Annotated in this window: 57 protein-coding genes (1 of these 57 running past the window's edge); 39 read left to right on the forward strand and 18 right to left on the reverse strand. The window is 72.2% G+C overall.

Annotated elements, in window-relative coordinates:
- Position 1: 1 nt before the first annotated feature.
- On the forward strand, positions 2–1,114 hold the full coding sequence (locus ACYVOM_RS29445) for an alkaline phosphatase PhoX (protein ID WP_460306797.1): 1,113 nt from the start codon (positions 2–4) through the stop codon (positions 1,112–1,114).
- Here the strand turns inward: ACYVOM_RS29445 and ACYVOM_RS29450 are convergent.
- Together ACYVOM_RS29450 and ACYVOM_RS29455 are read right to left on the reverse strand one after the other, a co-directional pair.
- Complete coding sequence (locus tag ACYVOM_RS29450) at positions 1,104–2,021, reverse strand: MBL fold metallo-hydrolase (RefSeq protein WP_460306798.1); 918 nt, start codon at positions 2,019–2,021, stop codon at positions 1,104–1,106. The genes ACYVOM_RS29445 and ACYVOM_RS29450 overlap by 11 nt on opposite strands.
- A 69-nt stretch (positions 2,022–2,090) precedes the next feature.
- The gene (locus ACYVOM_RS29455; protein WP_460306799.1) at positions 2,091–3,350 is read right to left on the reverse strand and encodes a DUF1015 family protein; all 1,260 of its coding nucleotides are present in this window, start codon (positions 3,348–3,350) and stop codon (positions 2,091–2,093) included.
- A gap of 43 nt (positions 3,351–3,393) precedes the next feature.
- Between ACYVOM_RS29455 and ACYVOM_RS29460 the strand changes: the two genes are divergently transcribed.
- On the forward strand, positions 3,394–3,819 hold the full coding sequence (locus ACYVOM_RS29460) for a tetratricopeptide repeat protein (protein WP_460306800.1): 426 nt from the start codon (positions 3,394–3,396) through the stop codon (positions 3,817–3,819).
- Between the two features lie 7 nt (positions 3,820–3,826).
- Positions 3,827–4,813, forward strand: a complete 987-nt coding sequence (locus ACYVOM_RS29465; protein ID WP_460306801.1) for an HAD-IIA family hydrolase — start codon at positions 3,827–3,829, stop codon at positions 4,811–4,813.
- Positions 4,814–4,842: 29 nt separating this feature from the next.
- Here the strand turns inward: ACYVOM_RS29465 and ACYVOM_RS29470 are convergent, their stop codons facing one another.
- A complete protein-coding gene (locus tag ACYVOM_RS29470; protein ID WP_460306802.1) occupies positions 4,843–5,184 on the reverse strand; it encodes an SCP2 sterol-binding domain-containing protein in 342 nt (113 codons plus the stop codon).
- Between the two features lie 133 nt (positions 5,185–5,317).
- Here ACYVOM_RS29470 and ACYVOM_RS29475 point away from each other — a divergent pair, with 133 nt between their 5' ends.
- The 15 genes from ACYVOM_RS29475 to ACYVOM_RS29545 all read left to right on the forward strand — a co-directional run bounded on the left by ACYVOM_RS29475 (position 5,318) and on the right by ACYVOM_RS29545 (position 22,724).
- Entirely contained in the window at positions 5,318–5,533 is a 216-nt protein-coding gene (locus ACYVOM_RS29475) for a hypothetical protein (RefSeq protein ID WP_460306803.1), read from the forward strand.
- A complete protein-coding gene (locus ACYVOM_RS29480) occupies positions 5,530–6,336 on the forward strand; it encodes a TlyA family RNA methyltransferase (RefSeq protein WP_460306804.1) in 807 nt (268 codons plus the stop codon). The genes ACYVOM_RS29475 and ACYVOM_RS29480 overlap by 4 nt, the downstream gene beginning before the upstream one ends.
- Positions 6,333–7,229: an NAD kinase gene (locus tag ACYVOM_RS29485; RefSeq protein ID WP_460306805.1), complete on the forward strand. Its 897-nt coding sequence runs from the start codon at positions 6,333–6,335 to the stop codon at positions 7,227–7,229. The genes ACYVOM_RS29480 and ACYVOM_RS29485 overlap by 4 nt, the downstream gene beginning before the upstream one ends.
- 63 nt (positions 7,230–7,292) lie before the next feature.
- Positions 7,293–9,011 (forward strand): DNA repair protein RecN, encoded by a 1,719-nt coding sequence (gene recN, locus ACYVOM_RS29490; RefSeq protein ID WP_460306806.1) that lies wholly within the window; start codon positions 7,293–7,295, stop codon positions 9,009–9,011.
- A 53-nt stretch (positions 9,012–9,064) separates the two neighbouring features.
- Positions 9,065–10,306: a putative cytokinetic ring protein SteA gene (steA, locus tag ACYVOM_RS29495; RefSeq protein ID WP_460306807.1), complete on the forward strand. Its 1,242-nt coding sequence runs from the start codon at positions 9,065–9,067 to the stop codon at positions 10,304–10,306.
- Positions 10,303–11,274 carry a copper transporter gene (locus tag ACYVOM_RS29500; protein ID WP_460306808.1) on the forward strand — a complete coding sequence of 324 codons (972 nt, stop codon included), beginning with the start codon at positions 10,303–10,305 and terminating at the stop codon, positions 11,272–11,274. Before steA ends, ACYVOM_RS29500 begins: the two co-directional genes overlap by 4 nt.
- 11 nt (positions 11,275–11,285) lie before the next feature.
- A complete protein-coding gene (locus ACYVOM_RS29505) occupies positions 11,286–12,233 on the forward strand; it encodes a hypothetical protein (RefSeq protein ID WP_460307096.1) in 948 nt (315 codons plus the stop codon).
- Positions 12,230–13,798 carry a murein biosynthesis integral membrane protein MurJ gene (gene murJ, locus ACYVOM_RS29510; RefSeq protein WP_460306809.1) on the forward strand — a complete coding sequence of 523 codons (1,569 nt, stop codon included), beginning with the start codon at positions 12,230–12,232 and terminating at the stop codon, positions 13,796–13,798. The genes ACYVOM_RS29505 and murJ overlap by 4 nt, the downstream gene beginning before the upstream one ends.
- Positions 13,799–13,867: 69 nt before the next feature.
- Positions 13,868–15,715 (forward strand): DUF4132 domain-containing protein, encoded by a 1,848-nt coding sequence (locus ACYVOM_RS29515; RefSeq protein WP_460307097.1) that lies wholly within the window; start codon positions 13,868–13,870, stop codon positions 15,713–15,715.
- A gap of 133 nt (positions 15,716–15,848) precedes the next feature.
- Positions 15,849–16,982, forward strand: a complete 1,134-nt coding sequence (locus ACYVOM_RS29520; protein ID WP_460306810.1) for a glycosyltransferase — start codon at positions 15,849–15,851, stop codon at positions 16,980–16,982.
- 115 nt (positions 16,983–17,097) lie between these two features.
- Positions 17,098–19,278 (forward strand): acyl-CoA dehydrogenase, encoded by a 2,181-nt coding sequence (locus ACYVOM_RS29525; RefSeq protein WP_460306811.1) that lies wholly within the window; start codon positions 17,098–17,100, stop codon positions 19,276–19,278.
- A 111-nt stretch (positions 19,279–19,389) separates the two neighbouring features.
- Complete coding sequence (locus tag ACYVOM_RS29530; protein ID WP_460306812.1) at positions 19,390–19,914, forward strand: hypothetical protein; 525 nt, start codon at positions 19,390–19,392, stop codon at positions 19,912–19,914.
- Positions 19,911–20,771: an AAA family ATPase gene (locus tag ACYVOM_RS29535; protein WP_460306813.1), complete on the forward strand. Its 861-nt coding sequence runs from the start codon at positions 19,911–19,913 to the stop codon at positions 20,769–20,771. The genes ACYVOM_RS29530 and ACYVOM_RS29535 overlap by 4 nt, the downstream gene beginning before the upstream one ends.
- Positions 20,768–22,135 carry a vWA domain-containing protein gene (locus ACYVOM_RS29540; protein ID WP_460306814.1) on the forward strand — a complete coding sequence of 456 codons (1,368 nt, stop codon included), beginning with the start codon at positions 20,768–20,770 and terminating at the stop codon, positions 22,133–22,135. Before ACYVOM_RS29535 ends, ACYVOM_RS29540 begins: the two co-directional genes overlap by 4 nt.
- A 139-nt stretch (positions 22,136–22,274) precedes the next feature.
- Positions 22,275–22,724: a hypothetical protein gene (locus ACYVOM_RS29545; protein WP_460306815.1), complete on the forward strand. Its 450-nt coding sequence runs from the start codon at positions 22,275–22,277 to the stop codon at positions 22,722–22,724.
- 56 nt (positions 22,725–22,780) lie between these two features.
- Here the strand turns inward: ACYVOM_RS29545 and ACYVOM_RS29550 are convergent, their stop codons facing one another.
- The 3 genes from ACYVOM_RS29550 to ACYVOM_RS29560 form a co-directional block, all read right to left on the reverse strand.
- Complete coding sequence (locus ACYVOM_RS29550; RefSeq protein ID WP_460306816.1) at positions 22,781–23,329, reverse strand: TetR/AcrR family transcriptional regulator; 549 nt, start codon at positions 23,327–23,329, stop codon at positions 22,781–22,783.
- 72 nt (positions 23,330–23,401) lie between these two features.
- Positions 23,402–23,734: an SPW repeat protein gene (locus ACYVOM_RS29555; RefSeq protein WP_460306817.1), complete on the reverse strand. Its 333-nt coding sequence runs from the start codon at positions 23,732–23,734 to the stop codon at positions 23,402–23,404.
- Positions 23,735–24,213: 479 nt separating this feature from the next.
- Positions 24,214–25,077, reverse strand: coding sequence for an SDR family oxidoreductase (locus ACYVOM_RS29560; RefSeq protein WP_460306818.1), 864 nt, complete (start codon positions 25,075–25,077; stop codon positions 24,214–24,216).
- A 152-nt stretch (positions 25,078–25,229) separates the two neighbouring features.
- Between ACYVOM_RS29560 and ACYVOM_RS29565 the strand changes: the two genes are divergently transcribed.
- Entirely contained in the window at positions 25,230–25,634 is a 405-nt protein-coding gene (locus ACYVOM_RS29565; RefSeq protein WP_460306819.1) for a winged helix-turn-helix transcriptional regulator, read from the forward strand.
- 137 nt (positions 25,635–25,771) lie between these two features.
- Here the strand turns inward: ACYVOM_RS29565 and ACYVOM_RS29570 are convergent, their stop codons facing one another.
- The 7 genes from ACYVOM_RS29570 to ACYVOM_RS29600 all read right to left on the reverse strand — a co-directional run bounded on the left by ACYVOM_RS29570 (position 25,772) and on the right by ACYVOM_RS29600 (position 30,861).
- A complete protein-coding gene (locus ACYVOM_RS29570; RefSeq protein WP_460306820.1) occupies positions 25,772–26,626 on the reverse strand; it encodes a hypothetical protein in 855 nt (284 codons plus the stop codon).
- A gap of 21 nt (positions 26,627–26,647) precedes the next feature.
- Complete coding sequence (locus tag ACYVOM_RS29575) at positions 26,648–26,983, reverse strand: PadR family transcriptional regulator (RefSeq protein WP_460306821.1); 336 nt, start codon at positions 26,981–26,983, stop codon at positions 26,648–26,650.
- A 407-nt stretch (positions 26,984–27,390) separates the two neighbouring features.
- Entirely contained in the window at positions 27,391–27,984 is a 594-nt protein-coding gene (locus ACYVOM_RS29580; RefSeq protein WP_460306822.1) for a hypothetical protein, read from the reverse strand.
- A 217-nt stretch (positions 27,985–28,201) separates the two neighbouring features.
- Positions 28,202–28,720, reverse strand: a complete 519-nt coding sequence (locus ACYVOM_RS29585) for a GNAT family N-acetyltransferase (RefSeq protein WP_460306823.1) — start codon at positions 28,718–28,720, stop codon at positions 28,202–28,204.
- Positions 28,721–28,747: 27 nt separating this feature from the next.
- The gene (locus ACYVOM_RS29590) at positions 28,748–29,323 is read right to left on the reverse strand and encodes an AAA family ATPase (protein ID WP_460306824.1); all 576 of its coding nucleotides are present in this window, start codon (positions 29,321–29,323) and stop codon (positions 28,748–28,750) included.
- Between the two features lie 137 nt (positions 29,324–29,460).
- On the reverse strand, positions 29,461–30,117 hold the full coding sequence (locus ACYVOM_RS29595) for an MBL fold metallo-hydrolase (protein WP_460306825.1): 657 nt from the start codon (positions 30,115–30,117) through the stop codon (positions 29,461–29,463).
- A gap of 12 nt (positions 30,118–30,129) precedes the next feature.
- Complete coding sequence (locus ACYVOM_RS29600; RefSeq protein WP_460306826.1) at positions 30,130–30,861, reverse strand: maleylpyruvate isomerase N-terminal domain-containing protein; 732 nt, start codon at positions 30,859–30,861, stop codon at positions 30,130–30,132.
- Between the two features lie 121 nt (positions 30,862–30,982).
- Between ACYVOM_RS29600 and ACYVOM_RS29605 the strand changes: the two genes are divergently transcribed.
- Positions 30,983–31,495: a methylated-DNA--[protein]-cysteine S-methyltransferase gene (locus ACYVOM_RS29605; protein WP_460306827.1), complete on the forward strand. Its 513-nt coding sequence runs from the start codon at positions 30,983–30,985 to the stop codon at positions 31,493–31,495.
- Positions 31,496–31,568: 73 nt separating this feature from the next.
- Here the strand turns inward: ACYVOM_RS29605 and ACYVOM_RS29610 are convergent, their stop codons facing one another.
- Together ACYVOM_RS29610 and uvrA are read right to left on the reverse strand one after the other, a co-directional pair.
- Positions 31,569–33,083, reverse strand: a complete 1,515-nt coding sequence (locus ACYVOM_RS29610; RefSeq protein WP_460306828.1) for a M28 family peptidase — start codon at positions 33,081–33,083, stop codon at positions 31,569–31,571.
- Positions 33,084–33,197: 114 nt separating this feature from the next.
- On the reverse strand, positions 33,198–36,035 hold the full coding sequence (gene uvrA, locus ACYVOM_RS29615) for an excinuclease ABC subunit UvrA (RefSeq protein ID WP_460306829.1): 2,838 nt from the start codon (positions 36,033–36,035) through the stop codon (positions 33,198–33,200).
- Between the two features lie 195 nt (positions 36,036–36,230).
- Between uvrA and ACYVOM_RS29620 the strand changes: the two genes are divergently transcribed.
- Positions 36,231–37,817 carry a cation:proton antiporter gene (locus ACYVOM_RS29620; protein ID WP_460306830.1) on the forward strand — a complete coding sequence of 529 codons (1,587 nt, stop codon included), beginning with the start codon at positions 36,231–36,233 and terminating at the stop codon, positions 37,815–37,817.
- A gap of 40 nt (positions 37,818–37,857) precedes the next feature.
- Here the strand turns inward: ACYVOM_RS29620 and ACYVOM_RS29625 are convergent, their stop codons facing one another.
- Positions 37,858–38,424 (reverse strand): TetR/AcrR family transcriptional regulator, encoded by a 567-nt coding sequence (locus ACYVOM_RS29625; RefSeq protein WP_460306831.1) that lies wholly within the window; start codon positions 38,422–38,424, stop codon positions 37,858–37,860.
- A 51-nt stretch (positions 38,425–38,475) separates the two neighbouring features.
- On the opposite strand from ACYVOM_RS29625, the gene ACYVOM_RS29630 reads away from it, so the two are divergent.
- The 15 genes from ACYVOM_RS29630 (at position 38,476) to ACYVOM_RS29700 (ending at position 52,270) form a co-directional block, all read left to right on the forward strand.
- Positions 38,476–39,090 (forward strand): hypothetical protein, encoded by a 615-nt coding sequence (locus tag ACYVOM_RS29630; protein ID WP_460306832.1) that lies wholly within the window; start codon positions 38,476–38,478, stop codon positions 39,088–39,090.
- Positions 39,091–39,156: 66 nt separating this feature from the next.
- Positions 39,157–39,558 carry a Rieske (2Fe-2S) protein gene (locus ACYVOM_RS29635; RefSeq protein WP_460306833.1) on the forward strand — a complete coding sequence of 134 codons (402 nt, stop codon included), beginning with the start codon at positions 39,157–39,159 and terminating at the stop codon, positions 39,556–39,558.
- A gap of 42 nt (positions 39,559–39,600) precedes the next feature.
- Positions 39,601–41,577 (forward strand): excinuclease ABC subunit UvrC, encoded by a 1,977-nt coding sequence (gene uvrC / locus ACYVOM_RS29640; protein WP_460306834.1) that lies wholly within the window; start codon positions 39,601–39,603, stop codon positions 41,575–41,577.
- Positions 41,574–42,446, forward strand: a complete 873-nt coding sequence (gene rapZ, locus ACYVOM_RS29645) for an RNase adapter RapZ (RefSeq protein WP_460306835.1) — start codon at positions 41,574–41,576, stop codon at positions 42,444–42,446. The genes uvrC and rapZ overlap by 4 nt, the downstream gene beginning before the upstream one ends.
- Entirely contained in the window at positions 42,447–43,394 is a 948-nt protein-coding gene (locus tag ACYVOM_RS29650; RefSeq protein ID WP_460306836.1) for a gluconeogenesis factor YvcK family protein, read from the forward strand.
- 85 nt (positions 43,395–43,479) lie between these two features.
- On the forward strand, positions 43,480–44,460 hold the full coding sequence (whiA, locus tag ACYVOM_RS29655) for a DNA-binding protein WhiA (RefSeq protein ID WP_460306837.1): 981 nt from the start codon (positions 43,480–43,482) through the stop codon (positions 44,458–44,460).
- Between the two features lie 280 nt (positions 44,461–44,740).
- Positions 44,741–45,745 (forward strand): type I glyceraldehyde-3-phosphate dehydrogenase, encoded by a 1,005-nt coding sequence (gap, locus tag ACYVOM_RS29660; RefSeq protein ID WP_460307098.1) that lies wholly within the window; start codon positions 44,741–44,743, stop codon positions 45,743–45,745.
- 93 nt (positions 45,746–45,838) lie between these two features.
- The gene (locus ACYVOM_RS29665; protein WP_460306838.1) at positions 45,839–47,026 is read left to right on the forward strand and encodes a phosphoglycerate kinase; all 1,188 of its coding nucleotides are present in this window, start codon (positions 45,839–45,841) and stop codon (positions 47,024–47,026) included.
- 5 nt (positions 47,027–47,031) lie between these two features.
- The gene (tpiA, locus tag ACYVOM_RS29670) at positions 47,032–47,817 is read left to right on the forward strand and encodes a triose-phosphate isomerase (protein WP_460306839.1); all 786 of its coding nucleotides are present in this window, start codon (positions 47,032–47,034) and stop codon (positions 47,815–47,817) included.
- Positions 47,818–47,971: 154 nt separating this feature from the next.
- Complete coding sequence (secG, locus tag ACYVOM_RS29675) at positions 47,972–48,211, forward strand: preprotein translocase subunit SecG (protein WP_460306840.1); 240 nt, start codon at positions 47,972–47,974, stop codon at positions 48,209–48,211.
- An 83-nt stretch (positions 48,212–48,294) separates the two neighbouring features.
- On the forward strand, positions 48,295–48,669 hold the full coding sequence (locus ACYVOM_RS29680; protein WP_123663791.1) for an RNA polymerase-binding protein RbpA: 375 nt from the start codon (positions 48,295–48,297) through the stop codon (positions 48,667–48,669).
- A gap of 93 nt (positions 48,670–48,762) precedes the next feature.
- Complete coding sequence (locus ACYVOM_RS29685) at positions 48,763–49,113, forward strand: VOC family protein (protein WP_460306841.1); 351 nt, start codon at positions 48,763–48,765, stop codon at positions 49,111–49,113.
- Positions 49,114–49,203: 90 nt separating this feature from the next.
- Entirely contained in the window at positions 49,204–50,550 is a 1,347-nt protein-coding gene (locus tag ACYVOM_RS29690; RefSeq protein WP_460306842.1) for a dihydrolipoyl dehydrogenase family protein, read from the forward strand.
- A gap of 99 nt (positions 50,551–50,649) precedes the next feature.
- A complete protein-coding gene (locus tag ACYVOM_RS29695; protein ID WP_460306843.1) occupies positions 50,650–51,231 on the forward strand; it encodes a cysteine hydrolase family protein in 582 nt (193 codons plus the stop codon).
- A gap of 7 nt (positions 51,232–51,238) precedes the next feature.
- Complete coding sequence (locus tag ACYVOM_RS29700) at positions 51,239–52,270, forward strand: GlxA family transcriptional regulator (RefSeq protein ID WP_460306844.1); 1,032 nt, start codon at positions 51,239–51,241, stop codon at positions 52,268–52,270.
- 61 nt (positions 52,271–52,331) lie between these two features.
- Here the strand turns inward: ACYVOM_RS29700 and ACYVOM_RS29705 are convergent, their stop codons facing one another.
- Positions 52,332–52,910 carry a TetR/AcrR family transcriptional regulator gene (locus tag ACYVOM_RS29705; protein ID WP_460306845.1) on the reverse strand — a complete coding sequence of 193 codons (579 nt, stop codon included), beginning with the start codon at positions 52,908–52,910 and terminating at the stop codon, positions 52,332–52,334.
- A 93-nt stretch (positions 52,911–53,003) separates the two neighbouring features.
- Here ACYVOM_RS29705 and ACYVOM_RS29710 point away from each other — a divergent pair, with 93 nt between their 5' ends.
- The gene (locus tag ACYVOM_RS29710; protein WP_460306846.1) at positions 53,004–53,711 is read left to right on the forward strand and encodes an SDR family oxidoreductase; all 708 of its coding nucleotides are present in this window, start codon (positions 53,004–53,006) and stop codon (positions 53,709–53,711) included.
- Between the two features lie 205 nt (positions 53,712–53,916).
- On the opposite strand, the gene ACYVOM_RS29715 is transcribed toward ACYVOM_RS29710, so the two are convergent.
- Positions 53,917–54,372, reverse strand: coding sequence for a MaoC family dehydratase (locus ACYVOM_RS29715; protein WP_460306847.1), 456 nt, complete (start codon positions 54,370–54,372; stop codon positions 53,917–53,919).
- Between the two features lie 127 nt (positions 54,373–54,499).
- Between ACYVOM_RS29715 and ACYVOM_RS29720 the strand changes: the two genes are divergently transcribed.
- Together ACYVOM_RS29720 and ACYVOM_RS29725 are read left to right on the forward strand one after the other, a co-directional pair.
- The gene (locus ACYVOM_RS29720; RefSeq protein WP_460306848.1) at positions 54,500–55,267 is read left to right on the forward strand and encodes a dienelactone hydrolase family protein; all 768 of its coding nucleotides are present in this window, start codon (positions 54,500–54,502) and stop codon (positions 55,265–55,267) included.
- A gap of 4 nt (positions 55,268–55,271) precedes the next feature.
- Positions 55,272–55,298, forward strand: partial view of a DUF6295 family protein gene (locus tag ACYVOM_RS29725; protein WP_460306849.1) — the 5' portion only. Its footprint extends 285 nt past the window's final position; the window shows 27 of its 312 coding nt (coding positions 1–27); its start codon is at positions 55,272–55,274; the stop codon falls past the right edge of the window.

Consider the following 55,298-nt stretch of genomic DNA (forward strand, 5'->3'; position numbering starts at 1 on the left):
CCTGGCGTTCAGTGGGGGGCTGTGGCAGGGGGTGGCGGGGGCGGCGCCCGCGCAGCCGGGGGGTGGGCCTTATGGGGGGCTCGGGGTGGTGGACGGGAACGGGGTGCGGTTGCCGGCGGGGTTCAGCAGCCGGGTGGTGGCCCGGTCGATGCAGGGGGTGGCGGGGACGGGGTATGTGTGGCATCCGGCGCCGGACGGAGGGGCGTGCTTTCCCGACGGGGACGGGTGGATCTATGTGAGCAACTCCGAGGTGCCGCTGGTGGGCGGGGCGTCGGCGGTCAGGTTCGCGGCGGACGGGTCGATCACGGGGGCGCATCGGATCCTCAACCTGACGCAGGTGAACTGTGCGGGCGGTGCGACGCCGTGGGGGACGTGGCTGTCGTGTGAGGAGTACGACTACGGGCTCGTCTACGAGACCGATCCGACCGGGGTGAAGGCCGCCAGGTCGCGGCCGGCGATGGGCAGGTTCAAGCATGAGGCGGCGGCGGCCGATCCGGATCGGAAGGCCGTCTACCTGACGGAGGACCAGAGCGACGGCTGCTTCTACCGGTTCCTTCCGACGGTCTGGGGGGATCTGTCCAAGGGCGTGCTGGAGGTGCTGGTCGGCACCGGGCCCGGGGCCGTCACGTGGCAGAAGGTGCCGAACCCGCAGGTGTGGCTCACGCCGACGCGCGAGCAGGTGCCGGGCGCGCTGCGCTTCAACGGCGGCGAAGGCTGCCACTACGCCGACGGGGTCTGCTACTTCACGACCAAGGGCGACAACCGGGTGTGGGCGTACGACACCGGGACGTCCGTCCTGGACATCGCCTATGACGACGGCCTCGTGACGACGGGCCCCGCGCCCCTCACCGGTGTCGACAACATCACCGGGTCGGCGGGCGGCGACCTGTACGTCGCCGAGGACGGCGGCGACCTGCAGATCAACGTGATCACCCGGGAGGGCGTCGTCACCCCCTTCCTCCAGCTCGTGGGACATGACTCCTCGGAGATCACCGGTCCGGCGTTCTCCCCGGACGGGTCGCGCCTGTACTTCTCCTCCCAGCGCGGCACGACAGGGGTCATCCTGGGGACGGGCGGTGTCACGTTCGAGGTGACGGGCCCGTTCAGGAGCTGAGCGAGTGCATGATCCCGGCGACGTTGGAGCGGACGTCGTTGAGGACGGCGTGCTTCTCGCGCAGGGCAGGGTCGTCGAGCGCCTTGTAGCGGCCCGCGGTGCGTTCGACGACCATGGCGACGGCGTGGTCGAGGTCGAGGTCGGCGTCCTTGGCCCGCCGCACGGTCTCGACCCACAGCCGGAGTTCCTCCTCTGACCTGTCGAGGGTGAGGGGGACGTCTTCCACGGGCCCGTAGTGCGCGAACAGGAGGCGGGTCGGCTGGAGGGCGCGGAAGCGGTCGAGGGAGGAGAGCGCCGTGTCGAGGTCGAAGTCCGGTGGTGGGGTGGCGGGCCTGATCTCGGCGGTCTCGGGGATGTAGATGCCGGCGGCGTCGCCGACGTAGAGGTCGCCGGTGAGGGAGTCGAGCAGGCCGACGTGGTGTTTGGCGTGGCCCGGTGAGTAGTGGCTCTCCAGGCGGCGGCCTCCGCCGAGGTCGACGACGCCGGTCTCGTCGACGGTCCGGATCCGGGACGCCTCGGTGGGCTTGAGGCCGCCGAAGAGCCGGTCGAAGGCCTCGCCGAAGACCATGCGGGCACTGCGGACGAGGCGTTCGGGCGAGGCGAGGTGGCGGGCGCCCTTCTCGTGCACGACGACCTCGGCCCGCGGGTACATCTCGGCGATGTCGCCGACGCCGCCCGCATGGTCGAGGTGGATGTGGGTGACGACGACGGAGGCGAGGTCGGCCGCGGCGACGCCGAGCGCGTCGAGGGCGTCGCGGACGACGGGGGCGGATCCGGACGTCCCCGGCTCGATGAGGCAGGGCCGGTCGCCGAGGATCAGGTAGCCGGCGGTGATCCCGGTGTGCCCGGCCATCTGGGTGTCGATCTCGTAGACGTCGTTCCCGAGTGGAGTGATCAGGTTGGCCATGGCCTCAAAATAACCCGCCCGGCTCGTGATCTACTTTGTAAAGGCCGCAGTCTGTGGATAACCCGATTCTCAGCCCGCCGGCCGCTTCACCGCAGGCGGATCGGCCAGCAGCCGCATCACCAGCCCCGTGCGCGGCTTAGGTCCGAACGAGGTCGACTTGCGCGGCACCCGCTCGCCGCCGGCGGCCAGCGCCATCACCACCGGGACGGTCAGCGGCTTGAGGACCACCGCGGTCCCGCCCGTCCGCGCGGCCCTGTCGATGGCGTGGGCGGCGTCGTCGTGGACGACCTGGACCGTGTGCTCGTCGGGGTCGATCTTCCAGAGTCCGCGGATGAGCAGGCCGTCGAGGACCGCCGTGTTCAGGGCCTTCCAGCGCGCTGAGCGGGCCGAGGGGAGCGCCTCGGCCAGCAGGGCCGGGTCGGGGTCCGTCAGCAGCCAGAACCGGTCCGCGCCCGCCAGCAGGAGGCCGTCAGCGGCCTCCTCCAGAGCCGCGAGCGCCCCGGGCAGGCCGGTGCCCGCCTCGGTGACGGTGAAGGCCGCACGGGCGGACTCGGCGGCCTCCAGCGGATCGAGGCCCGGCAGCACCCGGTGGATCGCGCCGAGCCGCGGCGGGTAGCGTAGCGAGTCGACCAGCAGCGCCAGCCCGAAGTCCCACGGGCCGGGGCCCTCGCGGCGGGCCTGGTAGGCCCGGTAGGCGGCGTACCTGTGGTGGCCGTCGGCGATGAGCGCGCGGCGCTCGCGCAGGTCCGCGGCGACCCGCGCGGTGTCCTCCAGCCGCCAGAGCCGGTACCGGGTGCCCGAGGGGGAGACGCTGTCCAGGACGGGCGCGGTGGTCTCCGCGGTCTCGTCGACGACCTCGCTGGCGGGCCCGCCGCCCTCGTAGGTGAGCAGGATCGGCTCCAGATGGGCCCCGGTGGCCTCCATGAGCGCGAGCCTGTCCTGGACGGGGCCCGGATAGACGTCCTCGTGCGGCAGGATCACGCCCTCGGACTCGTCGCGCAGGCCGACCGCCCCTATGAGCCCGCGTTGCAGCCCGCCGTCGCTACGGCGTTCGTAGACGTACAGGGCGGGTGACGGGTCGGCCGCCAGGACTCCCGTCGAGAGCCACTCCCTGAGCAACTCCGCGGCGCCCGCGTAGTCCCCGTCGGGAAGGGTGATCCGGACGATGTTGCGCGAGTCGGCGGCCCGCAGGCCGGACAGTTCGTCCTCGTCGATGAGGTCGTACGGTGGACAGGTGACGGCCGCGAGGCTCCCGTCCTTGGGCGGGGCGTAACGCACACCGTGGATCGGGGCCAGGACGAGGCCCCTGCGAAGGTCGAATCCGTCCATGCTGGGGCATGGTACGGAGAGACGCGTATCGGAGGTGCACACGTTGGTTCAAGGTTCAGGAGAGCCCGGGGATTCCCACCAGACGTACGGGGAATCCGGGGAGGACGTCTACGACCTGTATTCGAGGGGTCTGAAGCTGCTGGCCTCGGGCAGCCCCGCCGCGGCCGTCCAGCTGCTCTCCAGGGCGGCGGCGGCCGAACCCCACTCGCCGAGCATCCGCGAGGCCCTCGGCCGCGCCCTGTTCGGCGCCAGGCACTACGCGGAGGCCGCCGAGAGCTTCCGCTCGATCGTCGCGGAGAATCCCGCCGAGGACTTCGCCCTTTTCGGACTCGGCCTGTCGCTGAGCCGGATGGGCATGTTCCAGGCGGCCGCCGAGCATCTGGCCCTGGCCGTGGCGATGCGGCCGGAGAACAAGGACTACGCCTCGGCGCTGCGGCACGTCCGCGCGACCCTCGACTCCCGGAGATGACCCCCGAATGCTGACCGACTCCTACGACGTCGCGCTGCTCGACCTTGACGGCGTCGTCTACCGAGGCCACCACCCGATCGAGAACGCCGCGGAGTCCCTGGCGAAGGCGCGGGCGCAAGGGATCCGGCTGGCTTATGTGACGAACAACGCATCGCGTACCCCGAGCGCGGTGGCGGACCTGCTGACGAGCCTCGGAATCCCCACCCGGGAGGAGGACGTGGTGACGTCCTCGCAGGCGGCGGCGCGTCTTCTGTCGGAGAGACTGTCTCCGGGGGCGAAGGTCCTGGTGGTCGGCGGTACGGCGCTGCGTCACGCCCTCTATGCGCGGGGTCTGAGGCCGGTCTCCACCTATGCGGAGAAACCCGAGGCCGTCGTGCAGGGCTTCACCCCTGACCTGTCGTACGGCCTGATCGCCCAGGGCGCCCAGGCCGTCCTGGACGGGGCCCTGTTCGTCGCCTCGAACGGCGACCTGACGATCTCCGCGCCGCACGGCCCGAACCGTCCGGGGAACGGCTCCCTGGTGAAGGTGATCGAGAACGCGACGGGCGTCGCGCCGATCGTCACGGGGAAGCCGGAGATCTCCCTGCACCGCGAGAGCATCCTGCGTACGGGCGCGCGAAGGCCCCTCGTCGTGGGCGACCGACTGGACACCGACATAGAGGGCGCCTTCAACGGCGGCGCCGACAGCCTGCTCGTCTTCACCGGAGTCACCGATCCGCTCATGGCGCTCACGGCCGAGCCCCGCCACCGGGCGACGTACCTGGCGCCGGATCTCACCGGTCTTCTCGTCGACCACCCTGAGGTCGTCGAGGAGGGCGGCCGTTACGCGTGCGAGGGCTGGACGGCGAGCTGGGACGGAGAGGCCGTCACGCTGTCGGGGGAGGGAGATCCGTGGCACGGCCTGCGCGCGCTCGCGGCGGCGGCCTGGCGGACGCCGGAGCCCGCCGCGCCCGAAGCGGTGCGCGGCGGGCTCGGCGTGCTGGGCCTGGGCTGAGCGGCCCGAAGGGTCAGAGGATCTCGGAGTCAGAGGATCTTGCGCAGCCGGATGAGGTCGAGGACGCTGGCCTCGATCTTGAGGCGGCCGGTGGCCCACGCCTTGGCGGGGCTGACCTTGTCGGCCGCGAGGTCGAGAAGGTCGGCGGACTTCATCGTGAGCTTGACCTGGGCCGCGCGCGGGTCCCCGGTCGGCTCGAAGGGCGCGAGCCCGGTCGGGGTGATGCGGGTGGCGTACGAGAGGCCCAGGTCGCTGACATGGCAGCTCACCGAGCGGTTCACCGCGTGCTCGGCCCACTTGGCGGGGTCGACCTCGCCGAGCTTCCGGGCCAGCACGTCCAGCGCGTCCACGCATTCCTGCTCCGTGGCCATGACTGACGATTCCCCGCTTCCGTCGACGTCTGTGTCGTCACAGGACGGTAGCGTTCCTCATGTGGTCCGCGCGAACCGCGGCACGCCGGAAGACGATCGGGTCGCACACGGCCCGACCTGCCGACTTGAGTGGATGGGCGCTGGGATGGGCGGGGAGATGCAGCAGGGCACGGCCCCCTGGAGGGGCCAGGGGGAGCGCGGCGGCGAGGCCGCCGTGGCCGCGGTGCTGGCCGGACTCGACGGCCTCGACGGGACGCCCGTCGGCGGGCACGTCGCGGTGTTCGAGCGGGTGCACGCGGGCCTCCAGGAGATCCTGGGGGCCCCCGAGGAGACGCGGGAGGCGCGGTGAGCCCGGTCGTCCGCCGCAGGCTCGACGCGGAGCTGGTGCGGCGCAAGCTCGCCAGGTCGCGCGAGCACGCGGGCCAGATGATCACCGAGGGGCGGGTCAAGGTCGGCGGCCAGCTCGCGACCAAGCCTTCCACCCAGGTGGAGCCTTCGGCGGCGCTCGTGGTCGAGGAGAGCGCGGAAGGCCCGGAGTACGTCTCGCGCGGCGGCCACAAGCTCGCGGGCGCCCTTGAGGGCCTGCCCGCGCTGGACGTCGCGGGCCGCAGGGCGCTCGACGCGGGGGCGTCCACGGGCGGCTTCACCGACGTGCTGCTGCGCGCGGGCGCCGCCCATGTGGTCGCCGTCGACGTCGGCTACGGGCAGATCGCCTGGTCGCTGCGCACGGACGAGCGGGTGACGGTCGTGGAGCGGCTGAACATCCGCGAGATGGAGCCCGAGCACGTGGGGGAGCCGCCGAGCCTCGTCGTCGGAGACCTGTCGTTCATCTCCCTGACGAAGGTGCTCGCGCCGATCCAGGCGTGCGTCACGCCCGACGCCGACTACGTGATGATGGTGAAGCCGCAGTTCGAGGTGGGCAAGGCCCGGGTGGGCCAGGGCGGTGTGGTGCGCGATCCGGAGGTGCGCAAGGCCGCGGTCCGCGAGGTCGCCGCCTACGCCGAGACCCTTGGCCTCGGCGTCCTGGGCGTCGTGGCGAGTCCGCTGCCGGGGCCCGCGGGCAATGTCGAGTACTTCCTGTGGCTGAAGGCGGGGGCGCCCCCGCTCGTCGAGGAGGACCTCGCCCGGGCCGTCGCGGAGGGGCCCGCATGACGCGCTCGGTGCTCATCATGGCGCACACCGGCCGGCCCGGCGCGGTGACCAGCGCGCAGCTGCTCATCCGCCGGCTGGACGACGCCGGGATCAACGTGCGCGTTCTGGAGGGCGAGGCCAAGGACATCGGCTGCTCGGGCGTCGAGGTGTTCCCGGCCGAGCCCGCCGCGACCGCGGGCGCGGAGCTGGTGATCGTGCTCGGCGGCGACGGCACGCTGCTGCGCGCCGCGGAGCTGACCAGGCAGACGGGCACGCCGGTGCTGGGCGTGAACCTCGGGCACGTCGGGTTCCTCGCCGAGGCCGAACGGGCGGATCTCGCGGTGGTGGCGAGCCGGGCCGTCAGCCGGGAGTACGAGGTCGAGGAGCGGATGGCGATCGACGTCACCGTCCGCTTCGGCGGGACCGAGCACAAGACGTGGGCGCTGAACGAGGCGTCGGTGGAGAAGCTGGCGCGCGAGAAGCTGCTCCAGCTCGTGGTCGGGATCGACGGCCGTCCGCTGTCGCACTGGGGGGCCGACGGGGTGGTCTGCGCCACGCCCACGGGCTCCACGGCCTACGCGTTCTCCGCGGGCGGCCCGGTGGTGTGGCCGGAGGTGGAGGCGATGCTGGTGGTGCCGATCAGCGCGCACGCCCTCTTCGCCCGGCCACTGGTGGTCTCCCCGACGTCCACGGTGGCGGTGGAGGTGACGCACGAGAACGAGGGCGCGGTCCTGTGGTGCGACGGGCGCCGAACCGTCGATCTGCCGCCGGGCTCCCGCGTCGAGGTGCGGCGCAGTGACGTCCCGGTTCGCCTGGCGCGGCTGCACCTGACGCCGTTCACCGACCGGCTCGTCACGAAGTTCGGCCTTCCGGTGGCCGGCTGGCGGGGGCGCGTTCGCACACAGGAGCGATAATCTGTCCCCGGACGGATGCGGCATGAGCGGATGAGGTGTCCGGAATTGAGACCAAGCCCGGAGTTGAGGCCGAGGGTCGAAGAGGTCCGGATCTCGGGCCTCGGTGTCATCGACGAGGCCGTGCTTGAGCTGTCGGCGGGCTTCAACGTCGTCACCGGCGAGACCGGCGCCGGCAAGACGATGGTCGTCACCAGCCTGAATCTCCTGTTCGGCGGCAGGGCCGACCCCCAGCGGGTGCGGCCCGGCGCGGAGCGGGCGACGGTCGAGGGCCGGATCACGCTCGACCCGAAGGGCCGGGCGGTGACGCGGGTCGAGGAGGCCGGCGGCGAACTCGACGACGACACCCTGATCGTCAGCCGGTCGGTGTCGGCGGAGGGCCGCTCGCGCGCCCATCTGGGCGGGCGTTCGGTGCCGGTGAGCACCCTGCTCACCCTCGCCGACGACCTGGTGGCGGTGCACGGCCAGTCCGACCAGCAGCGGCTGCTCCAGCCGGGCCGCCAGCGCGCGGCGCTCGACAGGTACGCCGGCGAGGCCCTGGTCGGCCCGCTGAGCGCGTATTCCGAGGCCTACCAGCGTCACCGCAAGGTGAGCGCCTTGCTGGAGGAGCTGACGACCCAGGCCCGCCAGCGCGCGGACGAGGCCGACCGCCTCAGGTTCGGCCTGGAGGAGATCGAGAAGATAGCCCCGCGCGAGGGCGAGGACGTGGAGCTGGCCGCGGAGGACGAGCGGCTGGCCAACGCCGACGCCCTGCGCCACGCCTCCAGCACCGCCCACGACGCCCTGCTCGGGGACATGTCCCGGATGGACTCCCTCGCCGACGTCGCGAGCCTGCTGGGCACCGCGCGCTCGGCGCTGGAAGGCGTCCGCGACCACGACCCGGCGCTGGGGGCGCTCGCCGACAGGCTGGCCGAAGCCGGGTACCTGGTCTCCGACATCGGAGGCGAGCTCGCCGCCTACACCGAGTCCGTCGAGGCCGATCCGGCGCGGCTGGCGGCGGTGCAGGAGCGCCGCGCGGACCTGTCGATGGTGGCCCGCAAGTACGGCGGCAGCGTGGACGAGGCGATCGCCTGGTCGGCCGAGGCCGCGGCGCGCCTCATCGAACTGGAGGGCGACGACGAGCGGATCACCGAGCTGACGGCCGAGGAGGCCGAGCTCGCCGCGAGCCTCCAGGAGCTGGCCGACGCCGTCACCGAGGTGCGCACCGAGGCGGCCGAGCGGTTCGGCGCCGCGGTCACCGAGGAGCTGACGGCCCTGGCGATGCCGCACGCGTGCGTGGTGGCGGCGCTCAGCCGGGCCGCGTCCTTCGCCCCGCACGGGCAGGACGAGGTCGAGCTGCGCCTCGCCTCGCACCCGGGGGCGCCTCCGCTGCCGCTGAACCGGGGCGCGTCGGGCGGTGAGCTGTCGCGGGTGATGCTCGCGATCGAGGTGGTCTTCGCGGGCTCCGACCCGGTGCCGACGTTCGTGTTCGACGAGGTCGACGCGGGCGTGGGCGGCAAGGCCGCAGTGGAGATCGGCCGCCGGCTGGCCAAGCTCGCCCGGACGTCGCAGGTGATCGTGGTCACGCACCTTCCGCAGGTCGCGGCCTTCGCCGACCAGCACCTTATGGTGGAAAAGTCCGATGACGGTACGGTGATCAGCAGCGGTGTGACAGCCTTGGACACCGAGTCCAGGATCCGGGAGCTGTCCCGGATGCTGGCCGGAATGGCCGACAGCGAGCTGGGGCGGGCCCACGCCGAAGAGCTGCTGGCGATCGCCGCACGGGACAAGGACGGACACGCCTGAGCACCCGCGCGCCCGACTCGGGCGCGCACGGGCTCTGGCAGGATGAGAAGGCGATGAGCAGCGGACCGGGGGACGGATCGGATACGCGTGCGCGCCGTTGGCTGGCGCCCGCGCGCCTGCTTCGGCTGCGCCGCCGCGGCGCCTCCGAGGCCGACGGGATAGTCGGCCTCGTGCGGGTCGACAAGCGCACCAAGGACCTCGCCAAGCGGCTCCAGCCCGGCGAGATCGCGGTGATCGACCACGTCGACCTCGACCGGGTCGCCGCCGAGTCGCTGGTGTCGGCGGGCGCCGCCGCGGTGGTGAACGTGGCGCCGAGCATCTCCGGGCGCTACCCCAACCTCGGCCCGGAGATCCTGGTCGAGGCCGGGATCGCGCTCGTCGACGACGTCGGCCCCGACATCTTCGACAAGATCCACGAGGGCGAGACCCTCCAGATCGACGGCGGGCGGATCCTCCTCGACGGGGAGCTGCTCACCAAGGGCATCCGGCACACCGCCGAGAGCGTCACCGAGGCCGTCGAGGAGGCCAAGGGCAACCTGTCGGTCCAGCTCGAGTCCTTCGTCGCCAACACGATGGAGTACGTCAAGAAGGAGCAGGACCTCCTCATCGACGGGGTCGGCGTCCCGGACGTCGCCACGTCGTTCGAGGGCAGGCACGCCCTGATCGTGGTGCGCGGCTACCACTACCGCGAGGACATCGCCACGCTGCGGCCCTACATCCGCGAGTACAAGCCCGTCCTCATCGGCGTCGACGGCGGCGCGGACGCGCTGCTGAAGGCCGGGTACAAGCCCGACATGATCGTCGGGGACATGGACTCGGTGTCGGACGAGGCGCTCACCAGCGGCGCCGAGATCGTCGTGCACGCCTACCGGGACGGCCGCGCGCCGGGCCTCAAGCGGGTGCAGGAGCTGGGCGTCACCGACGCCGTCACGTTCCCCGCCGCGGCCACCAGCGAGGACTGCGCGATGCTGCTCGCCGACGACAAGGGCGCGCAGCTCATCGTCGCCGTCGGCACCCACATGAACATGGTCGAGTTCTTCGACAAGGGCCGCGCCGGCATGTCCAGCACGTTCCTCACCCGGCTGCGGGTGGGCAGCAAGCTGGTCGACGCCAAGGGCGTGAGCCTGCTGTACCGCAGCCGGATCTCCTCTTCCGCGCTGCTCGTCCTGGTGGCGGCCGCCCTCGTCACGATGACCGTCGCCCTCGTCGTGTCCCCCGTGGGCTCGCTCGTGCTGTCGAGCCTCGTCGAGCGGTGGCACTCCTTCCTCTTCTGGCTGACCGGACTCTTCTCTTGATCGATTTCCGTTACCACCTCGTCTCGATCGTCGCCGTCTTCCTGGCTCTGGCGACGGGGCTGCTCCTCGGCTCGACGAGCGCCGTCCAAGACGTCTCGCAGAAGGTCGCGGACAAGAGCCTCGACTACATCCAGAAGACGAACGAGGAACTGCGCGACCAGGTCACCGCCCAGGAGGACCAGCTCCAGGGCCAGGACCAGTTCGCCCAGGTGACCGGCCCGACGATCCTGGCCGACCGGCTGAAGGACACCTCGGTGGTGTTCGTGCTGGCGCCGGGCGCGGCCGAGCAGACCCGCACCGGCCTGGACGCCGCGGTGAAATCCGCGGGCGGCACCGTCTCGGGCTGGGTGTCGCTCGCCGACCCCTACCTCGCCGACGGCCAGGCCGAGGTGATCGACCAGCTCGCCGAGCAGCTCAAGCCGTCCGGCCTGACCTACGGCGAGAACGCCGACGCCTACGGCAAGGCCGCCGCGCTCCTGGCGCACGTGCTGGTGACCAAGGACCCGGAGAAGGCCGGGCACGAGGACGTCGCCTCCGGCGCGGTGCTGGCCGCCTTCAAGGAGGCGGGGCTGCTCACCACCAGCGGCAAGCCCGAGGCCCGCGCCGAACTCGCGCTGCTGGTCGCGCCGGGCACCCCCTACACGGGTGACGGCGCCGAGGCCGACGACAACGCGCTCGTCGCGCTGGCGGGCGCGCTGGACTCGGCCGGGCAGGGCGCGGTCGCCGCGGGCAACACCGCCTCGGCAGGATCGGGCGGGCTGCTGTCGGTGCTGCGCTCCTCCGAGACCGGTGAGCGCGTGTCGTCGGTCGACACCGCCGACACCACGTTCGGGCAGATCGTCAGCGTGCTCGCGCTGAACGTCGAGATGAACGGGGAGTCCGGCGAGTACGGTACGGGTTCCGGGGTCGGCGGCTACCTGCCCGACCCGCTTCCGCCCGTTCCCGCCAAGACCGGAGCCAGGCCGTGAGACGACTTCTGATGGGCGCCGTGCTCGGCGCGGCCGCCGCCCGCACCGCCTACGTGGCGCTGACGCGCAGGCCGCCCAACCTGGGCGGGCGCGAAGGCGCGCAGGTATGGGGCCGCACCAACCACCGGGGCGAGCCGGTGACCCTGCTGGAGGGCCCGGCGTTCGCGCTCGGCAGCGCCGCCGCCGCGCTGGTGCTGCCCGGCACCCCCGGACGGCTGCGGGCCGCGGCGCTGGTGGCGGGCGCGGGATCGGGCGCGTTCGGCGCGTACGACGACCTGGCCGGCTCGGCCTCCTCCCGGGGCTTCAAGGGCCATCTGACGGCGCTGGCGCGCGGCGAGGTCACCACGGGCGCGGTGAAGATCCTCGGGATCGGCGCGAGCGGCCTGGCCGCCGCGGCGCTGGCCGGATCGCCCGCCGCCACGCCCCTGCGGCGCACCCTCGACACCGTGCTGAACGGCGCGATCATCGCCTCGGCGGCGAACCTGATGAACCTGTTCGACCTGCGTCCCGGCCGGGCGATCAAGGTCGGCATGATCACGGGCGCGCCGCTCGCGCTCACCTCCGGCTCGGCCGTCGTCGCCGCCCCCCTCGGCGCGGCGTTCGCGCTGCTGCCCGAGGACCTCGGCGAGCGGGCGATGCTCGGAGACGCGGGCGCGAACTCCTTCGGCGCCCTCCTCGGGCTCGCCGCGTCCCGCCTCGGCCTGCCGACGCGCCTCGCCGTCCTCGGCGGCCTCGTCGCCCTGAACGGTGCGAGCGAGTACGTCAGCTTCACCAAGGTGATCCGCGAGAACCCCGTCCTCAACCGGCTCGACATGCTCGGCCGCCGCCCCGTCGAGGCCCCGGCCGCGCCCCCCACCCCCGCCGCGGACCTGGCGGGCGTGTCGCCCGACGCCGAGACCGCTTCCGCGCGGGCCGGGTCCGACGGCGAAGCGGAGCCGCGGGCGCAGTCCGCTCCGTGAGGCGCGCGCTCGGCGGGATCGCCGGGGCCGCCGCCCTCATCGCCGTCCTGACGGTCCTGGCCCGCATCGCCGGCTTCGGCCGGACCGCGGTGTTCGCCAAGGCGGTCGACACCGAGTCCTGCCTGAGTGACGTCTACTTCGCCGCCAACCAGATCCCGAACATCATGTTCGAGATCGTGGCGGGCGGCGCGCTGGCCAGCATGGTGGTGCCGGTGCTGGCGGCCCCGGCCGAACGCGGCGACGCCGAGACCGTCCGGCGCACTGCCTCGGCGCTGCTCACCTGGGTCCTGCTCGCGCTCGTGCCGCTGGCGCTGCTGGTGGCGGTGGCGGCGGGCCCGATCATGGACGTGCTCACCATCGGCCTCGCCCGGTGCGACCCCGACGCCTACCGCGCGATGGGCGCGCGGATGCTCGTGGTGTTCGCGCCCCAGATCGTGTTCTACGGGCTCGCGGTGGTGCTCTACGGGGTGCTCCAGGCGCACCGGCGCTTCACCGGCCCGGCGATCGCGCCGCTCGTGTCGAGCCTCGTGGTGATCGGCGCCTACCTCCTCTACGTTCCGGCCGCCGACGGGCACAGCCCGGACGATCTGCCGGGCGTGCCGCGCGCCGCCGAACTCGTCCTGTCCGGGGGCACGACCCTCGGGGTGGCCGCGCTCGTCGCCGTCGCCGGAATCGCCGCGCTGGGGCTGCGGCTGCGGTGGCGGCCCGCGCTGCGCTTCCCCGAAGGGGTCGGCGCGAGGGTGCGCGGGCTCGCGCTCGCGGGCCTGGCGACGGTGGTCGCGCAGCAGGTGGCGATAGCGGCGATCCTCGTGCTCCAGAACCAGGGCGACACGGGCACGCTCACCCAGTACAACTTCGCCTGGGCGGTGTACCTGCTGCCGTGGGCGATCCTCGCCGTGCCGATCGCGACGAGCGCGTTCCAGGCGCTGTCGGCGCGGGCGGACGACACGGCGGCGTTCGACGCGACGGCGGCCTCGACGACCCGTGTGGTCGTGCTCGCCTCCTGTCTGGGCGCGGCGGGCCTCGCCGCGATCGCGGTGCCCCTCGGCGCTTACTTCAACCCGGGCGGGCAGGTGTTCGTGCGCGCGCTCCTCTGCTTCGCCCCCGGGCTGCTGGGCTACGGGCTCGTCGCGCATCTCGGCCGCGCGCTCTACGCCTGCGGCAAGGGCCGCGCCTCGGCCTGGGCGACGGTGACGGGGTGGGCGGTGGTCCTCGTCGCCGACGTGGTCCTGGCGTTCACGCTGCCCGCGGGCTGGGTCGTCGCCGGATTCGGGCTCGGGAACACGCTCGGCATGAGCGTCGCGGGCGTTCTCCTGGCCGTCATGCTGGCCAGAGCACGTGGCGGGGCGGCGCTCGCCGGGCTGGGCCGGACGCTGGCGGTCGGGGTGGTCGCGGCCTGCGTCGCGGGCACCCTGGGTTTCGCGCTCTCCCAGGTGCTGGGGACGGACGGCCTTGCGCGGATGCTCCTCGCCGCGGCGGCGTCCGGGATCCTGGCCGTCGCGGTGTTCGCGGCCGTCGCGGCGGTCGGGGCGCGCCGGGACCTGAGGGCCCTCGCCCGCCGCTGACCGAGCCGGCCCCAAGCGTCTTCCAACGGAATCGTCAACGCCGGCCGGAAGGATGGGCGGGTGGACGAGATGATCGAGCAGACGGCCGAGGCGTGGATCCCGACGGGGAACGGATATGAGATCCGTATCGACGGTCGGCGCGCGAACTGCCGCAAGGTCGGCGGCGTGCCGATGGGCTTCGTGCCGTCGGAGGCGCGCTACACCGACGCCGGGCAGCGGGTGTGGCGCCTCAAGCACGAGGCGGAGGAGACCTGGCTCGACGCCAGGGGGCGGGTGGAGGGGTGGATGTGCTGCGGCCACCGGCTCCCGCGGGCGCTGCTCACCGCGCTGTGGCCCGACCGGGCCTGGCGCGAGTGGCTCGACGGCGCGTTCCTGACGGGGCCGGACGGCGGGCGCGGCTTCCTGCGCGGAGCCGGCCCCGACGGCCTGCGCCTGACGACGCCGGACGGCGACGACATCGTCGCCGCATGGGACGCGGCGGTCATCGCCCACCCCGTCCTGCTGGGCGACCTCGACGCGCTGCGGGAGAGCGCGGCGAAGCTCGGGATCGGCCAGAAGCTCCACCAGATGGCCCGGGACGTCCACCGCAGGCCGCCCGCGCCGGAGGGCGACGCCGTCATGGACTACGCGGGCCGCCGGTTCACCCGGCAGCGGTACGCCTGGCAGTACTACTACGGGCTGGCGGGCGGCTACGCGTACGTTGACCTGGTGAGCGGGGGACGACCTGTGCAGGCGCGCCACTGGATCGGCGCCGGGAAGCACGACGACCGCGCGTGGTCGGGGCACCTGGTCTGGGTCGGCGCCGACGAGCGCTTCCTTTCGCTCGCGGAGGTGGACGCCGTGGCCTGGTCCGAGGGCGTGCGGCTGGCCGAGCTGGTCCACGACCACTTCCGGCATGCGCGCGAGGGCAGGGGCGAGCTGGTGCGGGAGCCGTGGGCGCCGATCGGCGCGCCGACGCGGCCGCCGGGTCCGGCCGCGGCACTGGCGGCGGGCCTGCTCCCGCTGGGGGCCGAGGAGGGGGTGCCGGTGCGGCCGCGGTCCTACCGGCATCCGCTGCGGGGCGGGGAGCCGGTGGTCCGGCTCGTCGACGACGACCTCGCCCCGGCCCTCGACGCCTGGCTCGTCTCCCGCGGGTTCGGCGAGCCGGAGGTGGGGGCGCCGGTCGGCCGCGGCGTCGCGGCCGAGCCGCTCTACCCGTTGTGGGCGGTCGTGCACGACCCGAGGCGCGCCGGGGACGCGTTCCGGGCGATGAACGGGCCTCTGGCGCTGTACGAGGAGTTCTCCTATGCCCGCCAGCATCCGGAGCACTTCAAGCCCGCGGTCTTCCTCAAGGACGTGAAGGAGTACGCACGGCGTGTGCCGCGCGGCCACCTTCCGGCGTTCTGGGAGAAGGTCGGGCGGATGGCGCTGCGGAGCGGGAACGCCCGGCTGGTGCGGCAGATCTTCGACTGCGGCCGGGAGGCGGAGAAGGCCCTGGAGGTGGTCCCGGACGTCGAGGGGCTCGGCCGGCTCTACGCGGAGATCGCGCCGCACGGCGGCCTCAAGCCCACGGCCCTCACGGCGTACGCGCGCAGGCTCAAGGGCAAAGACCCGGCCGCCGCCCACGCCGAGGTGTGGCGCCTGGTCCTGCGGTCCGCCGGCGCCGGTGTCGCCCCGGTGCCGGCGGTGCTCCCGCTGCTCGCGGGGTTCGCCCGCGCCGCGGGCCTGCCGCCCGAGGAGGTCGACGGCCCCTGGCGGGTCCTGCTGTCCCTTCCCGCCGCCGCGCAGGTGCCCGAGTCCTTCTGGGCGGCCGCCGAACCGGCGTTGCGCGCCGCGGCCGGGCGCTGCGAGCCGGTCGCCGAAGCGCTCGCGGCGAGCCCTGAGGGCACGCCGCCGGGGTCCTGGTGGCGGGCGCTCGCCGCCGGACCGGAGTCCTGAGCCCGCGCCGTCGGGCGCGCCGGGCGGCGGGCGACGGGAGCACGGCAGCCGTTGGGGCCTGCGGGTGAGGCGGTCCGGCGCGAAGGAGGGCCGGGTGGCGTGTCGCGGGCTCGGGATGCGGCATGGTTGGGGCATGGATGATGTGCAGGGGATGCGGGTCGCGCTGGTGCTGGGGCTCGCGTCCGGGGGGCTGGGACGGCATGTGAAGGCGGTCTCCGAGGGGCTCGCGGAACGCGGGGCGCGGGTCGCGGTGCTCGGGCCGGGCGAGACCGAGCGGACCTACGGGTTCACCCGGCCGGGGGTGCGGTTCGCCGAGATCGACATCACCGACCGGCCGCGGCCCGGTGGGGACCTCGCGGCGGTGCGGCGGATGCGCGCCCTGCTGCGCGGGGCGGACATCGTGCACGCGCACGGGGTCCGGGCGGGCGGCATGGCGGTGCTGGCGCGGGGGCGGCTCGCGCCCGAGGGGCCGGTGGGGCTGCGGCTGGAGGCCGGGCCGCCGGTTCTGGTGACGCTGCACAACGAGGCGCCGTCAGGGGGGCTCGCCGGAGCCGCCTACGCGGTGCTGGAACGGATCGTGGCGCGCGGCGCGGCCGGGGTCCTCGGGGTCTCGCCGGACCTGGAGGAGCGGATGCTGGCCCTGGGCGCGCGCGAGGTCGGGCACGCGATCGTGCCCGCGCCGCCACTCGGCGGGGCCGCCCCGGGGGCGCGCGAGCGGCTCCGGGAGGAGCTGGGCGCGGGCGACGCCCAGGTGGTGCTGACCGTGGCGCGGCTGGCCCCGCAGAAGGGCCTTCCGGTGCTGCTGGACGCGGTCGAGCGGATGGGGCCGGTGGCGCCGCTGTTCCTCATCGCCGGAGACGGGCCGCTCGACGGGGAGCTGCGCGACCGGATCGCCTCGGCGGACCTGCCGGTGCGGCTGCTCGGCCGCCGCGGCGACGTGGCGGATCTGCTGGCCGCCTGCGACATCGTAGCGGTGCCGAGCCTGTGGGAGGGGCAGCCCTTGTTCGTCCAGGAGGCGCTGCGGGCGGGCCGCCCGCTCGTCGCCACCGCGACCGGGGGCGTGCCGCGCCTGGTCGGGGACGCCGCGGTGCTGGTCCCGCCCGGCGATCCGGCCGCGCTGGCCGGCGCCCTGACGGGGATCCTGTCCGATCCGGGCCGCGCGGTGCGGCTCGGCGCGGCCGCCGCCCAGCGCGCGACGGAGCTCCCGACCGACGACGACGCGGTGGACCAGCTCGCCGCCTACTACCGGGGGTTCCTCCCGGGTTGAGGAGTGAGTAGAGTCACTTGCCGACGGTAGACGAATCGCGTTCTAGAATCGAACTCGAAAACGAGGCTCCGCACCCCTGGGTGGAGCCCCGGCTGACTTTATCGAGAGGTGTGCAATGGCCATCGGGCTGACCGAGGAGCACGAGGACCTGGCGGAGTCCGTACGAGGGCTGGCCGAACGCCATGTGACGCAGGCCGTCCTCCGCGCCGCGCTGGACGCCGAGGAGGAGACCCGTCCGGCGTTCTGGCGGCACCTCGCCGAACAGGGCCTGCTCGGCCTGCACCTGACCGAGGAGCAGGGCGGCCAGGGCTTCGGCCTGCTGGAGCTCGCCGTGGTCGTCGAGGAGCTCGGCCGCGCCGCCGCCCCCGGCCCCTTCCTGCCGACGGTGCTGGCCAGCTCCGTCATCGCCGCGTCGTCCAACGCCAAGGCGCACGCGCTGCTGCCCGGCCTCGCCGACGGCTCCGTCACCGCCGCCGTCGCGCTCGGCGACGGCTTCACCGGCACCCGCGAGGGCGACACGATCGTCGTCGACGGCTCCGCCGAGCCGGTCCTCGGCGCGACCCTCGCCGACCTGATCGTCCTCAACGCGGGCGGCGCGTGGGTCGTCGTCCCGGCGTCCGACCTGACGGTCACCGCCCGCCCGTCGCTGGACCTCGTCCGCCGCTCGGGCAAGGTCGAGGCGGCCGGGGTGCGGGTGAGCGCCGAGCGGGTGCTCGACGGCGTCACCGACCAGGCCGTCGCCGACCTCTCCGCGGTGCTGTTCGGCGCGGAGGCCGCCGGCATCGGCCAGTGGGCGGTCACCACCGCCTCGGAGTACGCGAAGGTCCGCGAGCAGTTCGGCCGCAAGATCGGCCAGTTCCAGGGCGTCAAGCACAAGGCCGCCCGGATGCTCATCAGCCTGGAGCAGTCCCGCGCCGCGGTCTGGGACGCCGCCCGCGCCGTCGGCGAGGGCGCGGAGGACGCGCACTTCGCCGCCTCCGTCGCCGCGGCCATCGCGCCCGCCGCGATCGCCCAGATCGCCCGCGACGCCGTCCAGATCCTCGGCGGCATCGGCTTCACCTGGGAGCACGACGCGCACATCTACCTGCGCCGCGCGCTCACCCTCAAGGCCCTGTCGCCGTCGGCGTCCGACGCCGCCGCCGAGGTCGCCGACCTCGCCCTGGCCGGCGGCCGCCGCGAGGTGGAGCTGGAGCTGGACGACGACACCGCGCCGATCCGCGAGCGGATCCGCGCCGAGGTCGCCGAACTCGCCGAGATCGGCGACAAGACCGAGCTCAACACCAAGATGGGCGACGAGGGCTGGACGGTCCCGCACTTCCCCAAGCCGTGGGGCAGGGGCGCCGACCCGATCGAGCAGATCCTCATCCAGCAGGAGTTGCGGGCCGCCAAGGTCAAGGCGCCGAACCTGGTGATCGGCGCGTGGCTGGTGCCGTCGCTCGTCGCCTACGGCACCGAGGAGCAGAAGGAGCGCTTCCTGCGCCCGACGCTGCGCGGCCAGATCATCTGGTGCCAGCTGTTCTCCGAGCCGGGCGCGGGCTCCGACCTCGCCGCGCTGTCGATGAAGGCCGAGAAGGTCGAGGGCGGCTTCAAGCTGACCGGCCAGAAGATCTGGACCTCCGTCGCGCACGTGGCCGAGTGGGGCTTCTGCATCGCCCGCACCAACCCCGACGCGCCCAAGCACGAGGGCATCACCTACTTCCTGGTGAACATGAAGTCCCCGGGCGTGGACGTCCGGCCGCTGCGCGAGATGACCGGTGAGGCCCTGTTCAACGAGGTCTTCCTCGACGAGGTCTTCGTGCCGGACGACTGCGTCGTCGGCGAGGTCGACAAGGGCTGGCAGGTCGCCCGCAACACCCTGTCGAACGAGCGCGTGTCGCTGTCGACGGGCGGCGGCATGGGCATGGGCGTGCCGGAGCTGCTCGGCTGGTTCAAGGGCAAGGAGCTCGGGACGATCGCCAAGGCCGAGGTCGGCCGCCTGATCGCGCAGGGCCAGTCGATCGACCTGCTGGGCCTGCGCACCACCCTCAAGCAGCTGTCCGGCGTGAACCCGGGCGCCGAGGCCTCGGTCCGCAAGCTGCTGGGCGTGCAGTTCAACCAGGACGTCGCGGACTACTGCTTCGCGAGCCAGGGCGCGCTGGCGTCCCTGGAGGAGCCGATGGCGGCCACCGGCATCGTGGCGCGCGCGATGCTGTTCAGCCGGGCGATGACGATCTACGGCGGCACCACCGAGGTGCAGCTCAACATCATCGGTGAGCGGCTGCTGGGCCTCCCGCGGGACCCCGAGCCGGGCAAGTAGCGCGATTCCGGGTGGTAGGGGCGAACCGTCTGTCCGCTGCCCCTACCGCCCGGTACACTGCATCGCCTTCCATGCCCGATGCCCCCCACGCGCTCACCTCCGGAGGACCCCGTGAAACCCCTCGCCCTCACCCTCGCCGCGCTGCTGACCCTCTCCGTCTCCGCCTGCGGCGGCGGAAGCGACGAGAAGGGTGGGGCCCCGGAGGCCTCGACGAGCGCCTCGGCCGCGCCCGCGGAGTCCGGTGCTCCTGATATGTCGGACAAGAGCGGCACCCCGCTCGTCGAGCCGTCCGTGACGGGCAAGCCCGCGCCGAAGCCCCAGCCGAACCAGGTCAAGTCGCTCGTCGGCACCTGGCAGGGCGACGGCCCGGTCAAGGAGTACTTCGTCTTCACCGCCAAGGGCGACGGCATGCTCGTCGCCAAGGGCGAGACCCTGTGGAACGGCACGGTCATCCCCGCCGGAAAGAACACCTTCCGCCTGTCGTGGGAGGGCACCGACCCCGGCGCCACCTACTGGCAGCTGGTGCTGAAGGACGGCGGCAAGACCTTCACCTTCGCGGCCAACGGGCAGATCTACACCAAGGTCGACAAGCCCAAGGCCGGCGGATCCGACACGTCTGAAAAGCCCGAGGAATGATGACCCTGTTCGACTCGCCGGCCCAGGTGGCCGAAGCCCTCGCGGGCGTCGGCTACCTGCCCGGACCCGAGATCGCCATGACCGTGTTCCTCGCGGACGCGCTCGGCAAGCCCCTGCTCATCGAGGGTCCCGCCGGCGTCGGCAAGACCGAGCTGGCCAAGGCCGTCGCCGCCGCCACCGGCGCCGAGCTGATCCGCCTCCAGTGCTACGAAGGCCTCGACGAGGCCCGCGCGCTGTACGAGTGGAACTACAAGAAGCAGCTCCTGCGCATCCAGGCGGCCGGGGACCAGGCGTGGGACGAGACCCACGACGACATCTTCACCGACGAGTTCCTCCTGGAGCGCCCCCTCCTCGCGGCGATCCGGCGGGAGGAGGCGACGGTCCTGCTCATCGACGAGACCGACAAGGCCGACGTCGAGGTCGAAGGCCTGCTCCTGGAGGTCCTGTCGGACTTCCAGGTGACGATCCCCGAACTCGGCACCATCACCGCCAAGCGGCGCCCGTTCGTCGTCCTCACCTCGAACGCGGCCCGCGAACTGTCGGAGGCGCTCAAGCGGCGCTGCCTCTACCTGCACCTGGAGTACCCGCCGATGGAGCGCGAACGCGACATCGTGCTGTCGCGGGTGCCCGGCATCGAGGAGGGGCTCGCCGAGCAGATCGTCAAGACCATCGGGGCGCTGCGCGGCCTGGAGGTCAAGAAGGCCCCGTCGATCGCCGAGACCATCGACTGGGCGCGCACCCTCGTCGCGCTCGGCCTCGACACGCTGGACGCACGCGCCGTCAAGGACACGCTCGGGGTCGTCCTCAAGCACGTCGCCGACCAGCGGCGCGCCGTCACCGAACTGAAACTGGGATGAGCATCCTCGACCGGCACACCGGCTTCGTGCACGCGCTGCGCGAGGCCGGGCTGCCGGTCTCCGTCGCCGAAGGGCTCGACGCGGTCCGCGCGCTCGGGCACATCGACCTCATCGAACGCGAAGGGCTGCGCACGGCCTACGCCGCGACCCTCGTCAAGCGGCCCACCCACCGGCCGCAGTTCGACCTGCTCTTCGACCTGTGGTTCCCCGCGGCGCTCGGCGCGGGCGAGGGCAACACCGACCACGACCCCGCGCAGCGCTCCGGCAAGCCGCCCGCCCTCGACCCCGAGGTCCAAGCGATGCGCGGCGAGCTGTTCGAGCTGCTGCTGTCGGGCGACGAGGAGGCCGTGCGCGCGTTCGCCCGGATGGCCGTCGCCAGGTTCGGCCGTGGCTTCAACGGGCAGAGCTGGTTCTCCTCCGGGGTGCTGCGCGCGATGTCCGCCGACACCCTCATGGCCTCGCTGCTCCAGGCCGTCCTCGCCGAGCGCGGCGGGCTTGAGGAGGCGGCGGCCCGGCGGATGTTCCGGGGTCGGATCGAGCGGTTCGAGCAGGCCGTCGGCACCGAGGTGCGCCGCCGCATCGCCGAGGACACCGGGGTCGAGCGGACCGGCCGCGCCACGGTCCGGCCGCCGCTGGAGCAGCTCGACTTCAACCGGGCGACCCGCGCCGACCTCGCCGAACTGCGCCGCGAGGTGCATCCGCTCGCCCGCCGGCTGGCCTCCCGGCTCGCCCAGCGCAACCGGCTCGGCGACCGCGGCCGCCTCGACTTCCGCCGCACCGTCCGGGCCTCGCTGGCCACCGGCGGCGTCCCGCTCACCACGCATTTCAAGCCGAAGCGGCCGCACAAACCCGAACTGGTCATCCTGTGCGACGCCAGCGACTCCTGCCAGTCGTTCGCGCACTTCACGCTGCTGCTCACCTTCGCGCTGCGCGAGCAGTTCACCAAGGTCCGCGCGTTCGCCTTCATCGACGCGACCGACGAGATCACCACATTCTTCGCGCCCGGCACCGACGTGGTGGAGGCCATGCAGCGGATGACGCGCGAAGCCGACCTGGTGTGGCTGACCGGCCGCAGCAACTACGGGCACGCCTTCAAGACCTTCGACGACAAGTACGCCGACGCCGTCACCTCCCGGACCTCGCTGCTCATCCTCGGCGACGCCCGCTCCAACTACGGGCCGCTGTCCCTGCCGATCGTGCGGCGGATGGCCGAGACCGCCCGGCACGCCTACTGGCTGAACCCCGAGAAGCCTCGCGACTGGGACACCGGCGACTCCGCGGCGAGCACCTACGGCGACGTCATCGAGATGCACGAATGCCGCAACCTCACCCAGCTCGCCGAATTCGTCGAACTTCTCGCCTGACGCCCTCACAACGCCGGCCGGGCCCCGGCCTCGCGCGCTCTGGGCCTCACCCTGCGGTTTCCGCGGTGTGAGATCACCCGAACGGCGGACACACCGCAGGGCAACACCCCCGTAACGCCGCGTGCCTACCGTCGCGCACATGACCGCCGCCCTGCTCGTCCCGCCCGCCCCCGCCGACCTCCGCGCCCTGACGGCCCGGATCGCCGTCACCGGCGGCCGCCCCACCGACCGCGCCGCGTTCGCCCGCGCCGCCGGGACGCGGCTCGGACCCGGGCTCGCCCTTGACGTGCGCGCGGCGACGCGCGCGGTGCCCGGGCCCGCCTCGCCCGTCCTCGCCGGGGCGCTCGGCGCCGTCGTGCTGGTCGACGCGCGGCGTCCCGGCGTCGCCCGCGCTGCCCTCGACGCCTGTGAGGACGCGGGCGCCGCCGTCGTCGCCGCCGTGGTCGCCGGCCTGCCCGGCGCGGCACTGCGCACGGCGCTCGACCTCGACGAGGCGGTGCCGCTCCTGTCATGCGACCCGGCCGATCCCGGCTCGGCGCGGTCGGTGCTGCTGGCCCTGCTCGGCGCGAACGTCGTCGCCGTCGTCTGACTGGACGCCATGGGCCGGGGCGTTTGCGTCAGGGCGTCTGGGTCAGGCCGTCTGGGTCAGGACAGAGCGTGGGACAGGAGGTCGGCGACGGCGTCGGGGTCGATGCGGTCGCCGGTGAGATGGTAGAGGTTCTCCTGGTAGAGCAGCACGGTCGCGAACGTCGCCGCGGCGATCTCCAGCCGGGCGGTGTCGCCGCGCGAGCCGGGCAGCGCCACCTCCAGGGCGCGGCGCGCCAGGCTGACGAGCTCCCGGTTGAGGCCGCCGAGCCGGTCGCGGACGCTGCGGTGGGTGTCGGCCTCCCGGAACAGGATGCGGCGCATGCGGGGCGAGGCGCGCAGCGGAAGCCGGGCCGCGACGCGGCGCAGCGCCCCGGCAGGGTCGGCGTCCGAGGGGTCGGCGGGCAGCGCGTCGGCCGCGTCCTCGATGGCGGTCCGCTCGTCGACGAGCGTGACGAGCACGTCCATCTTCTGCGGGAAGTAGTGGAAGACCAGGCCCTTCGGCACCGCGGCGACCTCGGCGATCCGCGCGGTGGAGGTGCCGTCGTAGCCGGTCTCGGCGAACAGCTCCTCGGCCGCGTCCAGGATCCTCGTGCGTGAGTCGCTCAAGACCGCCCCCAGGTCGCATGGACGTGGTCCCCGGCGGCGGCCGGGGACCACATGTTCGGGTACCGCTTTGCTTCAGTCCGCCTCGGCCCTGACCGTCGCCGCGGCGTACAGCCCGACGATAACCGTGACGGCGCCGGCGATCCATGCCGTCCAGGCGGCACCGTCGTCACCTGTGAACTGCCACGCCCACGGCGCGACGAAGAGCAGCACCGCGAACGCCGTCGCGGTCCACTCGCTCGGGCCCGCCCTGCCGAGCAGGCCGAACAGGCCGGTCAGCGCCAGCAGCGCGCCGAGCACCATGAGCGGCTCGCGGCCCGCGCCGTCGGACCACAGGTCCGGCGCGAGCAGCGCGGCCAGCCCGGCCAGGAAGGCCACCGCGGCCTCGTAGGAGAACTTCACCGACATACCTGAACCTCCAGGGGTGGGTTCGGACTTCCTCGTCCACTCCTGAGAATCCTCCGATTGACCGTCCGGTCAATCAGCCCTCCCCGCCACACCCTCCTGGCTCAGAGGTGAGCTCCGCCTTACTCCACTGGACGATCATTACGGCGACCTGCTACTGAGGTTGAACTCGTGGTGTCGTAGGGGCTGATGGCTCGTCGTCCCTGCGGTATCACCGGGGCATGCGGTATCCACAAGGAGGCGGGCTGACTGCCGAACGGCAACAGTTCCGCGAGGAGCTAGGCTCAAGGCGGCCGAACGGATCTCCATCGCCGCGCTGACCTGCTACAGACCGGGTCACCGCTCCAGGCTCATCTACCGGCCCCGCCATGACGACGGCCGTCGCGATGGGCGCAAGAGCTTCTCCTGGCGCGACTACCGGGACCTCTTGATTCTGACAACCAGAGCCATCTGAGCAACTCGGCCACATCACGAGTTCAACCTCAGTAGTGCAGGGCGACCGTGAGTGCCTCGGCCAGGGTGACGGGCGGGCGGCCGATCAGGCGGCGCAAGTCGCCGGAGTCGGTGTACATCTCGCCGCGGTTCATGCCGCGGTCAGCGTCAGCGAGGACCTCTGCCAGCTCAGCGGGTAGGCCCGCGGCGGCCAGTACCTGAGCGAAGTCGGTCACCGGGAGGTCAGCGTAGGTGACACGCTTTCCGGCGGCAGCGGAGATCGCGGCGGCGAGCTCGGTGAGGGTGAAGGATTCGTCGCCGCCGAGCTCGTACACGGCGCCGATGTGTCCTTCAGTGGTGAGGACGGCTGCAGCGGCCTCGGCGTAGTCGGCGCGGGACGCGGCGCTGATCCGCCCCTTGCCTGCGGCGCCGACGACGGCGCCATTTTGCAGGATCTGCGGCAGTTGGCTGGTGTAGTTCTCCAGGTACCAGCCGTTGCGCAGCATCACGCTGGGGATTCCGCGGGCCCGCAGGTACTCCTCGGTCTCGCCGTGCGTGGAGCCGATGACGGTGGTGGCCGTGTCCGCGTGCGTCGTGCTCGTGTACGCCACCAGCGACACGCCTGAGGACGCCGCCGCGTCGATCACGCGGCGGTGGTTGGCGACCCGCTCGCCCACGGGGACCGAGGCCGAGATCAGCAGCAGCCTGTCTGCCCCCGCGAATGCTTCGGCCAGGCCGTCGGTGTCCGAGAAGTCGGCGCGGCGTACCGTGATGCCGCGGTCGGCCAGGTCCTTGATCCTGGCGATGTCTCGGCCGGTCGCGATGATGTCCGCGGCCGGGATCCCACGCCGCAGCAGTGCCTCGATGGTGAGCCTGCCCAGATGGCCGGTGGCTCCAGTGACGACGATCGACATGTTGGTCATTCCTTCCTTCCACGCGTGCCTCGCACGCTTGCTGCGGTCCGTCCGCGGCGGGTGGAACACAGAATGACCTGGACACTCTCTGTCGGGAAGTAGCCACTTCTTAGTACGGTACTTACCAGACCGAAAGCATTGAGGTGAGCCGCATGGCTGCTGTCGAGAACGTGACCGGGCCCATGTCGTCATTCGATCCGTACGAGCGCGGCTGCCCGTCGCGGGACCTGCTCGACCAGATCGGCAGCAAGTGGGCGGTCCTCGTGCTGGGCGAACTCGGCCGGAACGGGACCTCCCGGTTCGGCCGGCTCCGGCAGGCTCTGGCGGGCGTGAGCGAGAAGATGCTCACCCAGACGCTGCGCACCCTCGAACGCGACGGGCTGGTCAGCCGGACCGTCTACCCAGAGGTGCCGCCGCACGTGGAGTATGAGCTGACCGCGCTCGGCCAGACGCTGCGGGAACCGCTGAAGGCGCTCACGGAGTGGTCCGTGCTGCACATCGAAGAAGTCATCACCGCCCGCGAAAAGTACGACGACCGCACGGAGCGCACCCGGTGATCGGCGGCGGCCGACGGTCTGGTCACCAACGGTTGCCTCGCCGAGACCGCCCGACAATCAGACCCACCTGAGCAACCCGGCGACATCACGAGTTCGACCTCAGTAACAGACGCCCTCGTGGGGACGTGGAACACGGCTCAGCGGATCGCCTCGGGGGAGCGGTGGCAGCCCACGGTGACGGCGGTGGCGACGGCGAAGGCGGCGACGACCAGCGGGAGGTAGGGGATCTCGGCCTGCCCCACGAGGACGAAGCCGCGGCCGTGGCTGAGCAGAAGGCTCATGGTCGCGTCGACGGCGAGGTCCACGGCGGCGGCGAAGGGCCAGAGGGCCGAGCGGGTGAGCACGCCCGCCCAGAGGAGCATGCCGAAGAAGAGGAGGGACGGAACCCAGTGGGCAAGGCCCCACCCTCCGACGAAGGGGAGGAACTGACCGGCCAGGACGGGCGTCATCTGCGCCACGAGCAGCGCCGTCAGCGACCACGGCCAGGGGCGCGGCCGGAAGCCGCGTCGGCGCGCGGAGACGAGGAAGGCGGCGAAGCCGAGCTGGGCGGTCCACCACGCCGCGTACGCCGGGATCAGCCGGGAGTCGAACGGGCCGTCCGTCTGCACGAACAGGACGAGCTGGGACGAGCCCGCGGCGAAGCCGGAGAGGAGGGCGAGCCGGGGCCGGGCGCGCAGCATCGCCACGATGAAGACCGCCATCGCCGCGCCGCTGAGGTAGCCGATGGCGTGGCCGAGTGAGAGCGGGTACAGCACCATGCGGAGGCTGCCGAGGGTGACCAGCACCAGGCCCAGGTGCAGGCCGTCGATCCAGGGCGAGCCGCCGGCGCGCGTCGCGAGCCGGGCCCGCAGGCCGCCGGCGGCCAGGGCCGCGCCCTCGCGGACGGAGAAGCCGCGTCCGGTCTCTTCAAGGGTGGCGAGGAGTTCGGCGCCGTGCCGGGCGCGGTAGTCGCGCGGGTAGCAGAGCAGGAGGCGGCGGTAGATCGGGGACATGGGGGTCCTTTGCTCGGGGGGTCAAGCGGGGTTGGCGAAGGGGGTGGGGGCGCGCCGGAGGACGACGCGGGCGGCGGCCTGCAGGCGGGCGGCCTCGGAGTGCAGGGCGGCGGAGCCCTCGTCGGTGAGGCGGAAGTAGCGGCGGGGTCGGCCGCTGACGGTCTCCTCGCGGTCGAGGGCGATGAGGCCGCGGTCGGCGAGCCGGTCGAGGGCGCCGTACAGGGTGCCGACGGCGAGGCGGACGCGGCCGCCGGAGTCGGACTCGGCGCGCTTGATGATGGCGTAGCCGTGCAAGGGCCCGTCCTGGAGGGCGGCCAGGACGTGGTACGTCGGCTCGCTCAGGGGCGCTCGTTTCATACTTCGGCACTCTATACATCGAGTGGCGAAGTATGGGGGCGTTCTCCGGAGATCGAACGGGGCCGCACCGCGCCACGGACCCGCCCGGCAGGGACGCGACGGTCTACGCTGGTCCGTGCGGGCCTCCGCCCAGCTCGAATGGGCGGAGGTCCGTCCTGGGGGAGTACTCGCCGAGGGCGCGGCATAAGCGGTGGATCAGGCGGTCCGCGCACGGACTCGTTCAAGGCTCGGAGTAAACCATTCTCCCGCTGGAAATATGGAGAAAAAGTTTTTCGATGTTTCCTTCGCGGGTGGATTTCGCGGTCGGGCGACAATTTTCCGCGCAGGGTGGAAGAGGTGAGAAAAGCCCGCCTCCGCCCAGCTCGAATGGGCGGAGGCGGGCCGGGTGCCGCCCGGCGGTCGCCGATCTACGGCGTCATGCCGAGCCGGACGACGGTGGAGCCGCTGAGGCCGGTCAGGTTGTACACGCCGGTGGTGATGGTGGCGCTGCTCGGGCACAGGAAGATGCCCGCGGTCTTGGGGATGGTGATCCCCGAGAGCGTGACCTTCGCCTGGCCGCTGCCGACGGGGTTGCTCGCCGGGGCGGTGATGTTCGCGCCGTAGGTGCAGTTGACGCCGAAGACGGTCGCCCGCATCGAGAACCCGTTCAGCGTGACGGTCCCGTCGGTCGGGGTCCCGGTGTAGTTGACCGCGCCGGTCCAGTTCAGGCCCTGTGGGGTGATGGCCGAGGCGGTGCCGGTGCAGCCCGTCACGGAGGCCGAGCTGATCGTCAGCGCGCCGCCGCTGGTGACGGTGCCGCCCAGGCTTGAGCTGGTGCAGGTGGTGGTGCCGCCGCCGGAGATGACGAGGCTGCCCGTGAGGGTGGCGGTGGCGGTTCCCGCATAAGGCAGGCCGGTGTCCCAGTTGATGACGGTGCCTGCCGCGTGGGCCGGGGCGGCCACCACCGCGGCCGCGACCGCCGCGGCCCCGGCAAGGCCCGCGGCCTTCTGGATCCTTCCCATTTGACATCTCCTTTTCTGTTTGTGATGTCACCGAGGATTAAAGAAGGAGGTGCGGGCGCGGTCAACAGATGTGCCGAACGCCATAGTGGCCGGATCGTGACAGGGCTGGCATGTGAGGAATTGTTGTGCTCCGGGGAGCACGGATCCGCGTGGTCTTGTCACCGGAAAACAAAAATGCCGACCCCGAAATGGGGCCGGCACTTCCGGTGGTCGGGCGTCAGAGGTCGAGGTGCCACCACTGGGCCGTCACGTCGTCGCCGAACAGCCGCTCGGGCCGCTCCGACTCGATCTCGAAGCCCGCCTTGACGTAAAGGTGGCGGGACGCGGCGAGGCCCGCCACCGTCCACAGGACCATCTCGCGGTATCCGGCGCCCCGCGCGAACTCCAGGCAGGTGTCGACGAGCAGCCGTCCGATCCCGAGACCGCGGGCCTTCTCCTCCAGCAGGAGCAGGCGCAGCTGGGCGACGTCGCCGGGCCGGTCGGCGCGGACGCAGAAGACGCTGCCGACGGGCTCGCCGTCGACCTCGGCGATCCAGGCGTTCTCCCGCGCCGGGTCGTGCGCCTCCCCGTAGGCGGCGGTGATCCTGGCGACCAGGGCCTCGTATGTCGTGTCCCAGCCCAGGGCATCGTGGTAGTGGACAGCGTGCCGCCAGGTGACCCACCCGAGGTCGCCGGGGCGCAGGCCGCGCAGGGTGACGGCGGGGGAGGGGGCGCCGTGGCAGGTCTGCTCGTTCACCGGGCCAGTCAACCAAAGACCGGGCGCTCAGACGAACCGGATGTGCTCCAGCCTGTCGGCCTGTCCCCGGTCGAGCACCACGGCCGACGCGGCGACCGACATCTGCCCGTGCCGAGCCCGGTCCACCACCTCGCGCCACCGCCGCACATGCCGCGCGAACGTGACGGGCGTGACGGTCCGGCCCCGCTTGCGCTGCCCCTCCAGGGCGATCTCCGGCGGGACGTCCAGGAGGATCACGTGCGTCTCGTGGCCCGCCCGCGCGGCGGCCTGGGCGAGGGCGCGGGTCAGGACCGGCCAGGTGCCGCGGGTGTGCGCGATCACCGCCCGTCCGGCCAGCGCGGCCCGGCCGATCCGCCAGACGTGCAGCGCGTACACGAAGGGGATCCGCGCCCGCGCCGGAAGCATCCGCAGGTAGGGCGCGCAGGTGTTCCGCGCCTGCCGCGAGTCGATCACCAGCGCCCCGTCCGCCTCGAACGGCGCACGTTCCTCGTCGGTCAGCCCGTACAGCCGCCGCAGCAGGGTGCTCTTGCCCGCTCCGGGCAGCCCGGCCACCAGGATCAGCGATCCCCGCGGGAACACCAGTTCCCGCCGTTCCTCCGGCATACGCCTCGATCCTGGTTCAGACGATCCTGGTTCAGACAATGACGAAACCGACAGTGACGAACTCCCATCATGCCGCACACCGGTTCAACTCCCGGGACTCCCCCGCCGTTCCCTCGCGAAGAGGTGCGAATTCCGCGTCACCAGCCGCGTTCGCGCCAGAGGGGGAGGGAGGGGCGTTCGCGGCCGAGGGTCGAGTCCTTGCCGTGGCCGGGGTAGAACCAGGTCTCGTCCGGCAGGATGTCGAACACGCGTTCGGTCACGTCGGTGAGGAGGCGGTCGAAGAGCTTCGCGTCGCCCCAGGTGTTGCCGACGCCGCCGGGGAAGAGGCTGTCGCCGGTGAACAGGTGCGGGCGCGCGGGCGTGCGCAGCAGCAGGGCGATCGAGCCGGGAGTGTGGCCCCGCAGGTGGACGACCTCCAGCACGTGGTCGCCCAGCGCGATCGTGTCGCCCTGCTCGACCGGGTCGGTGACGGGGACGGGCAATGGCTCGGCGTCGTGCGGATGCGCGGTCACCGCGGCGCCGGTCTCGCGGGCGACCTCCGCGAGCGCCTGCCAGTGGTCCTGGTGGCGGTGGGTGGTGACGATCCGGTTGAGCGGCCGGTCGCCGACCAGCTCCAGCAGCCGGTCGGCCTCGGCCGCGGCGTCGATGAGGAGCTGCTCGCCCGAAGCGGTGTCCCGCAGCAGGTAGGCGTTGTTGTCGTACGGGCCGACGGCGAGTTTCGCGACGGTCAGCCCGGGCAGCAGCTCCCGGACGTCGGCGGGACCGCCGACGGCGACGTCTCCGGTGTAGCTCATGCCTTGCTCCCATCAGTGGCGGCCGGATAAGGCCAGGACGGTACAGGGGGGTGCGGTGCGGCGGATCTTCCGGTCACCCAGCCCAGCAGTTCGGTCGCGGGCGCGCGCAGCTCGGGGCCCTGCCCGCCCAGCTCCACGGCCAGCGCGGGGCCGGTCGCGATGATCCGGGAGTACGGGACGGCGCCGCGCAGCCCCGGCAGGGACTCCGTCAGCTCCCAGCGCAGGTAGGCCTCGGGCCAGTCTTCGACGGTGTAGCCGGCGTTCAGGTCGACGTGGTGGACCTCGACCTCGCGCCAGCGCCGGTACAGCGTGTACCAGGCGGGATGCCCCCACCCGCCGAGCGCCTCGACGCCGCGCGTCCCACCGGGTCTCGGGCAGCGCCAGGGCGAGGGCGGCGAACCGCGCGGCCGACTCCCGGACGTCGGCGGCGAGCACCGCGTGGGAGAGGTCCGCGCCGTCCGCGATCTCGGTCTCGCGTGCCTCCGCGCTCGCGTACTGCGGGGTGACGACGCCGGTGGCCGCCCACTCCAGCAGCCGGGAGTAGGAGTCGGCGTTCCGTGCGAGGTGATGCACGACATGCCCGCGCGTCCAGCCCGCGAGCGGCGACGGCGCGCGCAGGGCGGCGTCGTCGAGGGCGTCGAGGGTCTGTTCCAGCCGCTCCTGGGAGGCGGTGACCTCCCCGAGCACGGCGCGCCAGTCGTGCATGCCCCATATCTTCGCGCACCAGGGTGACGCGCCCGACATCAGGAGGGACGGAACGGACGCCCCGGGCGCGGACCCGCAGGCCGGGACCGCCCGCGCCCTTGCCAAGGGCGTTGTCCGAAGACCGCCGGAGACTGTCGGTGGCCCGTCCTAGCCTGGGTGCGTGCAGTCTTTCGGGTGGTCAGTGCTCCAGACCCCGATCGGCCCGCTGCTGCTGGCGGAGACCGATACGGGGCTCGTCTCCGTGCGCTTCCACGCGCACGATCCCGAAGCCGAGGCCGCGGCTCTCGCCGGGCTCCTCGGCCGTGCCCCGGCGCGCGGCGGGGCGTGCGAGGCGGTCGCGCAGCTCTCGGCGTACTTCGCCGGCGATCTCGTCGCGTTCACGCTGCCGCTGGACTGGCGGCTCGTCACCGGCTTCTCCCGGCACGTCCTGCGGGAGCTCAACGCCTCGGTCCCCTACGGCCAGGTGATCTCCTACGGCGCGCTCGCCGCCCGCGCGGGCTCGCCCGAGGCGGCCCGCGCCGTCGGCGCCGCGATGGGCGCCAACCCGCTGCCGGTCGTCGTGCCCTGCCACCGCGTCGTCGGCGGCGCCGGTCTGGGCGGCTTCGGCGGCGGACGCGAGACGAAGGAGGCCCTCCTGTCCCTGGAGGGCTCCCTCCCGGCCCCGCTCTTCTGACACCGCGATCTCCCGAAGCCGCGCTCTTCTCGACGCCCCGTGCCGAGGCACGGGGCGGCCCGCTCGGAGGCGTTCAGGGGGTCGTCGCGGCGGACTTCTCGACCGCCGGGGGCGCCGGGACGGGCAGGTCGGGCGCGTCGGCGAAGGTGCGGGCGGCGTGGGCCATCGCGCGGAGATTGACGCCCAGGGCCGTGGTGTTGAGGTTGTCGAGGGTGTCGCAGGCGCGGTGGTAGCAGGCGTCGTACGGCCGGCCCGCGGTGCCGCCGAAGGTGGCGGCCTCGGCCTCGGTCTTGCGGCCTTCGGCGCCGGTGAACAGGCCGCCGGACGGGATGCCCCGGGCGATGAAGGGGCCGTAGTCGGAACGCCCGGTGAAGTCGGTGCCCTTGTGCGGCAGGCCCGCTGCCTCGAAGTAGGCGGCGTAGACCTGCTCGACCCGGCCCGAGCCTTCCGGTCCCGGCCCCGCGCCCTTGCGGTCGGAGTCGTCACCGTCGTAGACCCCGTAGATGTGGTTGGGCGAGGCGATCATGTCGTGGTTGAGGTAGACCCGGATCTTCGCGCGCTCCGCGGCGCCCAGCGAGTCCACGTAGTGCGCCGAGCCGAGCAGGCCGAGCTCCTCGGCGCCCCACCACGCGAACCGCAGCCGGTTGCGGGCGGGCCGCTCCCGCGCGTCCCTGGCCACCTCCAGGAGGGCGGCGGCCCCGGAGCCGTTGTCGTTGACGCCGGGCCCCTCCGGCACGCTGTCGAAGTGCGCGCCGACCATGACGACGCGGTCGGCCGCGCCCTGCCCGGTCTCGGCGAGCACGTTCCAGGTGGTGCGCTCGGCGCTGGTCGTCGCGGTGACGACGCGGGCGCTCGTGCCGGGGGCGGCGAGATCGGTCCCGACGGCCGAGGACGCGCCGAGCACCGGCACGGTCACCTCGCCGGGTTCGGCGAGGGTGCCCGAGACGGCGTCGGTGTGCCCCTCCGCGCCGTCGTTGAAGATCACGACCGCGGCGGCGCCCGCCTCCTGGGCGTGCCGCGCCTTGGTGTGGAACGGGCAGGTGCCGCGCCGCAGCAGCGCGATCTCCCCGGTGGTGAAGTCGGTGAAGTCTGCGGTCTCGCAGCCCGAGGTGCTGGCCTTGCCCGCGGCGGGCGCGTCGGCGTCGACGGCCCTGACCCGTGCGGTCACGTCGCCGGAGCCCGAGTACGTCATCGTCGTGAAGTCCGCGGGGAGGGCGTCGTCGGTGCCCGTCGGCGTGTAGTCGTGCTCCGACGGGCCCGTCCGGATCAGCTCGGCGGGCTTGTCCTCGCGGAAGTAGGGGACGGTGAACTCCTGTACCACGGGCGCGTAGCCGATCTCCCGGAGCTGCCCGGTGAGGTAGTCGCGGGCGGCGGTGTAGCCGGGCGTGCCCGCGGCGCGCGTGCCGCCGTTCGCCTCGGCGATCCGCGCCAGCGCCCGCAGATGCCCCTGGACGGCGTCCACCCGGACCGCCGCGGCGGCCGGGACCACCGGGCCGGCCCGGTGCGCGCACGCCGCGGCGGGCGCCGCGGTGAACGTCACGGCGACGGCGGCGGCGGTCAGCGCACGGCGGCGGCGTGGCAGATGCATCCCATGGCTCCTCTAAGGGTCCTCCCCGGCCGCGGGCACGCCGCACCGGCGGGCGGACTCCCCCGTGGACCCGCCCGGGACGGGCGGTGCGGGCCGCGCGCGGCGGCCCGGCCGTCAACCGAGGATCTTCGCCAGGTACTGCCCGGTGTGGCTGCCGTCAACCGCCGCGACGTCCTCCGGCGTGCCGGTGGCCACCACGGTGCCGCCGCGCGAGCCGCCCTCGGGGCCCATGTCGACGATCCAGTCGGCGGTCTTGATGACGTCGAGGTTGTGCTCGATCACCAGCACCGTGTTGCCCTTGTCGACCAGGCTGTTCAGCACGATCAGCAGCTTGCGGATGTCCTCGAAGTGCAGGCCGGTGGTCGGCTCGTCGAGGACGTAGATCGTGCGCCCGGTGGAGCGCCGCTGGAGCTCCGAGGCCAGCTTGACCCGCTGGGCCTCGCCGCCCGACAGCGTCGGCGCGGGCTGCCCGAGCCGGACGTAGCCGAGGCCGACGTCGTTCAGGGTCTTCATGTGCCGATGGATCGCGGTGATCGGCTCGAAGAAGGTGACGGCCTCCTCGATCGGCATGTCCAGCACGTCGGCGATGGTCTTGCCCTTGTAGTGGACCTCCAGGGTCTCCCGGTTGTACCGGGCACCGTGGCAGACCTCGCACGGCACGTAGACGTCCGGGAGGAAGTTCATCTCGATCTTGATGGTGCCGTCGCCGGAGCAGTTCTCGCAGCGGCCGCCCTTGATGTTGAAGGAGAAGCGGCCCGGCTGGTAGCCGCGCACCTTCGCCTCGGTGGTGGAGGCGAACAGCTTGCGGATGTGGTCGAACACGCCGGTGTAGGTGGCAGGGTTCGAGCGCGGGGTCCGGCCGATCGGCGACTGGTCGACGTGCACGACCTTGTCGAGGTGGTCGAGGCCGGTGATCCGCTTGTGCTTGCCCGGCACCGTCTTGGCGTGGTGCAGGTCCCTGGCCAGGGCGTTGTAGAGGATGTCGTTGACGAGGGTGGACTTGCCGGAGCCGGAGACGCCGGTGACCGCGGTGAACACGCCGAGCGGGAAGGTGACGTCGACGCCTTGGAGGTTGTTCGCGGTGGCGCCCTTGACCGTCAGCTCCCGGCCCTTGGTCCGGGGACGGCGCAGCGCGGGCACCTCGATCGAGCGCCTGCCGGAGACGTACTGGCCCGTCAGGGACTCCTCGGACTCCAGGAGGTCCTGGACGGTGCCGGACACCACGACGTTGCCGCCGTGCTCGCCCGCGCCGGGGCCGATGTCGACGACCCAGTCGGCGGCCTGGATGGTGTCCTCGTCGTGCTCGACGACGATGAGGGTGTTGCCGATGTCGCGCAGCCGCAGCAGGGTCTCCAGCAGCCGGGAGTTGTCGCGCTGGTGCAGGCCGATCGACGGCTCGTCCAGCACGTACAGCACGCCGACGAGGCCGGAGCCGATCTGGGTGGCCAGCCTGATCCGCTGCGCCTCGCCGCCCGCCAGGGTGGCCGACGGGCGGTCCAGGCTGAGGTAGTCGAGGCCGACGTCCAGCAGGAAGCCCAGCCGGGAGTTGACCTCCTTGAGGACCTGCTCGGCGATCTGGGCGTCGCGGGAGTCGAGTTCCATGGCGCGCAGGAAGGCCGCGGCGTCGGAGATCGGCAGGGCCGAGAGCTCGGCGATGGAGCGGCCCGCGACCTTGACGGCGAGGATCAGCGGCTTCAGCCGGGCGCCCTGGCACGACGGGCACGGGATCTCCCGCATGTAGCCCTCGAACCGCTCGCGGGTGGCGTCGCTCTCGGCCTCGGCGTGGCGCCGCTGCACCCACGGGATGACGCCCTCGTACTCGGTGTAGTAGGAGCGCTTGCGGCCGTAGCGGTTGCTGTAGGAGACGTGCACCTGGGTCGAGTGGCCGTTCAGGATCGCCTTGCGGGCCTTGGCCGGGATCTGCCGCCACGGCTCGTCGAGGGAGAACTCCAGGGCGTCGCCGAGGCCCTGGAGCAGGCGCAGGAAGTACTCGCTGGCGTGGCCGGCCGACCAGGGTGACAGGGCGCCCTCTTCGAGCGACTTCTCGTCGTCGGGGACGATCAGCTCGGGGTCGACCTCCATGCGGGTGCCGAGGCCGCTGCAGTCCGGGCAGGCGCCGTAGGGGGAGTTGAACGAGAAGGAGCGCGGCTCCAGCTCCTCGAAGGACAGGTCGTCGTAGGGGCAGTACAGGTGCTCGGAGTACATGCGCTCGCGGCCCGGGTCGTCCTCGGGGAGGTCGACGAAGTCGAGCACGAGGGTGCCGCCCGCGAGGCCGAGGCCGGTCTCGACGGAGTCGGCGAGCCGGCGGCGCGCGGACTCCTTCACCGCGAGCCTGTCGACGATGACGGAGATGTCGTGCTTCTCCTGCTTTTTCAGCTTCGGCGGCTCGTCCAGCCGGATCACCGTGCCGTCGACGAGGGCGCGGGAGAAGCCCTTGGTCTGGAGCTCCTTGAACAGCTCCAGGTACTCGCCCTTGCGGCCGCGGATCACCGGGGCCAGGATCTGGAACCGGGTGCCCTCCGGCAGCTCCAGCACGCGGTCGACGATCTGCTGCGGGCTCTGCCGCGCGATCGGGCGCGCGCACTCGGGGCAGTGCGGCTTGCCGATCCGGGCGTACAGCAGCCGCAGGTAGTCGTACACCTCGGTGATCGTGCCGACGGTCGAGCGCGGGTTCTTCGAGGTGGACTTCTGGTCGATCGAGACGGCCGGGGAGAGCCCCTCGATGAAGTCGACGTTCGGCTTGTCCATCTGGCCGAGGAACTGGCGCGCGTAGGCCGAGAGCGACTCGACGTACCGGCGCTGGCCCTCGGCGAAGATCGTGTCGAACGCCAGGCTCGACTTCCCCGACCCGGACAGGCCGGTGAACACGATCATGGCGTCGCGCGGGAGGTCCAGCGAGACGTCCTTGAGGTTGTGCTCGCGCGCGCCGGAGATGACGAGTCGATCATGCACGGTGTGTTTCCCCAGATCATTCGTGGTGCGGGCGCCGAACGAAGTGGCCCGTTTCAGGCTAACCACGGGCAGTGACATTTTCGTCCCCGTGGCCTGTGCGCCACCCGTCACCGTACACGTGTTCGAACCGCGTCGGCCAGCGAACGCGCATGTTCCTGTGCGCCGAGCCGATCAACGAAGGGGCACAATGGCGCGGTGGAAGACGGAGTGGCGATGCTCACGGTGATCGTGCTGCTGATGTTGGTGACGGTGGTGGCCGTCGGGATCGGCGACCGGATACGGCGCCCCTATCCGGTCCTGGTGAGCGTGGTCGGGCTCTTCACGGCCTTCACGCCGCTGCCGACCCTCCAGATCCCGCCGGAGCTGATCCTGCCGCTGTTCCTCCCGCCGCTCATCTACGCCACCGCCCAGCGCACGTCCTGGCGGCTGCTGATGTCGCGGCGGCGCACGATCTTCTGGCTCGCGGGCGTCCTGGTGCTGCTGACCGTCGCGGCGTCGGCGGCCACCACGTTCTGGGCGATCGGCGGGGTGAGCGTGGCCGCCGCGGTCGCGCTCGGCGCTGCCGTCGCGCCGCCGGACCCGGTCGCGGCCGAGGCCGTCGCCGGGCCCCTCGACCTGCCGCGGCGGATCATCACGGTGCTCCAGACCGAGGGCCTGTGCAACGACGCGACGGCCTTCGTGGTGTTCGGCGTCGCGATCTCGGCCGTGGACACCGGCCAGTACTCGCTGCCTTCGGCGGTCCTGCTCTTCGTCTGGGAGGTCGTCGCGGCCATCGGGCTCGGGTTCGGGCTCGGCTGGATCGCCACCTGGATGCAGAACCGGCTCGACAACGTCACCGCGCGCAGCGCGCTCACCCTCGTCTTCCCGTTCGCCACCTACCTGGCCGCCGACGCCTGCCACGCCTCCGGCGTCCTCGCGGTCCTGGCCGTCAGCCTCTACCTCGGGCAGACGGGCGCCGACGAGGCGGGCGTCAACGACCGGCTCACCTCCAGCGCCTTCTGGAACACCCTGGAGATGCTGATCACCGGCCTGGCCTTCGGGCTCATCGGGCTGGAGCTGCGCGAGGTGTGGCCCGGCACGGACAGGCTGCCCGCTTACGCGCTGCACGCGGCGATCATCTGCGCCGTCGTCATCGCGCTGCGCTTCGCGTGGATGATGTCCGTGGGCGCCTTCATGCGCAGGTTCGGCACCTACGGGTACCGCGAGGGCTACCAGGACGACGTGGCCCGCGACTGGCGCGACGACTTCATCCTCGCCTTCTGCGGCTTCCGGGGGCTGGCCACTCTGGCCCTCGCCCTGGCCCTCCCCGCGACGACGCCGCACCGCGCCGAGCTCCTGTTCGTCGCCTTCATGGTGATCCTCGTGACGCTCGTCGTGCCCGGCCTCGTGATGCCCTGGGTGGTCAAGGTGCTCGGCGTGCGCAAGGAGGAGGACGCGGAGGAGGAGGCGGTACAGGACCTCGCCTACCGGGCGTCCCGGGCGGCCCTGCGGCGGCTGCGCCAGCTCGACGCCGACGAGGACCTGCCCGCCGAGGTCGTGCAGCGGCTGCGGGCCTCGCAGCGCCAGCTGGTCGCCGAACTCTGCGACATCGTGCCCGAGGACCTCCAGGAGGGGTTCGAGCAGCGCAAGATGCACCGCGAGATCCGCCGCCGCGTGGAGGCCCAGATGATGGAGGCGTCCCGTGCCGAGGTCCTGCTCGCCAGGACCGAGCCCGGGGTGGACCCCGAGGCCGCCGACCAGGTCCTGCGCCGCCTCGACGTGCGCAGCCTGAACCTGCTCTGAGCCGGGCCGCTCTGAGCCGGGCCGCTCTGAGCCGGGCCGCTCAGCGGGTGGCCATCGACTCCAGGTGCGCGCGGAGCCTTGCCCGGACGGTGTCGGTGCTGAGGCGGTCGGGATAGAGCAGGAGGTGGAGGGTGAAGCCGTCTATGAGGGCGTGGAGGGTGTCGACCTGCTCGGGGGCCGCGCCGATGTAGGGCAGGAGTTGGGCGAGGAAGCCGCGAAGGTCGTTCTGGACGCGGTGGGTGAGGGCGTCCAGGGCGGGGTCGAGGCGGGCGCGGGTGACGAAGCCGAACCAGACCTCGGCCTCGATGCGGCGGGCCTCGTCCAGGGGGATCATCTGCTCGCAGTAGGCCTGGATGACCTCGACGGGGGAGCCGGGGACGTCGAGGGTCGCGATGCGGGCGGCGAAGCGGTCGCTCACCAGGGCGAGCGCGGACGCGATGAGGTCGGACTGCTCCGGGAAGTAGTGGCGCAGGGCGCCGGGGGAGCAGCCCGCCTCGGCGGCGACGCTGCGGACGGAGACGGCGTCCACGCCGTCGCGTGAGACGACCCGCCAGAGGGCTTCGCTGATCTGCCTTCGGCGGGCTTCGTGGTCGACGACTTTCGGCACCCCTTTTTTATAACACAGTCGTGTTGTATCGTGGTTATTTCACACGGCTGTATGAAAACCGGAGAGTGGATCGTGCTGGTCGCATTGATCGTCGGCGCCGAGATCGCCTTCTGGGTCCTGCTCGGGCTCGGCCTGCTCGTCCGCTACGGCCTGCGCAGGCGGCGGCTCGGCGGGGTGCTGCTCCTCGGCACCCCGCTCGTCGACCTGGCGCTGCTCGCGGCCACGGCGCTCGACCTCAAGCAGGGCGGGCAGGCCTCCGCCGCGCACGGCCTCGCCGCCCTCTACCTGGGGTTCTCGGTCGGCTTCGGCCACCGGATCATCCGGCGGATGGACGAGTGGGCCGCGCACCGCTGGGCCGGGGGACCCGCTCCCGCGCCCAAGCCGAAGACCGGAAGGGCGCACGCCGCCTACGAGCGCGCCCAGTTCGGCCGTCACGTGCTGGCGTGGGCGGTCGGCTGCGGGCTGCTCCTGGGGGCCGTTCAGTTCGTCGGCGACGCCTCCCGCACCGGCTCGCTCCTGCACATCGCGACGGTCTGGACGGTCGTCCTGGCCGTCGACGCCCTCGTGTCGCTCAGCTACACGTTCTCGCCCCGGCCCGAACGGGAGAAGGAGCCTCGGCAGGCGGCCCGGGAGGCGCCCGAGCAGGCGCCCCAGAAGACCCGGTGAACTGCGGCGATGCCGCTACGGCGGGGTTGGGGGCGACCATCGCGGAGCATCGCCCATGATGGTGCCATGTCCGAGAAACTCTCCCGCCGTGCAGCGCTCGGCACCTTCGGCGCGGCCGGGCTCGCGAGCATCACCGCGTGCGGCACCGGATCCGCCCGCGAGACGCCCCCGAACCTCGCCGGCAAGGAACTGGCGAAGACCGCCGACATCCCCGTCGGCGGCGGCAAGATCATCGGTGAGTACAAGCTCTTCGTCGTCCAGCCCACCGAGGGCGTCTTCAAGGCGTTCACCTCCGTCTGCACCCACCAAGGCTGCGGCGTCGGCGCCCCGCGCGACGGCAAGGTCTCCTGCCCCTGCCACGGCAGCGAGTTCGACGCCTTCACCGGCGAGGTCACCCATCCCCCGGCCAAGGCCCCCCTGCGCGAGTACAAAGTGGAGGTCAAGAACGGCGCGGTGGTCGCGATCTGAGCGCGGCCCCGAAAGGTCAGTGCCGCGCATTAGTCTTGCGGTGTGGCAGATCCTGCGTCCTACAGGCCCGCCCCCGGTGCGATTCCGGAGTCGCCGGGGGTCTACCGGTTCCGTGATGAGCACGGCCGGGTCGTCTACGTGGGCAAGGCCAAGAACCTGCGGCAGCGGCTGGGCTCGTACTTCGCCGACCACGCCGGGCTGCATCCGCGCACCCAGTCGATGGTCACCACGGCCGCGTCCGTCACGTGGACCGTGGTGTCCACGGAGGTCGAGGCGCTCCAGCTCGAGTACTCGTGGATCAAGGAGTTCGATCCGCGCTTCAACGTCCGCTACCGCGACGACAAGTCCTACCCGTACCTCGCGGTCACCATGAACGAGGACTACCCGCGCGTCATGGTCATGCGCGGGGCCAAGCGCAAGGGCGTCCGCTACTTCGGCCCCTACTCGCACGCGTGGGCGATCCGCGAGACCGTCGACCTGCTGCTGCGCGTCTTCCCCGTGCGGACGTGCAGCGCGGGCGTCTTCAAGCGGCACGGCCAGATCGGCCGCCCCTGCCTGCTCGGCTACATCGGCAAGTGCTCGGCCCCGTGCGTCGGCAGGGTCGACGAGGCCGAGCACCGCGGGCTCGCCGAGGACTTCTGCGCGTTCATGGCCGGCGACACCGGCAGGTTCATGAAGCGCCTGGAGCGCGAGATGTTCGCCGCGGCCGAGACCGAGGAGTACGAGACCGCCGCCCGCCGCCGCGACGACATCCGCGCGCTGGAGCGGGCGCTGGAGAAGCAGGCCGTCGTCCTGTCCGACAGCACCGACTGCGACGTCATCGCCTTCGCCCGCGACGAGCTGGAGGCCGCCGTCCAGGTCTTCTACGTGCGCGGCGGCAGGATCCGCGGCCAGCGCGGCTGGGTCGTCGACCTCGTGGAGGAGCGCACGACCGGCGAGCTGGTCGAGGACTTCCTCATCCAGGCCTACGGCGACGGCGACTCGGTGCCGCGCGAGGTCCTCGTGCCCGAGGCCCCGCCGGACGAGGACGCGATGAACGAGCTGCTCAGCGAGGCGCGCGGCGCGCAGGTCAGGGTCAGGGTGCCCAAGCGCGGCGACAAGAAGGAGCTGCTCGGCACGGTCGCGCGCAACGCGCACGAGGCGCTGAAGCAGCACAAGACGCGCCGCGCGGGCGATCTCACCGCGCGCAGCCGCGCCCTCCAGGAGCTCCAGGACGCCCTGGAGCTGGACCAGGCCCCGCTGCGCATCGAGTGCTTCGACGTCTCCAACCTCCAGGGCACCAACGTCGTGGCGTCCATGGTGGTGTTCGAGGACGGCCTCGCGCGCAAGTCCGAGTACCGCCGCTTCACGATCAAGACCGTGCAGGGCCAGGACGACGTGCGCTCGATCCACGAGGTCATCACGCGGAGGTTCAAGCGGTACCTGGCCGAGAGCCAGAAGGCGGGAGAGCTGTCCCCCGAGGGCATCGCGGGGGAGGACGCCGAGGGCCTGCTGTCGTCCTACGGCTTCTCCGGCGACGACGAAGGCCCCCGGCAGCCGCTCGATCCGGAGACGGGCCGCCCCCGCAAGTTCGCCTACCCGCCCAACCTCCTGGTGATCGACGGCGGCCCGCCGCAGGTGGCCGCCGCCCAGCGCGCGCTGGACGAGCTCGGCATCGACGACATCGCGGTCTGCGGCCTCGCCAAGCGGCTGGAGGAGGTCTGGCTGCCCTCCGATCCCGACCCGGTGATCCTTCCGCGCACGAGCGAGGGCCTGTACCTGCTCCAGCGGGTCCGCGACGAGGCGCACAGGTTCGCGATCACCTTCCACCGGGCCAAGCGGTCCAAGGCGATGACGGCGAGCGAGCTGGACGGCGTCCCGGGGCTGGGCCCGGCCCGGCGCACCGCCCTGCTCCGGCATTTCGGTTCGGTCCAGCGGCTGAAGAAGGCGACTCCGGCGCAGATCGCCGAGGTGCCCGGTATCGGCCTGCGGACCGCGGAGTCCATAGCTGCGGCACTTCAGGGGGGAAGCACCACATGACACAGCACGTGCCCGACATCGTGATCGTGACCGGCATGTCGGGCGCCGGACGCAGTACCGCCGCGAAGGCGCTGGAGGACCTCGACTGGTTCGTGGTCGACAATCTCCCGCCCGCGCTGCTGGCGACCATGGCCGACCTCGGCGGGCGCGTCCAGGACGCGGTCCCGCGCATCGCCGCCGTCGTCGACGTGCGCAGCCGCGCGTTCACCTCCGACCTGCACTCGGCCATCGCCGAACTGGAGGCCCGCGGCACCCGTCCGCGCGTCGTCTTCCTCGAGGCGAACGACGACGCCCTGGTGCGCCGGTTCGAGAGCGTCCGGCGCCCGCACCCGCTGCAGGCCGACGGCCGCATCCCCGACGGCATCGCCCGCGAGCGCGCCCAGCTCTTGGAGATCCGCGCCTCGGCCGACCTGGTGATCGACACCTCCGACCTCAACGTGCACCAGCTGCGCGCCAAGGTCGTCGACGCGTTCGGCGACACCGGCGGCGAGTCCAGCCTGCGGGCCACGGTCATGTCGTTCGGCTACAAGTACGGCCTGCCCGTCGACGCCGACCTCGTGGTCGACTGCAGATTCCTGCCGAACCCGCACTGGATCCCCGAGCTGCGCCCGCAGAACGGACGGGACGAGGCGGTGCGCGACTACGTCCTCGGACAGCGCGGCGCCAAGGAGTTCCTCGACTCCTACACCGACGTGCTGCGCCTGCTCATCGAGGGGTACGAGCGCGAAGGCAAGCACTATGTCACGCTTGCGGTGGGGTGCACCGGGGGCAAGCACCGCAGTGTGGCGATGGCCGAGCAGTTCGGCCAGAGACTCAGAGACGAGGGAGTGGACGTCCAGGTGGCCCACCGAGACCTCGGCAGGGAGTAAGTGAAGAACCCCGGAGTGGTCGCCCTGGGAGGCGGCCACGGTCTTCACGCGTCCTTGTCCGCCCTGCGCAGGGTCACCGACCGGTTGACCGCCGTGGTCACCGTCGCCGACGACGGCGGCTCCTCCGGCAGGCTCCGCCGCGAGCTGGGCGTCATCCCGCCCGGCGACCTGCGGATGGCGCTCGCCGCACTGTGCGGCGACGACCAGTGGGGCCGCACCTGGAGCGAGGTGGTCCAGCACAGGTTCCGCAGCCAGGGCGACCTGCACGAGCACGCGGTGGGCAACCTCCTCATCGTGGCGCTGTGGGAGCTGCTCGGCGACACCGTGGAAGGGCTGGACTGGGTCGGGCGGCTGCTCGGCGCGCAGGGCAGGGTCCTGCCCATGTCCACGGTCCCGCTCGACATCGTCGCCGACGTCCTGGGCGTCGACCCCGACCGCCCCCTGGAGATCACCCGGGTGCGCGGCCAGGTGGAGTGCGCCCGCACGCCCGGCAAGGTCCAGAGCGTCTCGCTCGTCCCGGAGGAGCCCCCGGCGAGCCCCGAGGCGCTGGAGGCCGTCTACGAGGCCGACTGGGTGGTGTTCGGCCCCGGCTCGTGGTTCACCAGCGTCCTGCCGCATCTGAAGGTGCCGGAGCTGCGCCGCGCGCTGGAGGAGACCCGCGCCCGCCGCGTCGTCGCGCTCAACCTCGCCCCCCAGCCGGGGGAGACCGACGACTTCTCCCAGCAGGCCCACCTCGACGTCCTGCACGCGCACGCCCCCGACCTGCGCGTCGACGTCGTCCTGGCCGACGCCGGCGTGGTCGAGGACCACGAGGCCCTCGGCAAGTCGGCGCAGCGGCTGGGCGGCGAACTGCTGCTCGCCGACGTGGCCATGCACGACGGCTCCCCGCGGCACGATCCGGCCCTCCTGGCCCAAGCTTTCGTACAGATCTTCGCTAGTGGCGCATGACCGGGCGGGAATCCGGGAAACTGGAGCGACATTCCGACGCGCGGGGTCAGCCGTCTAGAGCTGGCGGGGGGAGAAGAGGTAGCGCATGGCGATGACCGGCGTGGTGAAGGACGAACTGAGCCGGCTGCCCATCATGAAACCCTGCTGCCGGAAGGCCGAGGTCTCCACGATCCTGCGCTTCGCGGGCGGGTTGCACCTGGTGAGCGGCCGGATCGTGATCGAGGCGGAACTGGACACAGGGGCCGCCGCGCGCCGTCTGCGCAAGGACATCAACGAGGTCTTCGGCCACACCTCGGACGTGATCGTGCTGGCCCCGAGCGGCCTGCGCAAGGGCAACCGCTACGTGGTGCGGGTCATCCGGGAGGGCGAGTCACTGGCCCGCCAGACCGGTCTGATCGACGGCAACGGCCGTCCGGTGCGGGGCCTGCCGCGGCACGTGGTGGCGGGGGCCGCCTGCGACGCGGAGTCGGCCTGGCGCGGGGCGTTCCTCGCGCACGGCTCGCTGACGGAGCCGGGGCGCTCCATGTCGATGGAGATCACGTGTCCCGGCCCGGAGGCCGCGCTCGCGCTCGTCGGCGCGGCCCGGCGGCTGAAGATCAACGCCAAGACGCGCGAGGTGCGCGGGGTGGACCGGGTCGTGGTCCGCGACGGCGACGCGATCTCGGCGCTGCTCACCCGGCTCGGCGCGCACGACAGCGTGCTGGCCTGGGAGGAGCGGCGGATGCGCCGCGAGGTGCGGGCGACGGCCAACCGCCTGGCCAACTTCGACGACGCGAACCTGCGCCGCTCGGCGCGGGCGGCGGTGGCGGCCGGGGCAAGGGTCGCCAGGGCGATGGAGATCCTCGGCGAAGAGGCCCCGGACCACCTGATCGCGGCCGGTAGGCTCCGGCTGGAGCACAAGCAGGCGTCTTTGGAGGAGCTGGGTCAGCTCGCCTCGCCGCCGCTGACCAAGGACGCCATCGCCGGACGCATACGGCGCCTGCTGGCGATGGCCGACAAGCGGGCGTCCGATCTCGGACTTCCTGGAACAGAGGCGAATCTCACGCCGGACATGCTGGTTCCGTAGGCAGCACCGCGGGGACCGCGAGGCACACGGGCATGGGCGCGCCGCTCATGCCCTGGTCAAGCAAGTGGTCTAAACCAGACATCTATACCAATCCGGTCTAGACCTTCGGGATCGAGGCCCGGGTGAACGCGTCACCCCAGCTCCGGGGAGGTGCGTTCACCCCGTGTTCAACCCATACCAGTGACCGATCACGGGCGACCCGTTCGGTAGGGTCGGCGGTGGAAACAGGGCGGACGTGAAACCCCGGTCCTGGTTGAAGAAGCAACGCATGAGGAGAGTCGTGACCATCCGAGTAGGCATCAACGGCTTTGGCCGGATCGGCCGCAACTTCTACCGCGCCGTCAAGGCCAGCGGCGCCGACGTCGAGATCGTCGCCGTCAACGACCTGACCGACACCGCGACCCTCGCCCACCTGCTCAAGTACGACAGCATCCTCGGCCGCTTCCCCGAGGAAGTGAAGGCCGGCGCGGGCGAGATCATCGTCGGCGGCAAGGCGATCAAGGTCTTCGCCGACCGCGACCCCGCCAACCTGCCGTGGAACGAGGTCGGCGTCGACATCGTCGTCGAGTCCACCGGCTTCTTCACCGACGCCAACAAGGCCAAGGTGCACGCCGAGAACGGCGCCAAGAAGGTCATCATCTCCGCGCCCGCCAAGAACGAGGACATCACGATCGTGATGGGCGCCAACCACGAGCTGTACGACCCGGCGCGGCACACCGTGATCTCCAACGCCTCGTGCACCACCAACTGCCTGGCGCCGCTGGCCAAGGTCCTCAACGACTCCTTCGGGGTCGAGAAGGGCCTCATGACCACGATCCACGCCTACACCCAGGACCAGAACCTCCAGGACGCCCCGCACAGCGACCTGCGCCGCGCCCGCGCCGCCGCGCTGAACATCGTCCCGACCTCCACCGGCGCCGCCAAGGCGATCGGCCTGGTCCTGCCCGAGCTCAAGGGCAAGCTCGACGGCTACGCGCTGCGCGTCCCGATCCCCACCGGCTCCGCCACCGACCTCACCGTCGAGCTGTCGCGCGAGACCACCGTGGACGAGGTCAACGCCGCGTTCAAGGCCGCCGCCGAGGGCCCCTTCAAGGGCTTCCTCACCTACACCGAGGACCCGATCGTCTCCTCCGACATCGTGACCGACCCCTCCTCCTGCATCTTCGACGCCGGCCTGACCAAGGTCATCGGCAACCAGGTGAAGGTCGTCGGCTGGTACGACAACGAGTGGGGCTACTCCAACCGCCTCGTCGACCTCGTCACGCTCGTCGGCAAGAGCCTGTAAGTAGTGATCACGGAACGGGGCTTTTCACCCAGGGTGGAAAGCCCCGCTTCCGTTGCTGTCAGCGGTTCACTCCGGGTGCAAAAGGGGTTTGCAGTGAAGACGGTCGACGAGCTCGACGTACGCGGTAAGAAGGTGCTGGTCCGGACGGACCTGAACGTGCCGCTCGACGGCGCGAAGATCACCGATGACGGGCGGATCCGGGCGAGCCTGCCCACGATCCGGCAGCTGGTGGACAAGGGCGCGCGGGTCGTCGTCGTGGCGCACCTGGGCCGCCCCAAGGGCGAGCCGAAGCCCGAGTTCTCCCTCGCCCCGGTCGCCGGGCGCCTCGCCGAGCTGCTCGGCCAGGGCGTGGCGTTCGCCTCCGACACCGTCGGCGAGTCCGCCAAGGCCGTCGTGGCGGCGCTGGGCGACGGCGAGGTCGCGCTGCTGGAGAACCTGCGCTTCAACGCGGGCGAGACCAGCAAGGACGACGCCGAGCGCGGCGCGTTCGCCGACAGGCTCGCCGCTCTCGCCGACGTCTACGTCGGCGACGGGTTCGGCGCGGTGCACCGCAAGCACGCCTCCGTCTACGACGTGCCCAAGCGCCTCCCGCACGCCGCCGGCGGCCTCATCGCCACCGAGGTCGGCGTGCTGAAGAAGCTCACCGAGGACGTCGCCCGCCCTTACGCGGTCGTGCTCGGCGGCTCCAAGGTCTCCGACAAGCTCGGCGTCATCGACAACCTGCTGGAGACCGCCGACCGCATCCTCATCGGCGGCGGCATGGTCTTCACCTTCCTCAAGGCCCAGGGCCACGAGGTCGGCAAGTCGCTCCTCGAAGAGGACCAGATCCCGACCGTCCTCGAGTACCTGGCGCGCGCCGAGGACAAGGGCGTCGAGTTCGTCCTGCCCACCGACATCGTCGCCGCGACGGCGTTCGCCGCGGACGCCGAGCACGCGGTCGTCGCCGCCGACGCGATCCCCGCCGACCGGCTCGGCCTGGACATCGGCCCCGAGTCCGGAGAGCTGTTCGCCGCCCGCCTCGCCGACGCCAAGACCGTCTTCTGGAACGGCCCGATGGGCGTGTTCGAGATGGAGCCGTACTCGCACGGCACCCGCGCCGTCGCGCAGGGCCTCATCGACTCCGGCGCCTTCACCGTCGTCGGCGGCGGCGACTCCGCGGCCGCGGTGCGCACGCTCGGTTTCAAGGAAGACGCCTTCTCCCACATCTCCACCGGCGGCGGCGCCAGCCTCGAGTACCTCGAAGGCAAAGCCCTGCCCGGCCTCGAAGCTCTGGAGGACTGATCCTTATGGCCCGCAAGCCCCTCATGGCCGGCAATTGGAAGATGAACAACAACCACCTTGAGGCGATCCTGCTCGTGCAGAAGATCTCCTTCGGCCTCAAGGACAAGGACCACGAGGCCGTTGACGTCGCGGTCCTGCCCCCCTTCACCGACATCCGCTCGGTGCAGACGGTCGTGGACGCCGACAAGCTGAAGCTCGCCTACGGCTCCCAGGACGTCTCCGCGCACGACAAGGGCGCCTACACCGGCGAGATCTCCGGCGCGATGCTGGCCAAGCTCGGCTGCACCTACGCCACGATCGGCCACTCCGAGCGCCGCCAGTACCACGGCGAGGACGACGCGCTGGTCAACGCCAAGACCAAGGCGGCGCTGAAGAACGGGCTGATCCCGATCGTCTGCGTCGGCGAGGGCCTGGACGTCCGCAAGGCGGGCGAACAGGTGCCCTACACCCTCGCCCAGGTCGACGGCGCCCTTGAGGGCCTGACGGCCGAGCAGGTCAAGACGATCGTCATCGCCTACGAGCCCGTCTGGGCGATCGGCACCGGCGAGGTCGCCACGCCGGAGGACGCGCAGGAGGTCTGCGGCGCGATCCGGGGCCGGCTGGCCAAGCTGTACGACACCGACGTGGCCGAGGCCGTGCGGGTGCTGTACGGCGGTTCGATGAAGTCCTCGAACGTGGCGGGCCTCATGGCCCAGGCCGACGTGGACGGCGGTCTCATCGGCGGCGCGGCTCTTGACGCGGACGAATTCGTCAAAATCTGCCGGTACCGGGACTTTCTGGCGGTCAGCTGACGCCAAAGTTCGACGCCCGTGGGGTAGGTTCAACTGAACCACCGGCTCGATCGTCGTACCCTTCATACCGGCGGGTAAACCGATCGTCCCCGCCGGACGTCCTATACATTCAAACGAGCCCCGCGGCCGCGGGGCGGCTCAGAAGGCGCTAACCGTGATTCTTGCAACCTCGATCGTGCTGATCATCACGAGCCTGCTCATGATCACGCTCGTGCTGCTGCACAAGGGCAAGGGCGGAGGCCTGTCGGACATGTTCGGCGGTGGAATCTCCTCCTCCCTCGGCGGATCGTCGGTCGTCGAGCGCAACCTGGACCGTCTCACGATCGGCACCGGAGTGATCTGGTTCGCCGCCATCGTGGTACTCGGCTTCCTGTACAAGGCCAAGGGCCTCTGAGCGCAGCAGCGGCTGCAAACGACCTTTCGAACGCGCCGGGAGCCTGGCTCCCGGCGCGCATGATTCACATTTGAGGAGTGTCCGTGGCTAGTGGCAGTGCCATTCGCGGTAGCAGGGTCGGCGCCGGCCCGATGGGCGAGGCGGAGCGCGGCGAGGCCGCCCCGCGCGTCATCATCAGCTTCTACTGCGCCAACAAGCACGAGACCCGGCCCAGCTTCGCCAGCGACTGCCAGGTCCCCGAGACCTGGGACTGCCCGCGCTGCGGCCTGCCCGCCGGGACGGACTCCGCGAACCCGCCCGCGGCCCCCAAGAACGAGCCCTACAAGACCCACCTCGCCTACGTGAAGGAGCGCCGCTCCGACGCCGACGGCCAGGCCATCCTCGACGAGGCCCTCGGCAAGCTCCGTGAGCGCCGCCGCCTCGTCCAGGCCGCCATGGCGGCCGCGGCGCGCAACTAGGGCAGCACGCAGAAGGCCCGGTCCCCTCCGTGGGGACCGGGCCTTCTGCGTGGGCAGGGAGTGGGCCGCCGGGTGGCGGGCAGGGGTGGGGGCATGGGACTGAAGATGGCAGCGGTGACCGTGGACTGCGTGGCGCCCAGGGAACTGGCCCGGTGGTGGGCCGAGGCGCTGGGCGGGGAGATCGTGGCGGACTACGAGATGTACGTGGCGGTGGCGGGGGGCGGGGGAGTCCTGAGTTTCCAGAAGGTGGCGGAGCCGACGCCGGGCAAGAACCGGGTGCACGTCGACTTCGGGGCGGGCGACCGGCTCGCGGAGGTCAACCGGCTCGTGTCGCTCGGGGCGTCCGAGGTGGGCACGCACGCGTTCGGCGGGATGACCTGGACGGTGCTGGCCGACCCCGAGGGGAACCGGTTCTGCGTCTCGGGGGAGCCTTCCAGCACGTGATCAGGTGTTCGCGTCATGCCCGGAACGGTCGAGGGGCCCTACGGTGAGAGATGATCGATCATCGGAGTCTTGCGGGGTAGGAGCGGGGACATGGCGGAAGTCGAAGAGTCGGATGTGGTCGTCGTCGGGCTGGGGCCGGGCGGGGAGAACGCGGCGGGGCTGCTCGCGGAGGCGGGCCTCGCGGTGACGGCGGTCGAGGCGGGCCTCGTCGGCGGCGAGTGCCCCTACTACGGGTGCGTGCCGACGAAGATGATGGTCCGCGCCGCGGACGCGCTGGCCGAGGCGCGCCGCGTTCCGCGCTTCGCGGGCAGGGTCGAGGTCGAGGCGGACTTCGCGGTGCCCGCCGAGCGGATCCGCGAGGAGGCCACCGACGACTGGAACGACAAGGCCGCCGCCGACCGCCTCACCGGCAAGGGCGTCACCCTGGTGCGCGGATACGGCGTGCTGACCGGGCCCCGCGAGGTCACCGTCGGCGGGCGGGTCCTGCGGGGGCGCAAGGGCGTGCTGCTGAACCCCGGCACCGAGCCGCTCGTGCCGCCGGTCGAGGGGCTCGCCGGCACCCCGTTCTGGACCAACCGCGACGCGGTCAAGGCCACGCAGGCCCCCGCGTCGCTGATCGTGCTCGGCGGAGGCGCGATCGGCGTCGAACTCGCCCAGGTCTTCGCGAGGTTCGGCGCGAAGGTGACGGTCATCGAGGGGGCCGAAAGGCTCGTCGCGCCCTTGGAGCCGGAGGCGGGGGACCTCCTGCGGGAGGTCTTCGAGGCCGAGGGGATCACCGTGCTCACCGGCGCGCGGGCGTCGCGGGTGAGCCACGACGGCGCCGAGTTCACCCTGGAGTTCGGCGGCGGGACGGTCCGCGCCGAGCGCCTGCTGGTCGCCACAGGCCGCAGAACGGACCTGGAGCGCCTCGGGATCGCCTCGGTCGGCCTCGATCCCAAGGCGCGCTCCATCCCCGTGGACGGCCGGATGAGGGCCGCGGACGGCCTGTGGGCCATCGGCGACGCCGTGGGCGAGGGCGCGTTCACCCACGTGTCGATGTACCAGTCGGCGATCGCCGTCCGGGACATCCTCGGCCAGGACGGCCCCGAGGCCGACTACCACGCGCTCCCACACGTCACCTTCACCGACCCGGAGATCGGCGCGGCCGGGCTCACCGAGGCCAGGGCGCGCGCGACGGGGCGGGAGATCCGGGTCGCGAAGACCGACCTCGGCGACTCCACCCGGGGCTGGATCACCCAGGCCCAGGGCTTCGTGAAGCTCGTGGCCGACGGCGACCACCTCGTCGGCGCGACCGTCGCGGGTCCCGGCGGAGGCGAGATCCTCGGCTTCCTGGCCCTCGCCGTGCAGGCCCGGGTGCCCGTCGAGACCCTCAAGCACATGATCTACGCGTACCCGACGTTCTACCGGGCGATCGAGGCGACGGTCGCGGAGCTCTGACGGGCGCGGAGCTCTGCCGGGCACGGCTGACCGGATCGGTCCGCCTCCGGGCCAGGCCGTGCCTGTCCCGGAGGCGGCGGGGGCGGCAGCATCGGCGTCATGACCCGAGCACACCTCGTCATCGACGTCCAAGAGTCCTTCCGCGCACTGCCGTCCTGGGAGGCGATCTCCGAGCCGAAGATCGCCGACCGGGTGGGCGAACTCGTCGCGGGAGCCCGCGAGCGCGGCGACCTCGTCGTCTGGATCCTGCACTCCGAAGCCGGCTCCGGCACCGCCTTCGACCCGGCGTCCGGCCTCGTCCGGCTCATCGACGGCCTGGAGCCGCGGCCGGACGAGCCGGTCCTCCACAAGACCGCGCACAACGCCTTCACCACCACGGGCCTGCACAAACTGCTCACCGAGCGGGGGATCACGGAGGTCTCGGTCTCCGGCATCCGCGCCGAGCAGTGCGTGGAGACGACCGCGCGGGTCGCCTCCGACCTCGGCTTCGGCGTGCTGTTCGTCACCGAGGCGACCGCCACCCATCCGCTGGGCGCCCCCGGGACCCCGCCCGACGCGTCCGTCGCGGACCTCCTGGCGGACCCGCGGACGCTCCCCGCGGACGAGGTCATCCGCCGGACGGAGTACGCGCTGTCCGGGAGATTCGCCAGGATCGTCACCATCGCGGCCGCCGTAGACTGACCAGATCATGCCCAAAGTCGTGTTCCTGCTGCTGCCCGGAGTTCACCTGCTGGACCTGGCGGGACCGGCTCAGGTGTTCTCCGAGGCGGCGGGACTCGGGCTCGGCTACACGCTGCACTACGTCGCCGACCGGGAATCGGTGCCCTCGCACCAGGGCCTCCCGCTGGCCGCCGCGACGGAGTGGCCCACCCTCGGTCCGGACGACCTGGTGCTGGTCCCCGGCTGGCACGGCAGCAGCCCCGTCGGGGCCGAGCAGGCCCGCCGCCTCGCGGCGCACCACGCCGGCGGCGGGACCGTCGCCAGCGTCTGCGCCGGGGCGGACGCGCTGGGCCGGGCCGGCCTGCTCGACGGCCGCCGCTGCACCACCCACCACGCGCTCCAGGACGACCTGGCCCGGCGCTATCCGAAGGCACGGGTCGTCCGGGACATCCTCTTCGTCGCCGACGACCGGGTGGTGACGTCGGCGGGGATCGCCAGCGGGACCGACCTCGCGCTCCACCTCGTGGCCGAGCGGCACGGCCCGGCCGCCGCCGCGCGGGTGGCCCGCTCGATGGTCGTCTACGTGCGCCGCAACGGCGACGAGCCGCAGGCCAGCGCGATGCTCGCGCACCGGGCGCACCTGTCGGAGGTGGTCCACCGCGTGCAGGACCTCATCGACGCCCGCTTCGCCGAGCCGCTGTCCCTGACCGGGCTGGCCGCGCACGCCGGGGTCAGCCCCCGCACCCTCACCCGCCGCTTCGCCGCCGCGACCGGCCTCACCCCGCTGCGCTACCAGCAGCTCCTGCGGGCCGAGCACGCCGAGCGCCTCATCGCGCGGGGCGCCACCGTCGAGGCCGCGGCCCGCGCCGTCGGCTTCCAGGACGCCCGCATGCTGCGCCGCCTCCGCACCCGCACCGCCGGCGACCGTCTGAAGGGGGAGCCCGGCGGCACGGCAATCGCTCCCGCGGAGGAGGGAACCGGTCTCTGCGCTTCCTACCGCGCCCTGGCCGACGCCGACGAACAGACCGCCAACCCCACCTGCCGAGCGCCCACCGGCTAACGCCGATTTCTGCACTCGGACTCCTCTACCCCGGGCGCCCACCGGCTAGCGCCGTCTGCGCTCAGGCTCCTCGAAGGCCCATGCCGAACAGGACGGCTACGACGTCGTGGACGGTCTCGGGATGGCCTTCTTGCGCGGGGTCGAGGAGCCACTGCTGCTGGATGCCGTCCAGGAGCGCCAGCAGGGCGGTGGCGGCCTGGGCCGGGGTGAGGCCGGAGGGGAGCCGGTCGCCCCACCGTTCGGTGAAGGAGGCGGCCATGCGGGCGCGGACGTCGGCATAGTGGTCACGGAAATGGGCTTGTGCCGGATGGCCGTCGACGACGCTCTCCGCCATCAGCACGCTGTAGGCGCGGGCGAGGCCGGTGTGGTCGTGATCGTGGGAGACGACCTCGGCCATCTGGGCGGGCCAGTCTTTGCCGGAGTGGTCGGTGAGCAGGTGTGCGTGGTGAAGGTTCTGGCGGCGGTCGAGGAGCTCGGCGAGCAGCGCCTGCTTGTTGGGGAAGTAGTGCAGAACGCCCTGGCGTGTGAGACCGACCTGCTCGGCTATCGCGTTCAGCGATGTATCCCGCCAGCCTCGCTCGGCGAGCATCCGGATGGCAGTCGTCAGGATCTCCTCGCGCCTGCCGCCGTTCCCTCTCACCTGCGCCCATCCCTTCCATCGTCGTTCATCGGTGATGTCCTGCACTCCTGGAGTATGTTACCTACCTACATGTAGGTAGAGAGAGTGGGCATCATGAGTCGGACAGCGATCGTGACCGGTGCCGCAGGCGGAATCGGCGAGGCCGTCGCCCGGCGGCTCGCCTCCTCCGGAGTCCGGTGCGTGCTGGTGGACCGCAAGCCGTCGGTGGAAGAGGTCGCCGAGCAGATCGGCGGAAGCGCGGTGGTCGGTGACCTGACCGATCCGGAGCTGATGATGCGGGCGGCCGAGCGGGCGGGCGATCGGTTGGACCTGCTGGTCCTCAACGCCGGCGTCAACTCCGTCGACAAGGACCCCGCGGCCCTGGACCTGGACCGCTACCAGGCCGTCGTGGGCGTCAACCAGCACTCGGTCGTCTACGGGCTGCGCGCCGCACTGCCCTTGATGCGCCGTACGGGCGGCGGGTCGATCGTGGTCACCGCATCACTGGCCGCCCTCCAGGGCATCGAGCAGGACCCGATCTACACGATGACCAAGCACGCCGTCATCGGCCTGGTCCGCGCGCTGTCGGGACCACTGTCACAGGAGAAGATCCGGTTCAGCGCGGTCTGCCCCGGCCTGGTGGACACCCCGCTGGTCGCCGGGGCACGAGACCGGTTCCATGCCGCCGGCGTCCCAATGCTGAGCTCCGACGATGCCGCCGCCGCGATCGTGGAGACCCTGGCCACCGGCGAGCCCGGCACGGAACTCGTCGTCCGACCCGGGCACGCACCCGCCCGCTACCTCGTGGCCCCCTTGCCCTGACCAGGCGGGAAGCGCGCCCGCCCAGCACCTCGATGGAGGACTTCGCGGTCAGCCTGTGCGGCCCCGCCGCCAGGCACCCGACATGGCGAGTTCTTCCAGGGAGCGCCGAAGGCGCGGCCGCTCACGTGATCGGGCGCCCAGGGCGCGAAAGCGCCCGATCACAGCCGGCCCGCAGGCCCCCAGGGCCGGAGGGCCGGCCAAGAGCTCAGTCTCGGTACAGGGCGAGGACTTCGGCGACGCAGGCGGGGCGGCGTTGGCCGTCGATCTCGATGGTGACCTTCAGCGTGCCGAGTTTGCCGGCGGGGGAGTTCTTGAGGTCGGTGAGGACGGCTTTGGCGCGGACTTTGGAGCCGACGGTGACAGGGGTGTGGAACCGGACCTTGTTCAGGCCGAAGTTCACCACCATGGTCAGCGACTCGACGGTGAAGATCTGGACGACGTGGGCGGTGACCAGGCTGAGGGTGAGGTAGCCGTGGGCGATGGTGCCGCCGAAGGGGCTTTCGGTGGCGGCCCGTTCGGGGTCGATGTGGATCCACTGGTGGTCGCCGGTGGCGTCGGCGAACGTGTTCACCTGTTCCTGGGTGATCTCCTGCCACTCGCTGTGGCCGAGTTCTTCGCCGACGGCGGCGGCGAATTCGTCCAGATCGGCGAACGTGCGCATAGGGGAGACTCCTCGGGGTCGGGGCGGATCTGGAACATTCCAGCATGACCCGCCCATCTGTGCGAACCGGGTGGTCTGGCGGCGGGCCGGTTGGACGGGGTGGGGCTATCTCTGATATCCGGGGCCGATGAGCCACTCCATCGAATCCGCAGACGCGTTCACGGCGGGCACGGTCCCTCTTCCCGGTCATGGGGGCGACGAGATCGAGGCCTATCTGGCCCGTCCTTTGGCGGCCGAGCCGCGTGGCGGTGTCGTCGTGCTGCACCACATGCCGGGATATGACGAGGGCAGCAAGGAGATCACCCGGAAGTTCGCCGCGCACGGTTACCACGCGATCATGCCGAATCTGCACTTTCGGGACGCGCCGGACGCGGACCCGGATGACGCCGCGGCGGCCAGCCGGGCGAACGGGGGTGTTCCGGACGAGCGGCTCGTCGGGGACGTCGCGGGCGCCGCCGCCTATCTGCGGGGCCTGCCGAGTTCGAACGGCAAGGTCGGCGTCATCGGGTTCTGCTCGGGCGGTCGCCAGGCGTTCCTCGCGGCCTGCTCGCTCGATCTCGACGCGGCCGTCGACTGCTACGGCGCGTTCGTCATCGCCCATTCGCCCGACGGCTATCCCGTCGTGGTCCCGCCGGTCGTGGGTCTGGCGAAGGACTTGTCCTGCCCGCTGCTCGGCCTGTTCGGCGCGGACGACAAGTTCCCGGCGCCGAGTGAGACGGCGGAGCTGTCGGCGGTCCTCACCGGCCTGGGCAAGGAGTTCGAGTTCCACACCTATGAGGGCGCGGGCCACGCGTTCTTCTCGGTGAACCGCCCCGCCTACCGGCCGGAGGCGGCGGTGTCAGGGTGGGCCCGCATCTTCGACTTCTACGGCCGGCACCTGGCAGTGGCAGGCTGAGCGCATGTGCACCTATCACACCGAGTTCGCC

This window comes from Actinocorallia aurea (genome assembly GCF_054783995.1).

Excerpts from the sequence above, each read along its gene's own strand:
- ACYVOM_RS29685 (WP_460306841.1), top strand. The coding sequence starts at position 48,763 with ATGGGACTGAAGATGGCAGCGGTGACCGTGGACTGCGTGGCGCCCAGG.
- whiA (WP_460306837.1), top strand. The coding sequence starts at position 43,480 with ATGGCGATGACCGGCGTGGTGAAGGACGAACTGAGCCGGCTGCCCATC.
- ACYVOM_RS29595 (WP_460306825.1), bottom strand. The coding sequence starts at position 30,117 with ATGAGCTACACCGGAGACGTCGCCGTCGGCGGTCCCGCCGACGTCCGG.
- ACYVOM_RS29465 (WP_460306801.1), top strand. The coding sequence starts at position 3,827 with ATGCTGACCGACTCCTACGACGTCGCGCTGCTCGACCTTGACGGCGTC.
- ACYVOM_RS29540 (WP_460306814.1), top strand. The coding sequence starts at position 20,768 with ATGAGCATCCTCGACCGGCACACCGGCTTCGTGCACGCGCTGCGCGAG.
- ACYVOM_RS29470 (WP_460306802.1), bottom strand. The coding sequence starts at position 5,184 with ATGGCCACGGAGCAGGAATGCGTGGACGCGCTGGACGTGCTGGCCCGG.
- ACYVOM_RS29695 (WP_460306843.1), top strand. The coding sequence starts at position 50,650 with ATGACCCGAGCACACCTCGTCATCGACGTCCAAGAGTCCTTCCGCGCA.
- ACYVOM_RS29535 (WP_460306813.1), top strand. The coding sequence starts at position 19,911 with ATGATGACCCTGTTCGACTCGCCGGCCCAGGTGGCCGAAGCCCTCGCG.
- ACYVOM_RS29630 (WP_460306832.1), top strand. The coding sequence starts at position 38,476 with ATGAAAACCGGAGAGTGGATCGTGCTGGTCGCATTGATCGTCGGCGCC.
- ACYVOM_RS29720 (WP_460306848.1), top strand. The coding sequence starts at position 54,500 with ATGAGCCACTCCATCGAATCCGCAGACGCGTTCACGGCGGGCACGGTC.
- ACYVOM_RS29565 (WP_460306819.1), top strand. The coding sequence starts at position 25,230 with ATGGCTGCTGTCGAGAACGTGACCGGGCCCATGTCGTCATTCGATCCG.
- tpiA (WP_460306839.1), top strand. The coding sequence starts at position 47,032 with ATGGCCCGCAAGCCCCTCATGGCCGGCAATTGGAAGATGAACAACAAC.
- ACYVOM_RS29450 (WP_460306798.1), bottom strand. The coding sequence starts at position 2,021 with ATGGCCAACCTGATCACTCCACTCGGGAACGACGTCTACGAGATCGAC.
- ACYVOM_RS29515 (WP_460307097.1), top strand. The coding sequence starts at position 13,868 with ATGATCGAGCAGACGGCCGAGGCGTGGATCCCGACGGGGAACGGATAT.
- ACYVOM_RS29600 (WP_460306826.1), bottom strand. The coding sequence starts at position 30,861 with ATGTCGGGCGCGTCACCCTGGTGCGCGAAGATATGGGGCATGCACGAC.
- ACYVOM_RS29580 (WP_460306822.1), bottom strand. The coding sequence starts at position 27,984 with ATGGGAAGGATCCAGAAGGCCGCGGGCCTTGCCGGGGCCGCGGCGGTC.
- ACYVOM_RS29525 (WP_460306811.1), top strand. The coding sequence starts at position 17,098 with ATGGCCATCGGGCTGACCGAGGAGCACGAGGACCTGGCGGAGTCCGTA.
- ACYVOM_RS29505 (WP_460307096.1), top strand. The coding sequence starts at position 11,286 with ATGGGCGCCGTGCTCGGCGCGGCCGCCGCCCGCACCGCCTACGTGGCG.
- ACYVOM_RS29635 (WP_460306833.1), top strand. The coding sequence starts at position 39,157 with ATGTCCGAGAAACTCTCCCGCCGTGCAGCGCTCGGCACCTTCGGCGCG.
- steA (WP_460306807.1), top strand. The coding sequence starts at position 9,065 with ATGAGCAGCGGACCGGGGGACGGATCGGATACGCGTGCGCGCCGTTGG.
- ACYVOM_RS29455 (WP_460306799.1), bottom strand. The coding sequence starts at position 3,350 with ATGGACGGATTCGACCTTCGCAGGGGCCTCGTCCTGGCCCCGATCCAC.
- ACYVOM_RS29520 (WP_460306810.1), top strand. The coding sequence starts at position 15,849 with ATGGATGATGTGCAGGGGATGCGGGTCGCGCTGGTGCTGGGGCTCGCG.
- ACYVOM_RS29715 (WP_460306847.1), bottom strand. The coding sequence starts at position 54,372 with ATGCGCACGTTCGCCGATCTGGACGAATTCGCCGCCGCCGTCGGCGAA.
- ACYVOM_RS29570 (WP_460306820.1), bottom strand. The coding sequence starts at position 26,626 with ATGTCCCCGATCTACCGCCGCCTCCTGCTCTGCTACCCGCGCGACTAC.
- ACYVOM_RS29690 (WP_460306842.1), top strand. The coding sequence starts at position 49,204 with ATGGCGGAAGTCGAAGAGTCGGATGTGGTCGTCGTCGGGCTGGGGCCG.
- ACYVOM_RS29710 (WP_460306846.1), top strand. The coding sequence starts at position 53,004 with ATGAGTCGGACAGCGATCGTGACCGGTGCCGCAGGCGGAATCGGCGAG.
- ACYVOM_RS29475 (WP_460306803.1), top strand. The coding sequence starts at position 5,318 with ATGGGCGCTGGGATGGGCGGGGAGATGCAGCAGGGCACGGCCCCCTGG.
- ACYVOM_RS29610 (WP_460306828.1), bottom strand. The coding sequence starts at position 33,083 with ATGCATCTGCCACGCCGCCGCCGTGCGCTGACCGCCGCCGCCGTCGCC.
- ACYVOM_RS29555 (WP_460306817.1), bottom strand. The coding sequence starts at position 23,734 with ATGTCGGTGAAGTTCTCCTACGAGGCCGCGGTGGCCTTCCTGGCCGGG.
- ACYVOM_RS29485 (WP_460306805.1), top strand. The coding sequence starts at position 6,333 with ATGACGCGCTCGGTGCTCATCATGGCGCACACCGGCCGGCCCGGCGCG.
- ACYVOM_RS29700 (WP_460306844.1), top strand. The coding sequence starts at position 51,239 with ATGCCCAAAGTCGTGTTCCTGCTGCTGCCCGGAGTTCACCTGCTGGAC.
- ACYVOM_RS29545 (WP_460306815.1), top strand. The coding sequence starts at position 22,275 with ATGACCGCCGCCCTGCTCGTCCCGCCCGCCCCCGCCGACCTCCGCGCC.
- ACYVOM_RS29575 (WP_460306821.1), bottom strand. The coding sequence starts at position 26,983 with ATGAAACGAGCGCCCCTGAGCGAGCCGACGTACCACGTCCTGGCCGCC.
- ACYVOM_RS29590 (WP_460306824.1), bottom strand. The coding sequence starts at position 29,323 with ATGCCGGAGGAACGGCGGGAACTGGTGTTCCCGCGGGGATCGCTGATC.
- rapZ (WP_460306835.1), top strand. The coding sequence starts at position 41,574 with ATGACACAGCACGTGCCCGACATCGTGATCGTGACCGGCATGTCGGGC.
- ACYVOM_RS29560 (WP_460306818.1), bottom strand. The coding sequence starts at position 25,077 with ATGTCGATCGTCGTCACTGGAGCCACCGGCCATCTGGGCAGGCTCACC.